Below are 56,265 nucleotides of genomic sequence, written 5' to 3' on the forward strand. Positions count from 1 at the left end.
GCTACGGGCTTTACGACATGAGCGGAAACGTATGGGAATGGTGCTGGGACTGGCATAGCTCCACTACACCTGCCGGCGGGCAGGATCCGGCTGGGGTGCCTTCCGGTTCTCGCCGCGTCAGACGCGGCGGCAGCTGGTTTTACAGCGCGGGCGACGCCGCTCGTGCCTATCGGGACGACCACGAGCCGGAAAGTCGCAACGGCAAGCTTGGCTTTCGTTTGGCTTGTCGCCCCTAGAGTTTAATGGACAAATCCAATGGGTAATTGATACCGGCGGCAAGCCAATAATTACCCATTAAAAAATGCCCTCAAGCCGGAAGAAAAGCTCGGCTTGAGGGCGTTTTTTTGCCGCTGTGCCTGCGGCGGCGCCCTTGACAGAGGACGGCTTTTCGTCCATATTTAATTTATGGCTAACAAAAAACCAAGCGGCAAAATGGGCTTTTTTGAACGCTTGTTCAGTTTGTTCGGTTCGTCGGATGCCGATGCGGAAAAAGCACGGCTTTTAAAACGGATAAACAAAGAATTAAATAAAACCAAAGTAAAATTTTACAAATATAATTCAGGCGAAGCGCTCGCACAGCTTGCCAAATTCTTTTTCGGCTTATACAAAATCGTCGGTCCTACGCAGTTTGTTTTTAAAAACACAATAAACCCGAACACTTTTAAAAATCTGGTTATAAATCACTATCTTACAGACGCTCAAAAAAACCTTGCCGAAAAACTGGATGAAAGCACTATATTGGAACAAGCCAAGACAATACCCATTAAAGAGCTGGCAGGGCAAGTAAAAGCGGATTTAAGCGCGTATTTGAACGCATTCGACACCGAAAAAATAACAAAAATAGATACCGTATACACAAAGCTTTCGTTGTTTATCGGTTTTTGTATGTTCGACTATTATTTTTTACTTAAAAAATTCGATTCGGGCATGCAAGAACAAAATTTTTCTTACACTCCCCGCTTCGACAATATCCGCGCCGAGTATATATTGGAAGATTTAAAAGACTTTACTTCGGTTGCATGGTCGCTTCCTTTAAATGAAGATTGGACGGAAGTGTTTGCCGTTTTAAAAGAAATGCCGAACATTAAACCCCTATCTACGGGCACATGGAATAAAACAATGCAGCTTTTGCGCCGCTACCGCGACAAAGCGGTATTCGAAATGATTATTCAGCTGATTGCAAAAGATCCGGGCTATCAAACCGTTATAACCGAACACAAAGAACACATCATAGACGACCAATTAAATAAAATGCGGCACACGGTAGAAAATGCGCTGCAAAAAATTCAAACCGAACAAAAGAATTCAAAAATCGACGAAATTGTACGCAGTATTTTCGGCGACAGTGCCGGCGCACGGTTGAAAAACTATACGGAAGAAAACACTAAAATATTTGAAAAAAAAGGATTGTCCGGCTATACTTACTGCGCTCCGTTAAACTATCTTAAAGCTTTTCTTATCGAATACATGAAAAAATACATCCGCGAATTTGCCGACTTGGTACTGGTGCGCGGTCAATGGGTATCGTCCACGTTGTCTGCCCCTATGTCCGAAGCTTACCACGAATTGTTGGGGATTTCGGAAAAAATAACCGAATTCGACAACATGCTCGCAGAGGACGGAGAAACCGGTGCAAAGATAAAAACCTATTTGTTGCGTGCCGAACGCGATAAAGAAGCTAAAAACATATTGAATTCGATTATCCGCGACGCAAACGAAAAAGCGTATGCTATGCTCACATCGGCAACTAAAGATTTTATCGTTTTAGGAAAAAACACTAAAAACCTTTTGGAAGACATCGACCGCAAAAAGCCGGAAATATTGATGAACTGGCAAGAACTTATACACTTTGCCGACCAGCCGATAAAAGAACAGGGTATCGCACTGTACAAACAAATTTACCTTTTTGTAAATTTAATGAAATACTTTTTAGGCGCAGGCGAAAGCTGACACTTGGCTTCGGCGAACCGGAGCAGTAAAACATTGCCTGCTGCCGACAAAACCGGCTGCTATGGCTGCGGCAGAACTAAAGAGCGGCAGCTTTGCGGCTTTCCTGCACTGCCAAGCGGTCGCACATTTCGTTATACGTATTGCCGGCATGCCCTTTTACCCAACGCCAATCTATATCCAGTAGAGAAACGCACGCATCGAGGCGTTCCCATAAATCTTTGTTTTTTACCGGCTTTTTATCGGCAGTTTTCCAGCCGTTGCGTTTCCACTTAAGTATCCAGCTTGAAATACCGTTTTTTACGTACTGACTGTCGATGTACACTGTTATTTTTTTTGTACGCAGCGCATCGAGCATGCTTATTTTTTCCAAAACGCCTATAGCGGCACTCAGTTCCATGCGGTTATTTGTTGTATAGCTTTCGCCGCCGCTGCACACAATTTCTTCTTTACCGTTTAAAATAACGGCACCCCACCCGCCCGGTCCCGGGTTCCCCGAACATGCGCCGTCGGTATATACAACCACGCCGTTTGCAGCTTCTTTTTCCATAAGCACCTCTTAAAATTATGTATAAAAACTTTTTACTCCCTTGCCGTTTCGGCTAAAAAACAGTATCTTTTGAGTATAACACAAATTCATTGATATGCCAAATAGATAAGGAGATGAAAAAAATGGCTAAACAACTGCTGTTTAACGACGACGCCCGGAAAAAAATGCTTTCAGGTGTAGAGCAAATTTCCCGCGCAGTTAAAGTAACACTCGGTCCTAAAGGACGTTTGGTAATGCTGGATAAAAAATTCGGCGCACCTACCATTACCAAAGACGGAGTGTCGGTAGCAAAAGAAATCGAACTTGAAGACCCTTACGAAAACATGGGCGCGCAGCTGGTAAAAGAAGTTGCATCAAAAACAAATGACGTTGCCGGCGACGGTACGACAACAGCAACGGTTCTTGCATATTCTATGGTACGCGAAGGCTTAAAAGCGGTAGCGGCAGGCATTACTCCCATTGAAATAAAACGAGGCATGGACAAAGCCGTTGCCCTTTCGGTAGAAGAAATAAAAAAAGCTTCAAAAGAAATTAAAGGTTCCGAAGAAGTTGAACACGTTGCCACCGTTTCGGCAAACAACGATACGGAAATCGGCAGCATTCTTGCCGGTGCCATTCAAAAAGTCGGAAAAGACGGCGTTATTACCGTTGAAGAATCCAAAACTATGGATACGACCACCGAATTTGTTGAAGGTATGCAGTTCGACCGCGGTTATATTTCTTCTTACTTTGTAACCGACCGCGATAGAATGGAAACGGTTTTTTCCGACCCGTACATCCTCATTCACGACAAAAAGATTTCCAGCATGAAAGATTTGCTTCCCTTGCTCGAAAAAATTGCGCAAACGGGCAAACCGCTGGTTATTATTGCCGAAGATATGGACGGCGAAGCTTTGGCAACGTTGGTTGTTAACAGTTTGCGCGGCACGCTTAAAACTTGTGCGGTAAAAGCCCCCGGATTCGGCGACCGGCGCAAAGCTATGCTTGAGGACATCGCTATTCTTACCGGCGGTCAAGTTATCAGCGAAGAACTCGGCTTAAAACTGGAAACGGCGGAACTGAATATGCTCGGTACCGCAAAAACCGTTAAAATCGATAAAGACAATACGATTATCGTAGACGGTGCGGGCAACGGTAAAGACATTAAAGAACGCGTTGCACAAATTAAAACGCAAATAGACGCTTCCACTTCCGATTACGACAAAGAAAAATTAAAAGAACGCTTGGCAAAATTGTCCGGCGGTGTTGCCGTTATCAATATCGGTGCGGTTACCGAAACCGAAATGAAAGAAAAAAAGCACCGCGTAGAAGATACTTTATCCGCTACCCGTGCGGCTTTGGAAGAAGGAATCGTGCCCGGAGGCGGTTTGGCGCTTATTCAAGCTTCTTTAGCTCTTGAAAAAGCCGATTTGAGCGCTTTAACCGACGACGAAAAAGTAGGATTTAAAATCGTCAAACGCGCTTTGGAAGAACCTATCCGCCAAATTGCGGAAAACGCAGGCTTTGACGGTGCTGTTATTGCCGACCGCGCAAAACACGAAAAGAAGGGTATCGGTTTTGATGCGGCAAAAAAAGAATGGAAAGACATGATGTCGGCAGGTATTATAGACCCGGCAAAAGTTACCCGCTCGGCATTGCAAAACGCCGCTTCCATCGCCGGTCTTTTATTGACCACCGAAGCTGCGATTACCGATATTCCTGAAAAAGCGCCGCCGGCTCCCATGCCCGGTGCGGGAGGAATGGGCGGTATGGACGGTATGTATTAATACCGTTTTCGGACAAATCGGCAAAATCCGGACACCGTTTCGGGTTTTGCCGCCGACATCTTGCCGTCGGCGATCGGTTTTGAGGTCGTCCGCTTTTTACAAACGAAAAGGCTGTCGAAAACACAGTGTATAACTGTCGCTTTCGTACAGCTTTTTTTTATTTTTGCAAACAGTACAACATTGAAACTTTTACAAAAAAATGCTAAAATCGATATTTAAGGAGAACAACATGAAAAAATTAATTATGTACATAAGCGTATGTGCACTGCTTTTTGCAAGCTGTACGCAATTTAACAACAACAGCTCCGGCGGTACACCTGCCGATGACATATACCAAGTAATTTTTGCCCCCCAAGATCCGGATACGGGAAAAGTAACGGCAAAACTTGCAAACGGCAGAGCACTGACCGTCGGTGAAAAAGTTGCAAAAAACACAATTGTAACCTTTAGCGCCGAACCTAAAGATAACTATTATATAACCGGCTGGACGGGACCTGCGGAACTACAGGTAACAACAGATAAAAAAAGCGCAACTTTAAAAATAACCGCAAATACGGATGTAAAAGTTCAGTTCAGCGAACTCGATATACAAGATCTTATATGGGATGCACACGGCACCATAGCCGATACTGACGGAAAACCGCATACTTTGCGTATTGCGCTAACTAAAGATACTGTCGCCAATATTACTTTTTTCGATAAAACAGGAACCGATACCGATACGTATCTCGGCACAGCTGAGTACAACAAAACTTCAAAAACCCTAAAAGTTAGATCAACGGTACCGGAAGAATTCTCTATAAAATTTATAACAACACCGTTGCTAACGCCGGCAAAGTGGAAAATAGAATTCGCAGGCAATCCTCACTTAAAAACCTCTGACGATAAAAATTTACATTTGAAAAGCGGAGAAACGGAAGTAACCGTAAAATACAACACATTGGTTAAATAAAAATCGGTGAACCTATAATCAAAAAACCGTAACCGGCCAGCAGCGGCACTATGGCTGCAGAGAGTATTGCTACACGAATGCTGCAAGTGTTGCGAAACCTTGACACATACAACGGAACATTTTACACTTAAACAATAGGGGTAACAATGTCGGAAGCGGTTAAAAAAACTTACAAACACGGGTTTTTATATAAAATTGCGGTTACGTTTTTAACCGTTATTATTATTGTTGTGCTATGTATCGGCGGTTTTTTAGCTTATTCCGCCTTGGACGGCGCCGAGCCTGCCGTATGCGTTCCGCAAGGATTTTACGCCTATGCTACCGTGCCGTCGGCAGGTGCTTTTTTACAAAAAACCGTTTCGGTACAAACACTCGATTCGCTGCCGGCAGGGCAGCACACGGCAAAACTGCAAGGCAGTTTGCGCTCACTGCGGATTTCCCCTGTGCTGTCGGCAAAATGGTTTAATTTTGCTTCAAATTTCAGGACGGATGCCGCTTTTTATTCAAACGGTGCATATATAATTTGCGCAAAACTGGGCTTCCGTTCCGCTGCAGTACGTCTTTTTTCCGTTGTTGTAAAATACAATACCTCTTTGCTTTCGTCTTTTTTATCTATGGAAAATCTTTCGCGCGAAACGGAAAACGGTTTTTTATACTGGATATACGATGCGGGAAACGGGCAAAAAATATACATCGGTGCTTACAAAGATTTACTCATCGGTTCTTCTTCGCACGCTTTATTTATGCAAACTATACAAACGACGAAAGTTTCCGAAACACCGCAAAACATTCAAACGGTTAAGCGTTTTATTCGGGAAACAAAAAAAGCCGGAGCAGATACGTTCGGCATTTTAACCGATATAAATTATTTTACCGAAAGCATCGGCAAGTCTCCCGCATACGGCAATATTATTGCCGATTTGAATTTTCCCGAATATACCGCCGTTAATATCGATTTAAACGACAGTGCTTTAAGCGCTTCGGGAAACGTCCGTTGGGACACAAGTTCCGACGGTTTAAAAACGATTTTAAAAACAAAATCGGCGGTTCCGGGAATTTTATCTCGTCTTCCCAAATCGATTGAATACATCACGCTGCTTAAAATAGGCTCTCCGTCTTTTTTATTTGAACACGCTTCGTCTTTATTCAGCAAAGATATACTGCGCTCGTATGAAAATGTTTCAAAAAGCTGCAAATTGCTTTTTAAAAAAAGTATTGACGAACTGTTTTTTTCGTGGATGGGTGATGAAATCGGCGTTTTCGGAACAGAACACACCGACAGTCCCGTTTTTTTTGTTTCGGTAAAAAATGAGCGCCGGTGCCGCGACGCTTTCAATCAAATTCTTTCGTCGGCTTTTGCGCAAAAAGACGTATCCGCCGTTGTAGATGGGCTTCGCATTCCACGCATAGAATTTCCGGACATTATTAAATCCCTTTTACACTCGTTTAACACCGATTTACCTACCCCGTTTTATGTTATACAAAACGGCTATGTATACCTTTCGCAAAGCGCCGAAGCTTTGGCGGCATTGGTAAACGAAGTAAAAAGCGGTAATTTATTGGTAAAAACCGAAAACTGGAAAAACATTACCCGTGCGTTTTCTTCAGAAACGTCGGTTTTTGCATACTACACGGTAGACCGCCACGTTCCTTCTTTTTTAAAAAACAACCGTGCTATGAAATCGATTTTAAAAAATTACGGCAAAGGGGTTGTGTCGGTAAAGCTGTCTGCTTCCCAAAAAATAAACTTTGAAGTTTATGCACAAAAAACCGCTTCGCATTCTTTAGCCGAAATTGCCGCTTTTCCGTACGAGTGCGCTGTAAAAATACAGTCGCGCATATATTGTGCAAAAAGTTCTGCAAACGTACCTTTTGCCTATTGGGCTTCCGGTCAATCGGTGTATGCGCTTAATTTGGCAGACCAAAGCGTACACACCTTAAAACTGGACGATACGGCGTATTTAACCGTACAAACGGGCAAAACGGATACGGTAAAAGCGGTGTGGGCGGTTTCTGCGCGCGGCACGGTATACAAAACCGATTACAGCCTTAACCCGGCGCAAGGCTTTCCCGTTTTAACGGGCGAACGCTGTACCGCAAGTCCGACCATTATGCAAAACACGGCACTTATTCCGGTTGCGGATAAACCGCTTATACTGTTTGTAGAATCGAACGCACACACATACTATTCGGACGAAATGAACGCAAAGCTTAAAAATCCGCCGGCAGTGTACGAAACCGCTGCAGCCGCCGTGCCGCGCTCTTTTGACAGTTCTTTGTATCTTTTTAATATCGAAGGAAAAATTGCCGACGGTTTTCCGGTTGCACTGAATTCCATTTCGGCTGTGCAGGGTGTTTTATATAAAGACGATAAAGCCGAATTACACTGCGCCGTTTTAACCGAAGACGGCACTTTTTCACTGTTCCGCTGCAAGCCGGAAGATAAGGACAGCACCTTTACCGGTGCCCCGGTCGGTACGGCTAGCACTACGGCGGCAGATACTGCAAACGCTGATGGTAAAGATGGCGAAGCAGGGCAAAGCGATGAACAGGCGGTTTCAGACAGTGTTTATGATGATTTGTGCGAATTTTCCGTTGCCCTTAATGCACCGTGCAAAAGTCAGCCGGTATATTCTGCCAATCTAAAAATGTTTTTTGCTGTAACCGACCGCGGCGATTTGTATAAAATCGACAGAAATTGCCGCATTATCGACAAAACCGCGGTAAAACAAAAAAATGCCGGCAGCTATACGCTCACCCTTATCGATTTGGACGGCAACGGAACGGATGAACTTTTAGTTTCCGGCGGCGGCAACGCTATCTATGCGTATACGTCCCAATTTATACCCATAGACGGGTTTCCCGTTTCGGGAACAGGAACGCCCTGTTTTATCGACGCCGACGGCGACGGCAAAAAAGAACTGATAAGCTGCGGCATAGACAATACCATTCATGCATATACCGGAGCTTTAAAATGAACGTACAAAAAAACAAACAAAATGCCCTGCACAAAGCTTGCGGAAAATGTGCGCTGTGCATAGCCGTCGTTTTTTTATCGGCTTGTTCAACAATACCGCGCGGCTTAAAACAATCGGACATATATTCGGTATCCGCAAAAAAAGACAACCGCATGCTTGTTGAATTTATCGAGCGTTCAATCATAAATCAATACCGCGAATTCAATTCCGAAAAAAACACGCTTATAAAAAAAGAGCTGGATTTCCTTTTATCCGTACCCTCTTCCGATGCAGAATATTTGGCGCGCATTTATGCGCTGTATGCCGACTGGTATATACTGAACCGCGACAGAATTTCGGCAAAAAAAATGCTTAAAACGGCTGAAAACTACGATTCATACGATGAATATGTACGCTTGGTAAACTCCCGCTTAATAACAAAAAATGAAGAAAAACGGCAGTATCTTGAAGATGCCGTAAAACAAAATCCCGATTTTTACCGGCTTACCGCAGAGCTCGGCTCTGTGTACTACGAACTACAAAATTACACAAACGCTTTGGCAGCCTTTGATGCCGCTTTTGATTTTTTACCCGAAGAATACGGTTCTTTATACGCTGAAAAAAGAACATACTGCGCCAAATTTTATACGGTTGATAAAAATCTTAAAAAAGAAACAGCTCAAATTATAAGCCAAAATGTCCTGCTGCTTACCGATATGGCAGCTTTAGCTCAAGACAACACAAACGCACTTGATTTTATAACGGGAACCGCCCGCCGGCAAAGTACACGTCTTGCCGAGCGTTTAAAAGCCGACGGCTGGTATGCACCGGATGCAAACCTTACACAAGATACGGCGAAGCGAAAAGATGCGGCTTTGTTTTTATGGCACTTAATTGCCGAAAACAACCCGGCTCTTTTAAATCGGTACAGCGAAAAGTATAAAAAACGGAATGCCGCAAGCCCGGTGCAAGACGTGAGCGTAGACGATATGTACTTTGATGCCGTTTTAGGCACTGTTGAAGAGGATGTTATTCCTTTAATAGAAGGAAAACGGTTCGAGCCTGACGGTGCAGTAAGCGGTTTGGAATTTTACAATTGGCTTAAAAAGGCGGATACGGTACGCTAAATGCGTTTTTAAAGCTGCATATAAAATGCCGGAGGAAACTATGAATAACAGTCAAAACAAAACGGTTGACGTTACTGCCTTAGGCGAACTGCTGATTGATTTTACGCAAAACGGTTTAAGCGGTGAAGGAAACTGGCTTATGGAAGCAAACCCGGGAGGCGCTCCCCCGAACGTTCTTGCAATGCTTAAAAAACTTGGGCATTCGGTTTCCTTTATCGGTAAAGTCGGCAACGATATTTTCGGCAAACATTTAAAAAACGTGCTTGACGATTTAGGTATCGGAACGGAAAATCTTATCGTCGACACAGAATTCAATACGACGCTTGCTTTTGTGCAAACAAAACAAGACGGCGACCGTGATTTTTCATTTTACAGAAATCCGGGAGCGGATACGCAGCTTGCATCACACGAAATAAACCTGCAGATTTTTGAAAAAACAAAAATATTTCATTTCGGTACCCTTTCTATGACATGCGATCCGGCTTGTGAAGCAACTGAACAGGCAATTTTTTCGGCAAAAAAAAGCGGCGCGCTTTGTTCGTTCGATCCGAATTTGCGTATTCCGCTATGGGACAATTTGGAACACGCAAAAGAGTGCATCAAATTCGGTTTATCACAGTGCGATATTTTAAAAATCGCCGAAGAAGAATTGGAATTTGTAACGGGTTGTGCAGACATCGAAAAAGGTGTACGCACTTTGCGCTCGCATTACCGTATTCCCCTTATCGGCGTTACCTGCGGCAAAAAAGGCAGCATCCTTTTTTATGCGGATGAACACTGCACCGACGATTTGGGTATAAGAACGCAAGCGCCCACTTTTGAAAAAGTAAAAACCGTCGATACAACCGGAGCCGGCGACACGTTCAGTGCATGTATTTTGCACGATGTTTTGCAAAACGGCTTTACCGATTTTACCGCACAGAGGCTGCACAATATGCTGATTTTTGCAAACGCGGCGGCATCTCTTGTTACAACAAAACGCGGGGCTCTTAAAGTTATGCCCTCGGAAACGGAAATCCGCGATTTAATGCAAAAGGGATTTTAAATAAACAAAAACACAGTTCAAGACGGACCTTTGCAGGTTCTGCAAACTTTTTGGGCAAACCAATATATTTTAGCAGCTAAAATATATTGACAAAGAAAAAAACCTGTGTTATATTTATTTTAGCAACTAAAACAAATATAGCGGAAGGGTCTATGAACGATGTATTATCTTTTATAAAGCTTACGCAAAAAATTCAATACCGCATAAGCGCCAACGATAAAAAACCTAAAAGTTTCGGCACGCGGCACAAACTGTACCAAAGCGAAATACATTTTATAGACGCAATCGGTTTGGACGGCGGATACAGTGCTTCCGAACTTTCGGAAAAACTCGGCGTTACAAACGGTGCGGTAACGCAAGTATCAGACAAACTTTTGAAAAAAAAATTAATAGAAAAATATAAAAAACAGGGTAACAAAAAAACAGTGTATTTTAAATTAACCGAAGAAGGAGAGGCCGCCTATAAAAATCACGAAAAATTTCACGCGGATTTTAAGGCCAAACTTGTATCGTATTTAACTTCTCTTTCAAAAAAAGAATTTGCCGCGCTGGAAAAATTGGCAAAATTAGTTGACGAGTGCATTCCCGATTTAAGCAAGGAGAAAATATGAAGAATATGAAAGCAGCCGTCATCGTATTCAGTCCGTCGGGACACACGCTCGGTGCAGCACACATGATACAAAAAAGCTTTGAAAGCAAAGAGGATGCAGCCGGCAGCCGCGCCGATATTATAAACATCACCAAAGACGATATTTTACTGTACGCGCCGCGCTCGGAAAAAACAAAGTATTTGCAAAACAAGTTGACGGAATTCGATGTGCTTTTTGTCGGCGCTCCGGTATATGCAGGGCACGCGGAAAGTTGTGTACTGCGCGTTATCGAAGCGCTTCCCGAAGCGGACGCACAACGCGCAAAATGCGCTGTTCCCTTTATAACCTACGGCGGCGCTCATTCATTTGTCGCGCTGGAAGAAATGGCGCGCGCATTAAAAAAGAAAAACTACGTACCGGTACTGGGAATAAAACTTGCGTCTTTTCATACACTCAGCAGGTATTTTCATACGGAAATTTTACCGAATAAACCGGGAGACGCCGAAGCGCTTTTAATAGATACCGCTGTAAACAAGGTATTCGATATATGCTCAACCAAAAACGCAATACGGGATAACAGCGCTTCGTTTGCATACACAAAGGCGCCTATGCGTTTTATTTTACGGATGTTGCCGCAAAAAAAAATACACGCGCGTTTTAAAACCGTATCCGTACTGCGTGAAAAATGCGCCGGATGCAAAAAGTGTGTTGCAGCCTGCCCCGTCAATAATATTGCTTTTAGCGGGGGAAAAGCGTCGATAAAAAATCAAAAAAACTGTATCCTGTGCGGGGAATGTTTTTACAACTGTTCAAGCGGTGCCGTCGTTTTCGAGTACCGTACACTTGCACAAAAAAGGTTGTGCGACGGCAACACTGTTTTGGAAAATCCCGTATCGGCAATATATCCTAAAAAATACGGTTATATAAACGACAAAGAGGCATTGAATTATGAGCGGTAAAACACAGTGCAAGGCGGACTTTTGCCCGCCTTGCACTGTGTTTTATCTGAATATCAATAAGACCTGTATCGAAAGCCGTCTTGCGGTTATCTTATGGCTTTTATGCAAACGTTAAGCCGTCTTTGCCTTTGCCGACGTGAACGGTGCAGTCTTCGGGATAATCGCCTGCAAGGATTTTTTTCGCAAGCGGGTTTTCCAAATAGGTTTGAATAGCCCGTTTAACCGGCCGTGCTCCGAACAAAGGATCGTAACCCGTATCGGCAAGCCAGCGGACGGCATCGTCGGAAACCTCGAGCGTTTGGCGGCGTTCGGCAAAACGCTTGGCAAGGCGTTCCAATTGATTGCGCACAATCGCTTCCATGCAGCTTTTGTCGAGGCGGCTGAACGTAATGATTTCGTCTATGCGGTTTAAAAATTCCGGCCGGAACTGCGCTTTTAAAAGCGCGTCGATTTGACCGGAAGCTTGGCGCAGCTTTTCGTTTGTGTCCGCCTGCAAAATCAAATCGCTTCCCAAATTGCTGGTCATAATGATAATCGTGTTTTTAAAGTCCACGACGCGTCCCTGCCCGTCCGTCAAACGGCCGTCGTCGAGCACTTGCAAAAGTACGTTGAATACGTCGGTGTGCGCTTTTTCGATTTCGTCGAACAGTACGACGCTGTACGGACGCCGGCGTACCGCTTCGGTAAGCTGTCCGCCCTCGTCGTAACCGACATAGCCGGGAGGCGCTCCGATAAGGCGGCTTACGCTGAATTTTTCCATGTACTCGCTCATGTCTATGCGGGTAAGCGCTTTTTCGTCGTTAAACAAAAAGTCGGCAAGCGTTTTTGCAAGCTCAGTTTTGCCGACGCCCGTCGGGCCGATAAACAAAAAGCTTCCCAAAGGACGGTTTTCGTCGCTCAAGCCGGCCCGGTTGCGCCTGATCGCATCGGCAACGGCTTTTACCGCTTCGTCCTGTCCGATGACGCGTTTGTGCAATACGCTTTCCAATTCCAAATACTTTTGCTTTTCGCCGGCAAGCATTTTGCTCACGGGTATCCCCGTCCACGTAGAAACGATGCGCGCAATGTCTTCTTCCGACACTTCCTGTCGCAATAAGCTTTCGTCGGCGCCGGATGATTTACCGGAAGCCGCATCGCGTTCGCTGCTGACGGCTTGTTCGAGTTTGCGCTCAATTTCGGGTATGCGCCCGTATTTGATTTCGGCGGCTTTGTTCAAATTGCCTTCGCGCGTATAGCGGATTTCGTCGGTGTGCAGTTGCTCCAACTCTTCTTTGAGTTTGCGCGAAGCGTCTATGCGCTCCTTTTCGTTTTGCCACTGCATTTTCATCGCATCGCGTTTTGCGCTATGCTCCGCCAATTCTTTATTCAGTTTATCGAGGCGCACCTTGGACGCTTCGTCTTTTTCTTTGCTGAGCGCTTGTTTTTCGATTGTCAGCTGCAAAATTTTGCGCTCTTCCTGATCGAGTTCAGTCGGCTGACTTTCGATTTCCATCTTCAGCTTACTCGCCGCTTCGTCAACCAAGTCGATGGCCTTATCCGGTAAAAAACGGTTTGTAATATAGCGGTTTGAAAGCACCGCCGCAGCGACGAGGGCGTCGTCGCGGATGCGCACACCGTGGTGTACTTCGTACTTTTCCTGCAAGCCGCGCAAAATAGCGATGGTATCTTCGACCGAAGGCTCGGCGCAATACACTTGCTGAAAGCGCCGTTCCAGTGCCGCATCTTTTTCGATGTATTTGCGGTACTCGTCCAAGGTGGTCGCTCCGATGGCGCGAAGTTCTCCGCGCGCAAGGGCGGGCTTTAATAAATTGGAAGCGTCCATCGAGCCTTCGCTCGCACCGGCGCCGACCAAGGTGTGCAATTCGTCGATAAATAAAATAATTTGCCCTTCGCTTTTTTGCACTTCGTTGATAACCGCTTTTAAGCGCTCTTCAAACTCGCCGCGGAATTTTGCACCGGCAACCAAAGAGCCCAAATCCAAGGCTAAAAGCCGCTTGCTTTTTAAACTGTCGGGTACGTCGGAAGCGACAATGCGGCGGGCAAGCCCTTCGACTATTGCGGTTTTGCCGACGCCCGGCTCACCGATGAGCACGGGATTGTTTTTGGTGCGGCGGCACAGCACTTGCATAACGCGCCTGATTTCTTCGTCGCGCCCGATAACCGGATCGATTTTTTCTTGGCGCGCAAGGGCGGTAAGATCTCGGCAATATTTGTCCAGCGCCTGCATAGTCGCTTCGGGGTCTTGATTGGTTACGCGCTGGTTGCCGCGCACAGCTTTAAGCGCTTCCAAAACCGAAGATCGATTTATACCGTTTTGCTTGAGCAGCGAGGCACATTCTCCGTCCGAAGACACGATTGCCAATAAAATATGTTCGGCCGAAAGATATTCATCTTTTAATGCGGAAGCCTCCTGCTCCGCTTTTGCAAGGATTTTTGAAAATTCTGCCGACAAGCCCATTTGCACGTTGCCGTGCACTACCGGATAACGGTCGAGTAAGGTTTGAACTTGTCCCGCAAGCTGCGCCGGATCCGCGCCTATACGCTCGACGATCGGTGCGACAATGCCGCCTTCCTGGGTAAGCAGCGCGTACAGTACGTGTTCCGTACCGATTTCACTGTGGTCTTTTTGCTGCGCAAGAGCGCTCGCGCTTTGCAGCGCATCCTGCACTTTCACTGTCATTTTATCATAATTCATATAATAAATTTACGATTAAAAAAAACAAACGTCAAATAAAATCGAGCATGTCGTATTCGCCGTATTCGCAAAATGAATTTTCCAAACGGGCGTGTTCTATCAATTCGAGTTTTTTTCCGCCTTTGTGAAACAGTTTTATTTCGCCGCTCCCGTTGCCGCAGCTCCACAAGCGGTTGTGATACTTGTTGCCGGACGGAGCTTCGTAGTTTATAAACAGCGTTTCGTTTTGCGGGCAAAAAACATCGATATCAAATAAATATTTTTTAGTTTCGGCGGAAACAAGCCAATGCAGGTTTTCTTCTCCCTCTTTAAAATCGAGTTTTATACGGCTTTTTTTCCATAATCCGCTTAAGGGAAAATCGTAACGTTCACCCTCATAGTAAAAAACCGCCGAATACAACGGCTCTGCATGAGGCCCGAGTGTTTTGGAACCGCCGCAGCCGACTGCAAAACAAGTATTTTTAAGCGGCAGCCGGCTTATTTCGCTTATGATATGAGAGGACGCTATGTATATAAGCGGGCTGACAAAATCGCAACCCCAGAATTTATCGGCATAACCGTACGATTGTTCGGGGGTTACAATATAATCTTCTCCGCAAAACACGAGTTTTCCGCCGTATTCGGCTTTTATGCCTTGCGTGTGCCAGTTTATATTTTTAAAAGTATAAGCTAAGTTTTTTCTTACGGTTAAATTCCACGACATACTGCCCGCATCGCTCATGTATTCCGGGTGCACAAGAACATCGTTTTCGCTCATAAAAACGCTGCCGCTGAGCGTTTCTTCGCCCATTTGAAAATCGGGTAAACGGATGTCAAAATATCTGCGCTCGCAGTGCATGTCGGAAACCGGATAAAAACGGTGTATTTGTACGGATTTTTTTCCCCATGTGCCCGCTTTTACCATAATGTATGAAGGATAGTATTTTTTAATTTTTTGTTCATATAATTGACCGAACACCGGCTGTTCGGATAAACGGCTCGGATTAACGATAAAGCATTCAATAAAAAAAGTTTTTTTATCACCGGTTTTAACGTTTAACCCGGTAAATACGTGGCGCCAGCATACAAAGCCGTTTTTTTTGTATTTTCCGACAGGCATTTCGCGGTTTTTCCGCAAATACGCTTTTTTGACACTCATATAGGCGCATTATAGCGGTAAAGCAATAATTGTTCCAGTAGAGCCGGTATATTTTCCGCACAAAATCGATTTGTGCGCATTGTACGCATTTTCCGAAAGCGCCCGGGCGGCTTTTTGTACATCAGAGGCTGTTGCGCTTAAAAGCGCATCCAACTTTTGTTCGCGCTCTTCGTCGCGTATACCGTATAATGCGCGTATAAAACCTGTAAAACCGCGGGCTGACGGAGAGCGCGGCTGCACTTCTTTACTGTAACAGCCGGTAACCGCTCGTTCCAACACTTCCGATTGTATGCGCTCATCGGATGATTTTTCCAAACAACGGAAAAACACATCCAAAGAGCGTGCAGGATCCGGATCGCGGTACGAAACAAAAGAAAAAACTTTTTCCATACTATCGGCAAAAGCAAACGCACCGTAAGCGCCGCCGACGGTGCGGATTTTTTCCCACAACACATTGTTGGTAAACCAGTGCGCAAAAAGACTTTCGTATACCGCTTTTTTTGTGCCGAATGCCGAAGCAGAAAAACATGCGGCGGCAAAACCTGTTTGCGAAGGAGCCGTGTATACGTTCAAAACGCAACCGCGTTGTTGTGCTTGCACCGATTGTTCCGTTTGCACTGTTCGTATCGTTTGTGCCGGAGCACCGGCTTTTTTTTCTATAAGGGTAAAAGGCAAAAAATCTTGTAAAGTCAAAACTTCGCTTTTATTTAAAAAAGCAGGTGCGCTGTAGTGCGCCGAACGGGCGGCAAGAGCTTTGCGTGCCCTTTTTAATCCCGTATCGTCTGCGGTAATGTTTAATACAATGCCGGCTGTTTTTAATTTTTTATGCATCGCTTGCAATTCGGTGCACAGGGTTTCGGTTTTGCACGAAGCAATTTTTTGTGCCGTATACAACTGGCTTAAACCGCTCCACATTTCTTCTACCGCCTTTGAGCGGCTGAACGCACAAGCACAGCGAGACAAAGCATATTCATGCCCGGCAGGAATAACCGAGGAAGCAAAGTCGTTGCGGTATTCGAGCGCAAGTGTATGCAGCCGTTTGGCATCGGAAAAATCCGCCGTTTCAAAACAATCAAACAAAAGATCTATGCCTTGTTCCGCATTTTCTGCAAGCGTTTTTACGCGCACAAACAGCCAATCTCTTCCCAAAAGTTCATTGCAATTAAGCTCTCGCTCGTTTTGTGCCCATTCGCTTGCAGCGGAAGTAAAAACGGAAGCGGAAAATCCGCCTGTAATATGCGCAATTTTTGCCGCCGCTTGTGCCCAATCCATCCCTTTAAAGCCCGTATTTGTAAGAGCTTGCGCATAAAACGGCAAAAGCGGATAACAAGACGGCTCAAGTACATCTACCGGAAAAGCCGCCGTAACATACACAATACCGTTTACCGCTTCATTATGCACAAACAGACACACACCGTTTTCGCAGGTTTTTTCGGTATGAATGCGGTCTATTGTCTTTTCCAGCTGAGCCGGTTTTATATGCGGAATAAGCGAGCGTTTGCCGTCGCCGTTTTGCTGAAAGGTGTGCAAAGCTTGCTGTTGTTTTAAAATATCTTCTTTTTTTTGCGTACATGTTAAAAGACTTTGCGCATATTTTTTTTCCCGCTCGGCATCGTAAGATGGATCGGGAGTAACGGTAAGTAAAAGCCGGTGAGGATTATCCAAAAAATGCCGTTTTACAAGTGTTTGTAAATAGTCTTTTCCTTCGCCGCTTAAAATACGGCTTTTAATACGCTCAAAAGCCGCCCTCGTTTTAAGCGGCGAAAACGGATCAGTGCCGTTAAGCCAACCGCGGAAAGACCTGCGCATAAGCACCAGCGACCAAGGACCTGCTGAACGCAGCACTTCCCGTTGCGAAAAATCGACTGCCATAACGGCGGTTTGCACATCTTGAGCACCTATACCCTTGGCTGCCAGCGATTGCAGCACATCCGTCACACAGCCTTCAATTTTATCGGCATTGCCCGCCTTTACTCCGCGCATGCCGCAAGAAAACATTAAACGCGGCAATTCCGTTTCCAAACCCGTATGAGGCGCAATGTCTTCGCCCAAGCCGGAATCCAAAAGTGCTTTAAGCAAAGGAGAAGCATCATGACCGACCAGTATTTCGGACAGCAATACGGCTTCCATATAGCTGTCCGTATCGGCGGCATTACCCAGCACCCAGTTAAGCACTACGGTTGCCCCTTTTTCTCCGGATGACGACGGACCGTACAAGCTTAACGTGCACGGTTTGTCAAAAGGCTTAAACGAAATCGTTTTTTCGATTTTGCCCGGCGCCCCGTTCACGGTGTTTGCCGCAGCGTAATTCTTTTCATTAAAAGAAGATAAAAAGTGTTTTTCTATAAAATCAAGCTGCATTTCGGTAGGAATATTTCCGTACAAAAACAAGCGGCATTTTGACGGGCTGTAGTGTTCGCGGTGAAAATCCTTTAGTTTTTCCAAAGTTAAAGACGGAATATCGGCAGGGTCTCCTCCCGAATCGAATGCATACGGAGTATCGGGCAAACTGCACTGTACCACAAAGTCCGACACAACGGCGTCGAAGCTTGAATACGAACCTTTCATTTCGTTGTATACAACGCCTTGAATCGAAAGATTGCCGTTTTTATCGATTTCGTAGCGGTGAGCTTCTTGCGCAAAAATTTCGGGACGCAGCAGCGGGAAAAAAACCGCGTCCCCGTATACTGCCATAAGATTAAAATAATCGGCTTTTACCATTGAAGATGCAGGATACAGCGTTTTGTCGGGAAAAGTCATCGCGTTTAAAAACGTTTTTACACTTTGACTGTTCAACTGCATAAACGGATCTTTTAAAGGATAGTGTTTTGAACCGCACAACACCGAATGTTCAAGTACGTGGGCGGCTCCGTTTGAACAATTGTTCAGCGTTTTAAAACCGAAAGCAAACAAGTTTTCTTCGTCATCGTTAAAAAGATGAAACACTTCCATTCCCGTTTGTTTGTGGCGCAGGTGTATGCCTGTTGATTTATAGTCGCTCATTTTTTCGCGTTTCAGCAATTCCCACTGTTCACACATACACATCTTCGCCTCTGTCTTTTACCACCAATTTTCCGTCTTCCCATGCACGGCGCAAAAAGGTAAAAAACGCATTGGTAATTTCATCGCTGTCTTTTTTTAATACCGGCTTTTTTAATTGTTCTTCTTCCAAAATAATGTCGCCGCGCGTTTTAGAAACATTTGTTAAAATCTTTTGTCTAAAGCGCTCTTCTTTGCCGGCAATCAATACGGCAATTTCTTCGTCGCTCATAGAGCGCAGTTTTTCCTGCATAAAGCGGTCGTCCGCATTGACAATATCATCAACGGTAAACAAGCGCCGGCGTAAATCGTCTTCCAGCTCCGGGTCGGTTTGACCGAGTAAGGTCAAAACGTTTTTTTCCGCATCCGCATTCATTTTTTTTAGAATTCCGGCAAGGGCGTTTCTTCCGTCTATTCTGTCGGTAGCTTCCGTACTCAGCGTTTGCAGTTTTTCGCGCATTGTTCCGTCTATGCGGCGCACGATATCCGGCGGCAGCGATGAAAGTTTTGCAAGACGGCTGATAATTTCTTTTTGTTTTTGCGGGTTCTGCCGCTTTATAAAATCGGCAGCGAGCGCAGGTTTTAAGCGCGATAAAACAAGCGCTTGCACGGGAGCGATTTCGTCTTTTAAAAGCTGTTCAAGGCGGTCGGTATCGATTTCTTGCAAATAATCAAACGGCGTTCCTTCAGGATAGGGAACGGATTTTTCCAGCATATGCTGCGCTTTTTCCGGACCGAACGCTTTTTCCAAAATAGTGCGTGCCGTTTGCACACCGCCGGATTGACGGGAGCGCTGTAAAAGCGATTGGAATTCTGCAAAAATAGCGGAAGCTTCATCCGGATCGACGCTGCGCACGGAAGCGATTTCGGGTATGATTTTTTCGGTTTGTTCGTCGGTTAAATGCGGGAGTATTTTTGCAGCTTCGTTTACACCGATAAGCAGCAAAAATTTTGCCACTCTGCGGTACACCGAATCGCCTGCAGGGCCCCCGTTAGCGGTGTTTTCTCCGTTAGCGGCGCTTAGCCCATCCGTTTTGTTTTCGCTGTTTAAGTTTTGCGCTTTTACGATTTTTAAAAGTCCGTCGCGCTCCATAAGCGCGTCTATGTGCGTGCGCATTTTTTTTACTGTGTTTTTTCCCGAATCGCCGCCGCGCACGGAAGCGGAATTTGCAGCGGTCAGGTTCGGCTCAAGTTCAAAGCTGTGCGCACTCCCGGATTCTGCGCTTTGAGCCGCTTTTTCAGTAAAGCCGGCGGCACCACCGGAACCGCCTTTAGGCTCGGCGGAGTGTTGTGCCGTTTTTTTATATGCTTGTATGCGCTTATCGTTTAAATTCATACGTTATGATAGCGATTTGTACGCCAACAGGCAAGTGTTAAAAAAACGGCGCGCAGTTTACCTTGTCTTTTAAACCTTGTCCCGAATTTATAAAATTCGGGACAAAGCGATGTCAGTTTTCCGTGTTTTTAACCGGAATAATTAAGTTCAAGATAATACCGATTACAGTTGCTAAAGCAACCCCGCCAAGCATAAAGTGGAAGTCTTTTCCTATATTAAACTGCAGCAAGCCACCGCCGATACCGATAACCATAATTACCGAAGAGATCGTTAAATTACGTTTATCTTTGTAATCTACGCCGCTTTCTACAATTGTGCGCAACCCGCTTGAAGCGATAAGACCGTACAGCAGCATAGAAATCCCGCCCATAACCGGAGCCGGAATTGTTTGAATAATTGCGCCGAATTTTTGGATAAAGGACAAAAGCACGGCAAACACTGCAGCCCCGCCTATAACCCACACGCTGTATACTTTAGTTATTGCCATAACGCCGATGTTTTCACCGTATGTAGTATTGGGCGGTCCGCCGAACAAAGCAGCCCATGCGGTAGCCAAACCGTCGCCCAGCAAAGTGCGATGCAATCCGGGGTCTTTGTAAAAATCGCGCCCGACCACTTTTGATGTTACCATTGTATCTCCTAAGTGTTCGCAAATGGTTGCAAGCGACACTATAATAAAGGTAAGGATGGGCACAAAGCTGAACTTAGGTATGCCGAAATGCGGTAAACCGAACCATGCGGCGTTATGCACTACGGTAAAGTCTATAAGAGCATAAGAGGGAAAAAACAATCCCATAACAAAGGTAAAAATGTAACCGCCGACAAGTCCTATTAAAATGGAAATGGTATTAAAAAATCCTTTTAAGAAAATACTTGCTATGATGGCAATCGCAAGCGTTACCGAAGCGATGGAAAAGTACACAAGCGAATAGTTGCCGTTGGCAGCGTACATTGAAGAGCGCATTGCAGTGGGCGCCAAGTTAAGTCCGATAACGATAATAACCGAACCGATTACAACCGGCGGCAGCGCTTTGTCGAGCCAGCGTGTTCCGGCGGCTTTTACCAACAATGCCACAAGGGCATAAAAAATACCGGCACAAAAAGCGCCGCCGAGTGCATAAGGCATTCCGTATGCACCGGCAATCGCCGTAAGCGCCGGTATAAAGGCAAAAGACGAGCCTAAAAAAGCCGGTACCTTTGCGCCGGTAATTAAAATATACAACAGCGTTCCGGTACCGGCTGTAAATAAAGCCGTGGAAGGACTAAGTCCGGTAAGCAGTGGAACAAGAACCGTTGCTCCGAACATAGCAAATACGTGCTGAAAACTCAGCGGTATCCAGCGCGACAAACGGGGCTTTTCAGACGGCCCCAACACCTCATGTGTACTCATGTACTCTCCTTCGCCGTTTTTCGGCGATCTTAAAAATTTATAGTGCCAACGGCACAACTTGTATATTTCCGAACAAAGCTTCTTCTATTCCAAAAAATTCAACGTTAAAACGTTCCCTTTCGCCGGGAAAAGAAACAAGGGCGAAACTGGGCGGTAAGCGGCTTCTCGAATGAGAACAGCTTCCCGGATTTAAAAGCAGCGTCGCCCCGCTTTCTTCCCAAAACGCACGGTGCGTATGACCGAAAAACACCATATCGGCATCCATGGTATATGCGCTTGCCGTTAATGTTTCCAAGCCCCAATCTACTCCGTGCCGGTGTCCGTGCACAACCAAAATATTTCGCCCTGCAGCGGTAAACTCCAAACGCTGCGGTAAAAGCACTTTGCGGTACACCGCTTCATCTTCGTTTTCTTCCGAACTTTCCGCCGTTTTTATCGGATATGTATCGGCATCGCCGTTACCGCGCACCGCCGCTATAACCGGGGGCAGCATTTCTTTGAATTTATCGTCTTGTAATGCTTGTTCCATACAAAAAGCGATATCGCAAAATCCGTCGCCGCAAAATACTAAAGCATCGCATTGCTGCCCGAACAGCATAATTATCTTTTTTACCGTTTCGGATTGCCCGTGACTGTCCGAAAGAACAAGCAAACGCGCCCTTTCTTTTTTTGCAAGAAAAGCGGCGTCTTGCTGCGAACAAATCAGCATTGACTCTTGCTGGATCAGTTCGTTCATTCTTTATCTCCTGTGCCGCCTTCAAGAACGTAGTGATTTTTTGAACGAAGCGTTGTTTCAGGGTCGACATAAATCGTCAAGTGGCAACCGGTACGCTTTAGAAACTCCGTACGCAAAACCGGTATTAAAGAAGCGCTGTCTTTAGCGCTTTTCCAATTAAATGCGGCATACACAAGCGGAATCAATATATCTATCGGCTCTCCGCTATAATGCAGTTCGCTGTCTTCGGCTGCAAGATTTTCAACTCCGGAAGCATTTTTTTCTGCTGCGGGACGGTAATCCATTACAAAGTCGGAACCGGCTTCCGTTCCCAAAATGTCATCTTGCGAAAAAACTGAAAACACAGGGATTTCCATATCCGTATCTTGCAAAGCGGCAAGCACTGTGTGCATACCTTGCGGCGCTCCCAGCGTAATAAAAACGCAAACAGGCGTACTTTCGTGAATGGTTTTTACAGTTTGAACTATAGACTGCAACCGTACTTTTCCGGCAACACGTACATCGTCCGGATAGCTCAGTATATGCAAGCGGTTTTCAGCACTTAAAAAGCCGTAGTATTCTTTTAATTTATTTTCTATGGTTTGCTTTTGTCCGTTTTCATTAAAACCGTAGCCTAAAAACAACACGACGGCGCGGTTTTGAACTGTTTCATCTATTTTCAAAACAGAAGCCGTATTGTTTTTTTGTTTTTTAGCCGAATGCAATTCTCCGCTGTTTTTATGCGAACAACCGGCTATATAAAAAAAGAGCGCTGCCGTAAAAAGGAGCGCCGTCAGTTTCATACCGGATATTACCGGAAATTTATATAAAATGTATCGTTTTTTGCAAGTTTTACCGTACCGCATAGCCGAACTTATTTTCATAAAATCAATCATACCCGTTTTTAAGTTTTTATACAAGAGCAAAAAGCAAAAAACTTGACAATCATAAAAACTCACCGTAGAATATGTGCGTTGCTTTGTACCAAAAGGAGAAATATGAGCAAAACCACAGCAAAACCGATTATAGCCGTTCCTATAGGAGACCCTGCGGGAATAGGAGCCGAAATCGTTGCAAAAGCTTTTGCCGACAAACAAACCCTAAACACGGCACGCTGTCTTGCAATCGGAGACAGCTCAATTATGAAACAAGCTTTGCGCATTACGGGAAGTTCACTTCGCATACACAAAGTACAAAAAGCCGAAGACGGTATTTACAAACAAGGCATATTGAATTTACTGAATATCGATAACATCACTCTTGCACGCTTTGCATACGGCACTGTTGACGGCATGTGCGGAAAAGCGGCTTACGAATATATTGCAAAAAGCATTGAACTTGCCATGCAAAAAAAAGTTGCAGCCGTTGCCACCGCTCCGATAAATAAAGAAGCGCTTAAAGCCGGCGGCATCCGTTTTATAGGACATACCGAAATTTTCGGCTCGCTTACACACACAGCCGACCCTCTTACTATGTTTGAAGTACGCGGTTTACGCATATTTTTTTTAACGCGCCACGTACCGCTGCGCAAAGCATGCGATATGGTAAAAAAAGAACGCATAAAAGATTACGTTAAACGCTGTTATGCCATGCTGCACAGCCTCGGAGTAACGGAAGGCACAATGGCGATTGCCGGCTTAAACCCTCATTCGGGCGAACACGGATTATTCGGCAACGAAGAAGTAAACGAAGTGGAACCTGCCGTCCGCGAGTTAATGGAAGAAGGTTATAAAGTAAGCAGCCCTATAGGAGCGGACTCGGTATTCCATTTGGCATTGCAAGGCAAATTTAACAGCGTACTGTCGCTGTACCACGACCAAGGGCATATTGCGGCAAAAACGCTTGATTTCGAGCGGACGATTTCGGTAACCGGCGGCATGCCGATTTTACGCACATCGGTAGATCACGGGACCGCACTGGATATAGCCGGAACAGGGCAAGCAAGCGCCGTCAGCATGATAGAAGCGATACGTTTGGGCGCACTTTATTCAAAAACCTTTACAAATCCTGCATAACAAAAAAAAAAGTACGCATATAAAGTCTGTTGCTTTAACCGCTGTGATTTTATTCACAATAAACAAACTAAAACCGATAAAACACTGAATTTTCTTGACAAAACACTGCCGAAGCTGTATAATTTTAACATAATTCTGTGATTTATTTCACAAAAAAGGTTTTTTATGCACATACCAGCACCGGCACTGCGTCGGCTGATACAGACAGTACAGCTTCTTTCTTCTCTTAGCGAAGACACGGTAACATCGCTGCGCATACAACAATTAACCGGCTGGTCAAACGCAACAGTGCGAAAAGACCTTTCCTACGTTCTCGGCGGCACACAAAACTTACCTCATGCGCTGCCGGCAAACGAATGCAGTTCGCACACGGCAAAAGTACGGACACGGGGCGCTTCAAACGGCTACAAACGCACACAATTACTTTACGCAATCGAACACGCGCTTAAACTGCCCTCACAGGGAAACATACAAAAATGCTGTATCGTAGGACTTACGCCTTTAGCGCAAGCGCTTATAAAAAGCGGCAGTTTAAGTGAGTCTCCGTTTATGTGTGCCGCCGGTTTTGACGCAAGTGTAAACCGCACGGAAACGCTCAAAGCTCCGTTTCCCTTATACCCTATGGCGCGCCTCGAATCGGTTATTTTAGCCGAACACATAGAATACGCCATTCTTACGGCAGAAAAAAACGCTGCAAAAGAAGCAGCAAAAAGATTATTCTCTTGCGGTATAAAAGGCATCATTAACTATACCCCTGCAATTCTTGCAGAAAACGGAACAACACATGTAGAGAATCTTTTTTTACAAAATTCGCTGTACAACCTTTTTTGTAAAACCGCATACCGGGAGGCTTTATGAGAGTATATAATTTTTCGGCAGGACCGTCGTGCTTGCCCGAAGAAGTGCTGCGTTCGGCAGCGCTGGAGATGGTCGACTGGAACGGCAGCGGGCAAAGCGTTATGGAAATGAGTCACCGCTCAAAAACTTTTGAACCGATTATCCGCAAAACCGAAGAACTGCTGCGCTCTCTTATGGACGTTCCGGACAACTATAAAGTGCTTTTTTTGCAAGGCGGAGCAAGCACACAATTTGCCATGGTACCCATGAATTTACGCAAAAAGGGAAAAGCTGCTTACGTAAACACGGGAGTGTGGGCAAAAAAAGCGCTTGAAGAAGCTCAAAAATATTTGAACGTACACACGGCAGGTTCTTCTGCAGATAAAAATTTTTCTTACATTCCCGAAATAAAAAAAATCGAAGGCGATTACGATTATGTTCACATAACGCTTAACAATACTATTATGGGAACACACTGGAAATACCTTCCCCAAACTGGAACTGTCGGCAGCTCCGCCGCTGACAGAACAAACGTTCCCCTTGTGTCCGACATTTCCAGCTGTATTTTATCGGAACCCTTGGATGTGTCCCGTTTCGGTTTATTGTATGCCGGCGCACAAAAAAATCTTGCCCCGGCAGGCGTTACCCTTGTCATCATCCGCGAAGATTTAATACCGGATCAGCCGATTTTAGGCACGCCGACTATGCTTTCTTACAAAGTACATGCCGATTCGGCTTCAATGTATAATACGCCGCCGTGCTGGAGCATTTATATTATGGGAAAAGTTCTCGAATGGATCCGAAAAAACGGCGGCGCCCAAGGCATGAAAGAGCGCAACGAAAAAAAAGCACAATTATTATACGATTACATAGACAACAGCGGCTATTACTGCTGCCCGGTTGAAAAAAACAGCCGCTCAATTATGAACGTTCCCTTTTTAACATACGAAACTGACAGCGAAAAAGCGGCTGCACTGAACAAACGCTTTGTAAGCGAAGCAGAAAAAGCAGGCTTGGTAAACCTTGCCGGACACCGTTTAGTCGGCGGCATGAGAGCATCGCTGTACAACGCTATGGACATTCAAGGTGTAGAAAAACTGGTGTCTTTTATGAAAAACTTTGCTCAACAAAACACATAACCGCGTAAAATCGCGCACACGGAAAACGCAAAAAATGGAGAATTTTATGTATAAAATACAAACGCTTAACAAAATATCCGCAAGAGGCTTGGACTTGCTTCCGCGCGAACTGTATGAAATCGCCTCGGAAATACCGAACCCCGATGCAATTATCGTGCGCTCCGCAGATATGCACAATATGAATATAAGCAAAAGCGTTAAAGCGGTAGCGCGCGCCGGAGCAGGAACAAACAACATCCCCGTTGCCGATTTAACATCACGCGGCATAGCCGTATTCAATACTCCCGGAGCAAATGCAAATGCGGTAAAAGAATTGGCAATCGCCGCACTGATTTTTTCCAGCCGTCCGATTATAGAGGCAACCCGCTGGGTACAAACGCTGCACGACAAAGGAAGTGACATTCCGGATTTGGCGGAAAAAGGAAAAGCGCAATTTATAGGACCAGAACTGAGAGGCAAACGGCTGGGGGTAATAGGCTTGGGCGCCGTAGGCGCGATGGTTGCAAATGCTGCAGTTGAAATGGGCATGCACGTTACCGGATACGACCCCTTTATTTCGGTCGATTCGGCATGGGTTTTGAACCGAGACGTAGAAAAAGCGGAAAATCTGGATACGCTGTTTGCAAAATCGGATTACATCAGTTTGCACTTGCCGCAAACAAGCGAAACAAAAGGACTTATCAATTCGGAGCGGTTAAAAAACGCAAAAAAAGGTTTGCGTATATTGAATTTTGCCCGCGGAGGTTTAGTGGTAAATGCCGACATGTGCGAAGCGGTAAAAGACGGCAGAGTAGCTTGCTTTGTCAGCGATTTTACCGATGAAGAGCTGCTGCATACCGACGGCATTATTTGTCTGCCGCATTTGGGAGCTTCCACTCCCGAAGCCGAAGAAAACTGCGCATGCATGGCGGTACGTCAATTGCGCAGTTTTTTGGAAAAAGGAACTGTTGAAAATTCCGTTAATTTTCCAAAATGCAAAATGGAAGGCGATGTTCCTTCCGGCGGTACCAGATTATGTATAGCAAATAAAAACGTACCGAACATGGTCGGTCAAATAACCACAATCCTTGCCGAAGCGCAGCAAAATATCTATGCTATGATAAACCGAAACCGTTTTGAACTTGCATACAATATTATCGACGTGGAAGGACTTGCTTCGGCGCAAACACTTGAGCGCATTGCTGCAATTGAAGGTATTATCGGCGTGCGCGCAATATCCGCAGCGGATAACAAAGAAAAAGAGAGCGCATCACCGGAAGATTAAATTAGGTTGCCAAAACTCCCATATTTGAGTATATTATACAGTGCTTCAAGACCCTAGGGTTTAACAAACCTATATTTTGGTGGGAGTTTTATATGCAGTCGATAACAAACGGCCGTTTTACCGCAGTGCGTCCTCTTATGGGACCGGCAGCACTCATCTTTGTGTTTTTTGCGGCAGCCGTGTGCGTAGGATTTTTTTTACCTCAAACCATACAAATCCGTACAATGGATAGTTCGTTGCGCACTCAAAAAACATGGCTGGCTCAAAACGGCGAAAATCACGGCACGGATGCACCCTTAACGGCAGGAAAACCGCTCGAATACGCAGTCAAACCGGTTAATATTCATTCTCAAATTACCGACAACGCAAACCGCAAAGATTCCGGTTTGGATATGTACCGTCAGCTTATTTCGCGCAGTGCGGTTATTTCGTTTTACGAAAAAGTTACCGGAAGCAGAGACGTAACGCTTGCCATCCTTGAATATGCGGATGTGTACAACATCCCGCTGTCTCTTGCTTTTTCGCTGGCGTTTACCGAAAGCCGCTACAAAATAAATGCGGTAAACGGCAACACAAACGCGTCCATAGACCGGGGTTTATTCCAGTTAAACAGCGAGTCTTTTCCCGGTTTTTCGGAAGACGATTTTTTTAATCCTTATGTCAGCGCAAAGCAAGGTTTGGCTTTTTTACGCTATTGTTTGGATACCGGCGGAAATGAAGTAGCGGCGCTTGCCATGTACAATGCGGGAACGCGGCGCGTGCGCAATAACGGCACGCCGCACATGACTTTAAACTATATTTCGAATATTATGACTTACCAACGCGGTTTGGAAAATATGTTCGATACTAAAGTTGCAGCAACTTTCCGCACGCGAGACAACAAAGCGCTCGCGCTTGCCGGAAGAACCGAATAAAACGCGAGTGTATTCAGGCTAAATCAAGGAAGCTGTCCAAAGCTTCAGTTTTTGGACAGCCGCCTCTATTTACTTATTAAATTCAAATTTAAATTCTTTAAGGATTGTCTTTTTTGAAATAGATTTTCCTTTATGAATTGTAATTTTGTCTTTTATAACGAATACCGTGTATTCTTCACCTGCGGCAAAATCGTAATCTATTTCCGCTCCCGTAAAGTCATACGAAATATGGCTAATCGTATATAACGTTTCCTGCCTCATTTCCGTATGACCCTTAAGTACAAACACGGTGTTTCCCGCCGGGATTTTAATAAGATTAATCCCCCACGGAGATATATTCCAATCTACAGGTTTGCCGTTATAAAATTCCGGTTGAACATAACTTGCCGCCCCTGCCCACCAAACGGTGGTCGTTTCGGATTCGGGCAGATTTTCATCCCAAATAACTTGTGTTGTTGTTGTCGCGCAGCTTAAAAAAGCAAAGCCCATTAAAACGGCACAACAAAGAACATACAGTTTTGTTTTTTTGTGTAAATGCATGGCTAATTCCTTTTCAGTATTTTATGATATTATATATTGTTTTGATAAAAGTTTATTTAAATCGGCGCACACGACGACACAACAGAGTTCTTAAATTAACTCCTCAGATACCATGCTGTAGAACCGCCATCGAAACGTATGCAAAGGCAACTCGTTTATTCGGTCAGAATTCTGATTACTTCCGCTTTATCGGTTGTTTTGAGTATTTCCTGCCGCTTATCCGCGCTTTTAAACAAAAGACTTACTTCAGCTAAAAACTGCAAGTGCGGTCCCGTTTTGTTTACGGGAGACAAAGTCATAATAAAAATCCGGCAGGGTTCCTGATCCAAAGAATCAAAATCGACGGGGTTATCGGAAATACCGATACAGGCAACCAAATCGCTTACCGTGTCGGTTTTTCCGTGCGGAATGGCAATGCCGTGTTTCATGCCGGTAGACATCTTTTTTTCGCGGTCAAGCACGCACTCACGGGCGGCATCTTTGTCCGTTACTTTTCCGGCTTTAACCAGAATTTCGAGCATTTCGTCGATAATTTCTTCTTTTGTCGTTCCCTTCAAATGAAGTTCAACGGTATCAGTGTTTAAAACGGTTCGTAAGTTCATACTCATATCTTACGGGTTGTTTGTGGAAAAGTCAAGAATAAAATTCACAGTTTTGACAAATTCTCAGCAAAATATGCTATACTGATTTTATGAACAGTTTTCAAAAATTCTGTGCGGATATTAAACGCATTGTCAAACATGAACGCTCGGACAACGGCGGCGTATATGACGGTATTCGAGCAAGCAAAAGCGCCGCCGAATACTTTATACAAAGCCAAAAAGGTTTAGGCGATTTGCCGCGCAGCATTGCCGACTATTGGTTTAACACGTATATCGCCGAAAGACAGGGCAGCGAACAACAACCGTCGGCACAAAATATCGAATGGCTTGCCGCCGCAGCCGAGCTTTTAAACGGAAATCTGGGTGCCCAAGATGAAGATTGCGATATTTTTTCGATGCGCGATTGGAAAGAACTTCGCACTTTGGTAGATTATGAAGCCGAAGATTTACCGATAAGCGTTCTTACTTATCTTATGTCCGTATTTACCGAACGCAAGGTTCTGTAATATGAACCAAACACAAAGCAAAAACGCCGGCACCGATACAGCAAACCGTACCGACAGCACTTGCAGTACCAGCGAAGCATACACATCCTGTGTGCTTTGCCCCAGACGCTGCGGCGTAAACAGAAATGCCGGAAAAACCGCTTTTTGCGGAGAAAGCGCGCAATTAAAAATCGCTTCGGCATGTTTACACTTCGGAGAAGAGCCGCCGGTAACCGGTAAAGGCGGTTCCGGAACCATTTTTGTAAGCGGCTGCAATTTAGGCTGCTTTTTTTGCCAAAACTACCAAATTTCCCGGCAGGGCATGGGAAAAACGGTCGACACCGAAGAATTTGTCCGTATGTGCCGTGTTTTGGAACAAGCGGGAGCCGAAAACATCAATATTGTTACAGGAAGCCATGCCGTTCCGGCGCTTGCAAAAGGCATTATGCAAGCAAAAAAAGAGGGATTGGATATTCCCGTTTGCTGGAATTCGTCCGCATACGAAAGCGTCAGCACAGTTGATATGCTTGCAGGAGCGGCAGATATTTGGCTTCCCGATTTAAAAACGGCGCAATCCGCATTAAGCCAAGCTTTGTTCGGCATACGCGATTACGGAAAAACGGCAAAAGCGGCTATAAAGCGGATGATTGAACTTTCCCCCTTGCGTTTTACTCAATTTTCCGACAAAAGCGAAAAAATAGTTTCCGGTGTTATTGTACGCCACTTGGTTTTACCCGGCTGTATGGATAATACAATCGCCGTGTTGGATTGGCTTAAAGAAAATGCAGACGGAAAAGCGTGTATTTCGCTGATGAGCCAATATACGCCCATACGGAGTCAAAAACCGGCAGGTGTTTTTCCCGACCGTTTTATCAACGAAGAAGAATTTTTGCATATAAAAGAACTTATAGACGAATATGAATTCGAATATCTTTTTTACCAAGAACTTGAACCGGACGATTCGTGGCTTCCCGATTTCAACCGTTTTCAGCCTTTTTCAAACGCTTTGGCAAAACCCTTATGGCATTGGAAAAGCGGATTTACAAATGAACCGTTATAGCATACAATAAATACAGTGCAGGGAGGCTTTGCAATAATGGAATTTCCCGTTTCAAAAACCGCACGCGATGTGTATGCTTTTACGCTTCCCTTGCATAATCACGAAAAATCAACCGGCGAGCGCATGCACACCGTCCGCTTGCTTGTGCAAAAAATACACGAAGCCGCCAAGCCCCGCAAGGACGCCATACGGAACAACACGGTTCCCGAACGAAGCTTTCAAGAAAAGCACCTAACGGCAAACATAAGCGCAGCCGGATTAAATGCGCTGGTATTGATACATTACGCTCAACACGCGGTATGCCGGTCTTTCGCCGCACAAAAAAACCCGCAAGTATTCAGCCAAGCGCTGCAGTATATTAAAAAGCGGTTAGGACAAAAAACCGCAGCCGATATTTTTGCGCGCTTTAATGCAGACTTTCCGGATGCCGAGAATTATCAAAAAAATGCTCAGACGCATAACGGTGGCGATGCTTACACGGTGGAAAAAATCCTTTTATTGCATAAAATATGCGAAAACCCCGCTTGCAAACCTTTTTTTGTTTTGTTTGACGGGGAAAAAGCCGTACACAGCGTATATTATACAAAACTAAAACCCGTTTTTGCCGATTTTTTTAAAACCCAGCCCCGTTTTGAACCTTTTTCAAACGATTTACTTACCATGCTGGACGAACCGTTTTATGCAAGCCCCCACAGTTTAAAAGGACAGTTGGAATACATAAAACAACACTGGAAAGCTATACTCGGCGAACAGCTTACACTGATACTTTCAGCTCTCGACACCATAGCCGAAGAAAAAAAACCTGCATGGGCCGCTCCCCTAAACGGCGCGCCGCCGATGAGCGCGTATACGTACGATTCTTTACAGTGCGAATACGAGCGCTTTAGCCCCGATTGCGAATGGATGCCCCGCGTCGTCCTTTTGGCAAAAACCGTTTTAGTATGGCTGGATCAGCTAAGCAAAAAATACGGGCGAACAATCACTCATTTGGACCACATTCCCGATGAAGAATTGGATACGCTTGAGCGGCGGGGCTTTACCGGGTTATGGCTTATAGGTTTATGGGAGCGCTCGCAAGCCAGCAAGCGCATAAAACAAATAAACGGCAATGCCGAAGCGGCAGCAAGTGCGTACAGTTTATATGATTACGATATAGCACACAGTTTAGGCGGATGGGAAGCGCTAAACAATTTACGCGAGCGTTTACGGCGGCGCGGCATACGGCTTGCAGCCGATATGATACCCAATCATACCGGCATGGATTCAAAATGGATGAGCGAAAAGCCAGATTTGTTTATGCAAAGTTCATACTGCCCTTTTCCCTCGTACAGTTTTACCGGAGAAAATCTTTCTTCCGACCCCAACCTCGAAATTGTGTTGGAAGACCATTATTATTCCAAAACCGATTGCGCCGTTGTGTTTAAGCGTACCGACAAATACAACGGAAACGTGCGTTATATTTACCATGGAAACGACGGCACCGGTATGCCGTGGAACGATACTGCGCAAATCGATTTTCTTAAACCGCAAGCGCGCGAAGAAGTTATTCAAAAAATACTGCACGTTGCACGAAACTTTTCCATTATACGGCTCGACGCGGCAATGGTATTGGCTAAAAAACACATACGGCGGTTGTGGTACCCCGAACCGGGAAAGGGCGGTGATATTGCAGGACGCGCCGAACATTCGCTCAATAACGAAGCGTTTGAAAAAGCTCTCCCGAACGAATTTTGGCGCGAAGTGGTAGACCGCGTTGCAGCGGAAGTTCCCGATACGCTGCTTTTAGCCGAAGCGTTTTGGATGATGGAAGGCTATTTTGTGCGCACGCTGGGAATGCACCGTGTATACAACAGCGCATTCATGAATATGCTTAAAAAAGAAGAAAATTTTAAATACCGGTCAACCATAAAAAACACGCTTGAATTTGATCCCGAAGTGCTTAAACGTTTTGTCAATTTTATGAATAACCCCGACGAAGATACGGCGTGCGCACAATTCGGCAAAGGGGACAAATACTTCGGTGTATGTACGATGATGGTTACAATGCCCGGCTTACCTCTTTTCGGTCACGGACAAATCGAAGGTTTTAGTGAAAAATACGGCATGGAATTTACCAAAGCGTACCGAAACGAAAGAGACGACACGGAATTGATTGAACGGCACAATAAAGAAATATTTCCTTTAATTAAAAAACGGTATTTGTTTGCCGGCATAAAGCACTTCCGCTTTTATGATGTATGGGAAAACGGTACAGTAAACGAAAACGTCTTTGCATACACAAACTGTTTTGAAAACGAAAAAACCGCCGTATTTTACAACAACTCATTCCAACAAACCGCAGGCAGCGTACACCGTTCGTGCCGTTATGCGGCGCAGCAAAGCGAAGATCCGGTACAGCGCGAATTAAAAAACCAATGCTTTGCTGAAGCGCTCGGTTTAACAAACGACAAAAACGCGTATTGTATTTTTCAAGAACAAAAAACGGGATTGTGGTTTATCCGTTCAAACGCGCAGCTTTTTAAAGAAGGTTTATTTATAAAACTAAACGGTTTTGAATGCCAAGTATTGCTTAACATATACGAAGTGTTTGACACTGACGGCACATACGCGAGTTTGAACGGCTTTTTAAACGGAACAGGCTGCGAAGATATACAAAAAACCTTGCGCGAATTTGTTTTAAAAGATTTATACCGTGCGCTAAATAATTTTGCGTCAAAAGAATTTTTTGAGAGCATTTCATCTTTATGTACTCCGTATTTAAAGACAGTAAAAAATCCGCAAACCCAGCTTACAAAGCTTTTTGAAACTATAAAAAAAGAAGCTTACGCGTATTTCCTTACTTTACATACATTTATTGAAGGTGATTACGGTGCGCAAACGGTGCTTGGCGAACTTGACGGCAGTGCGCTTTCAAAAACCTCAAAGCAAAAAATGGATCTTGCATGGAAAAACTTTAGGCTGCGCATTAAAGCGCTGGTCGGCTTTTGCACGTACGCATCTTCCATTTTGACAAAAAACGGCAGTATCGACCGCGGCTCTTTTTACAGCACTGCCGGCGGCGGTTTTCAGCACTCTGCCGGCAAAAACGCCGCACACGGCAACGATCTTTTTGCTGCACATTTATACCGCAGCATAACCGAGCGCCCCTTTATTCCGCACATTATAAGCGCCTATTGCATATTGCACTCAATTACTGATATAGCAGAACGCCACACATCCGGCGCGCAAACAAATAAATTGATCCGCATGTGGAACCTTGAGCGTAAAATGAGCGATATTTTAGCCGTGTACGGCTGCCCGATTCAAGATACGCTTATCCGCTTTGAACAATTTATGGAAGCCGCCCTTTTAGCCGAGATGACGCTCAATGCGCGTACGATAGACAGCGCCGTATACGGTTTTGTGTGTAATCTTATACAAAGCCCCGCATCCGCAGTGGTGTTGGGCGTCAATACATTCGGCGGAGTTGAATGGTTTAACCGCGAAAAAGCACTTGAAATGACGTGGGCATCATGCGTACTGTATACGCTGTTTTACGCCCGCCCCTCTTCGTTTGTGCGCATACACCGTGTATGGAATACGGTAGAAAAAATCATCGAACAATCCGGTTATAAAACCGAAAAGCTGACGGAATTGTTAAAAATCGCACACAAAGTGCTTTCACACGATTTGCGCTAAATGGTTTTTCAGCTCGGTTAATGAAGTGCCGATTTTTTTTGCCGGCGCAACCGGTTCGTACACCGCTTGCAGTCTTTCGTTTTTCGGTGGGGTTTCGCCGCACCACAGCTTAATCGTTTGAGCATGCAGCGACGGGTCGCTGGGCGCCATCAAAACAACGGTTCCGTCATCGGCATTTGTTACATCCGTTCTTTTGCATGATGCCGCATACGCACATGCGGTATCGGGGTCGGCAAAGTATCCGTAGCGGCTGAACAAATCGCGAAATGCCGCCGCTTTTTCTTCTTCGCTCACTTGAGCGGTGTATACTAAACCTTTCATTACCGCAGGACTTGTGGCAAAAAGCTGTTCCAAACGTTCAATATTGGACGGAAGCGCAGGGTCGGCCGCCCCCCGTTTTTCCAAAGGTACAATGGAATCGGGCATACAGCATTTTCCCTGCACATCGTAAGATAAAGCTGCGGTACAGTTGGTAATAAAACCGTGTACCGGTAAAGAAAATTTCCATCCGTATAAACCGGCGGCTAAATTACCGTAATTGCTTGCGCTCATCGTATAAAAGATATCTCCGTACACTTGCTTTCGCAAACGGGAAAATGCATACATGTATAAAAACGTATGGGGCAGGAGTCTGCCGATGTTTATCGTATTTGCAAGAGTTAAATTATATGTGTTTACCGCATCAACATCGGCATACAAACGTCTTTCCAGATTTATACAATCATCAATACCGCCGTCCACTTCAATCGGATACACATTTCCGCCGTTCCACACGCAATCGTCTTCGTTAAACCCGCGCATAGTGCCTTTGGCATACAGCAGTACGGCTTTTATATGTTTTTTATTCTTTAATGCATGAACGATTGATGCTCCCGTTTCGCCGCTGGTCGGTGCTACAATTAACGCATTTTTTTCCTGCATAAGCAAAATATGCTCAAGACAAGCGGCTAAATACGAAATACCGAAATCTTTGTGAATACCCGTCGGTCCGTGAAACAATTCCAAAACATACAGGTTATTATCCAGTTTTTTTAATTCCGGGCTGAACGGAAACGCACGCGATGCTATTGCTTCGCTTATAATCGGACTGAATTCTTCTTTTATAAGTGCCGAAGTTAAAGTACCGGAAACGGATTGAAAAGACGTTTTTTCGTCCATGTACATAATCCACAAATGTAAATCTTCCGCATAAGCCGGCACATATAAACCGCCGTCATCGGCAAGACAGTGCAGTATTGCTTGCGAAAAACTTACTTGTTTTTTGCCGCTCCGGGTACTGACAAACTTCATGGCATCCTCTTTTTTTTAAACTTTTTTTATCCAGTATTTTTTTACCAAGCTTTCCGGGCGGTAAGTCATCTTTGCTTGACGCAAGCCTTCATCGCCCAAATCTTGTTCGCGGTTTATAAAACGCACTGTTTCCGGCAATGCGCGCGCAGTTGCTCTGTTTACAAACTGATACACGCCTCGGTAAGAATCCACACCTTTTTCAAAGTGCACTAAAAACACGCTGCCGCTTGCCAAATATTCGCCCAAAGCCCAAGCAACGGGCTTTCCTTCCACGTACACCATCCAGCCTTTAAAGTTGGTTACTGTAAGCATTTCCAACGCTTGCACACACTGCTCATAGTCTCCAGCAGTACCGTCGGCTCTGGCGGCAAGCCACTGTTCCAGTACGTCTGCAGCGTCTGCCGCATTTGTTTCATCTAAAGGCTTTACTTCCCACGTATATGCGTTTTCAAACCCGTTTGCCAAATTACGTTTTTTGTGCAGCGCTTTACCTGCAAGCGTTGCAAGCGCTTCGCGCGTATACAAATAATCTTCGTTATCTCTGTCTTCTTGCGGGGTATAGCCCATGCCGTTCAACAACTCGGAGTAGGCGTCAAAATGAGTTTGACTCATATTTTTCCACCGCCCGTAAGTATCCAGCAAAAACAAAATATGTTCTTTATCCGGTTTTCCGCCCATTAAAAAAAAGAAAGTACCTTTGGCGTCTTTACCGCTTACAGCAAAACCGTCTTGTGCAAAACGGCAAATACGGTAATCGTATTTTGCGCGGTATAAATACAAATTTAAAAACGTAAATTCGGAAATCCCGTCTGGTAAATCATTTAAAAACGGATACAATTCTCCGTACATAGAAGCTGTTATCGGAACAAACGAAGGAAAATCAGGTATTACATTCATACTTTATATATAGTACTTCATTTTCGGCAAAAAGTCAAAAAGGATTTTAAAGCGCCTCTGTACATTCGGCTGTACAGCCGTTACAATGCACCTATGAAGTATTTTCTTTCTTATTTTAAGCCCCACTGGAAACTTTTTGCCGCCGATTTATTGTGCGCAGCTTTTATTGCAGCGGTCGATTTGTTTTTCCCCATGCTCACACGCTACAGTATAAATACGTTTTTAGCACAAGCGGCATACCGTTCTTTTTTTCTTGTTATCGCATGTATGATAGGTATGTACCTTGTACGCACCGCAGCCCAATACTTTGTAACTTATTTCGGTCACATGTTCGGTGCACGAGTTGAAACCGATATGCGAGCCGACATTTTTGCCCACATAGAAAAACAATCGTTCCGTTTTTTCGACAACCACCGCACAGGGCAGCTTATGTCGCGCATAACAAACGATTTGTTTGAAGTAACCGAACTTGCCCACCACGGACCGGAAGACGTGTTTATATCGGTGCTGACAATTACCGGATCTTTTATTCTTATGCTTTCAATCCGCTGGGAGCTTACCGTAGTAATGGCATGCGTTATTCCTTTTATCGTTATACACATAGCGCTCACGCGGCGGCGTTTAATGAACGCGTCCAAACAAGTAAAAGAAAAAACAGCCGCTATAAACACTGCCATAGAATCGAGCATTTCCGGCGTGCGGGTTACCAAAACCTTTACCAACGAAGCATACGAAAACATCCGCTTCGGCGAATACAACCGCGAATACTACGGCGCAAAAAAAAGCTTTTACCGCGTTATGGCGTTTTTTTCCTGCCACTTGGATTTTTTTACCGCAATATTGAATGTTATACTTATTGCATGCGGGGGCATTCTTATTATGCAAAACAAAATGAACCTTGCAGACCTTATTGCAGCAACTTTGTTTACCGCATCTTTTTTACAGCCCATCCGCCGTTTAACCAATTTTGTTGAACAATACACAACCGGCATGGCAGGTTTTAAACGCTTTACCGAAATAATGAGCACAACCGACGAAACAAAGGCAAACGAGGGTGCTGTCGCCATAGAATCGGCAAAGGGAGATATCGTATATAAAAATGTTAAATTCGCTTACAATAACGATATTACCGTTTTGGATAATGTAAACCTTTCAATACGCGCAGGTCAAACGATTGCTTTTGTAGGACCATCGGGAAGCGGAAAAACCACTTTGTGCAGTTTACTCGCCCGTTTTTACGAACTCAAAGGCGGCAGTATAACGCTCGACGGGCGCGATATAAAGGACATAAGCGTAGACAGTTTGCGCAAACAAATCGGTTTTGTACAGCAAGACGTTTTTTTATTTGCAGGAACAATAAAGGACAATATCGCTTACGGCAAAATAGGCGCTTCGGATAAAGAAATTGAAGAGGCCGCCCGGCGAGCTGAAATTCACGACGACATTATAAAAATGAGCGACGGCTATAACACAATTGTAGGCGAGCGCGGCATACGGCTTTCCGGCGGTCAAAAGCAGCGGGTATCTATTGCGCGTACCTTTCTTAAAAACCCGCCCATACTTATTTTGGATGAAGCCACATCGGCTTTGGACACGGCAACGGAAATTAAAATTCAGCAGTCGTTTGAAAAACTTGCACAAGGGCGCACTACTTTGGTTATTGCGCACCGTTTGTCTACCGTGCGCAATGCAAACCTTATCGTTGTAGTAAACGATGAAGGTATTTTTGAACAGGGTACGCACGAACAGCTTTTGGCGGCAAACGGTTTATACACAGCGCTGTATCAAGCGCAAATGCAAAACGGGTTTTAAGTATTACGCGGACGAGCGAACCGTGGATAGACGGACGATAAAATATGATAAAATGCTTGACATTATTTTTAAAGTTAGTTATAATTAACACATAAGGTTAGCTTAACCTTACAAGGAGCGAATATGAAAGTTGCAGTAATTTACGCAAGTACAACCGGAAACACCGAAGCGATGGCAAAAGCCATTCAAGACGGACTTACCTCCGGCGGAGCGCAAGTTTCGCTTTTAAAAGCCGGATCGGTTTCAGCTTCAGATGCTGCCGGATACGATATGCTCATTTTGGGAAGCCCGGCAATGGGTGCGGAAGTTTTGGAAGAAGAAGAAATGGAACCGTTTTTTTCTTCTATAGAATCGTCGCTCAGCGGTAAAAAAGTTGCTTTGTTCGGTTCTTACGATTGGGGCGACGGAGAATGGATGCGTACATGGGAAGACCGCGTGCGCAGTGCCGGTGCAAAATTATTTAAAGATGCCGGTTTAATCGTTCACCTTACTCCGGAAGCCGAAGATATTGAAAAATGCACGGCGTTCGGAAAAGAAGCTGCCGCGTTTTAATTTTTGGCCATAATTTTCCTCTGTATCGTTGATACGAGGGTGTGTGTTTTCTATTATGTAAAAATATTGAGTCTCCATGCAGAGCTGCTCTCGTCCGGCAGCTCTGCCTCTTTTAAATACCCATTGCCGTTTATAGATAAAAATAAAAAAAGCAGTAGCCAATCGGTAAAAATCGCAGTATCTTTATAGCGTATAAAGGGCAAAATCATGCTTAAGCTTGTAGACATATGTTTTAACCGCAACGGTAAAGACATATTAAAAAATATAAACTTACATCTAAAAGCCGATACTTTTACAGTTCTTACCGGTCCCAACGGTTCGGGAAAATCCACTTTGGCAAAAATAATTGCGGGTTTGGAAAACTGTGACAGCGGCAGCGTTATATTTAACGGAGAAAATATCGGTATACTCAAAACGGATGAACGCGCACGGCGCGGTATATCGTTTGCATTTCAGCGCCCGGTAACCTTTAAAGGAATTACAGTACAAGACCTTTTGGATTTGGCAGCAGGCTTTGCGCTAAGCAAAAACGCGTGTACCGAAATTTTGGCGACGGTCGGCTTGGACGAAAAAGAATACTTACACAGAGAAATAAACAATTCGCTTTCCGGCGGAGAATTAAAGCGCATTGAAATCGCTTCGGTTTTAGCGCGCAAATCGAAACTGACGATTTTTGACGAACCGGAAGCCGGTATAGATTTATGGAGTTTCGGCAATTTAATTTCGGTATTCAATACTATGCGCAAAAACAAAGAAGGCAGCATTTTGGTAATTTCACATCAAGAAAGAATTTTAAATATTGCCGAAGAGATTTTGCTTTTGGACAACGGCGTTATTACGAGTGTTCAAGACAAAAAAGTCTTTGTGGAAAGCTTGTACAAAGAAGGAAAAAATGGAAACGACAGTCATTAAACTTTTAGAAAAAATAACGGGCAAGCTGAAAAAAACGAATACCGATACGCCGTTTAAAGGTGCTTACAATATACGAAAAGACGGTAAAAGCATAGGACGCAGCAGTTCGGCAAATATCATTATACAAAGCAAAAAAGACAAAGACGGTTTGGATATTTATATTAAAGAAAACACCAAAGGAGAATCTGTTCACATTCCCGTTCTATTAATGCAAGGCGGCTATACGGAAACCGTGTATAATGATTTTTACATCGGCAAAAACGCACAAGTCGATATTATTGCAGGCTGCGGAATTCATAATTGCGCATGCACCGAAACAAGCCACGACGGCATTCACCGGTTTTTTGTTGAAGAGGGCGCGAAAGTTACCTACACGGAAAAACATTACGGAGAAGGGGAGGGAAGCGGCAAACGCATTATGAACCCGATAACCGAAGTTGAACTGAAAAAAAACGCTTCGTTAACGATGAACTCCGTTCAAATAAAAGGCGTGGATTCCACGTACCGCATTACCAGAGGCAGCCTCGACGAAAACAGCACCTTTACGGTATCCGAAAAAATTATGACGGCAGGAGAGCAAACCGCACAAACGGAATTCGAAGTTAATTTGAACGGAAAAGACGCCAGCACCCACCTTACTTCACGTTCCATAGCTTCGGGAAATTCCGAACAAAAATTCATATCGCGTATAAACGGAAACACAAAGTGCTATGCACACGTAGAGTGCGACGCCATTATAATGGACGATGCAAAAGTTGCAGCAGTCCCTGCCATTTCTGCAAACGATACGGAAGCAAACCTTATACACGAAGCCGCCATCGGCAAAATCGCAGGCGAACAGCTGATGAAATTGATGACGTTGGGGTTAACCGAAAAAGAAGCGGAAACCGCCATAATCGACGGTTTCCTTAAATAAGCTTTATTTACTTTTTTTACCGAAAGCTGCCATTCCCATGTAGCGGGCAGCGCTTCCCAAATTTTCTTCAATGCGAATAAGCTGGTTGTATTTGGCAACACGCTCGCTGCGGTTCGGCGCCCCGGTTTTAATTTGACCGGCGTTTAATGCAACCGCCAAATCAGCGATAGTCGTATCTTCGGTTTCGCCCGAGCGGTGCGACACAACGGCGGTAAAGCCTGCTTTGTGAGCCATTTTTATAGCTTCAAGCGTTTCGCTTATCGTACCGATTTGGTTCAGTTTAATAAGAATGGAATTGGCACAGTCAAGCTTAATACCTTTTGCAAGGCGCTCGGTATTGGTAACGAATAAATCATCTCCTACAAGCTGAATTTTATCGCCCAATTCTTTGCGCAAAAGAGCCCAGCCTTCCCAGTCTTCTTCATCCAAACCGTCTTCGATAGAGCAAATGGGGTATTTTTCAACCAAGTCTTTCCAGTGTTTTACCAATTGCGCCGAAGTGAATTTTTTGCCGCTTTTGGGCATTTTATATTCACCGACTTTAGAACCTTTCCATTCGCTGGAAGCGGGGTCCATCGCCAATACAAAATCTTTACCGGGTTTGTAACCGGCTTTTTTTACCGCTTCCAAAATAAGCTCAATTGCTTCGGCATCGCTTGCAACGTTGGGAGCAAAGCCGCCTTCATCGCCTACCGAAGTTGCCAAACCTTTCGATTTTAAGATGGCTGCCAATGCATGGAACACTTCCGTACACCAACGAAGACCGTCCGTAAAGGTTTTTGCACCGACCGGCATAATCATAAATTCTTGAGAATCGACGGTATTTGCCGCATGAGCGCCGCCGTTCAAAATATTCATCATAGGTACAGGCAGCACATTGGCGTTTGAACCGCCTAAAAATTTATACAGCGGAATTTCCAAAAATTCGGCTCCCGCACGGGCGGCTGCAATAGACACAGCTAAAATCGCATTGGCGCCGAATTTGGATTTGTCTTTTGTTCCGTCGGCTTCAAGCATAAGCCTGTCGACTTCATAAGTGTCGAGCGCATCTGCTCCGATAAGCGCTTCGTTTATCGGACCGTTGATATTGGCAACCGCTTTTGAAACACCCTTTCCGCCGAAGCGTTTTTTATCGCCGTCACGTAACTCAAGCGCTTCATAGGTTCCCGTAGAAGCTCCGGAAGGAGCCGCTCCGCGTCCGACAGTACCGTCAGCCAACATAACTTCGGCTTCTACGGTGGGGTTTCCGCGGGAATCGATAATTTCCCTGCCCGTTACGGAAATAATTTCCGCATAGTTCATAATTCTACCTCCATAAAATATAGCACAAGCACTTGCGCATAAAGCGCGGTGTGCTTCAGTATCCGTTATTGTGCGTCCGCTTTTTGTTTAACCTGTATGCCGCTCACTTTAAACCCGCGTTCAGCAACCGCTTCTTTAAGCGTTTTTGAAAAAACGCTTTCGCTTAACTTTACTGCGGCGCAATTATTTTTTAAATCAACTTCGGCATGGACTCCGTTAAGGGCATTAAGCGCTTGCATTACCGAAGCGCTGCATTTCTCGCAATGCATACCCGTTATATGCAGAGTAAGAACGGAGCCGGCAGGATAGGTATCGGGAGCGGAGTTTTGTCTTTTTACCCATATAATAATCAAGGCAGCGGCAATGAGCACAAAAACTATAAAAATAAGCGCACTTACCATAACAAACCTCCCGACTATTCAGTTTATTTGAGTATATATTTATTTACAAATAAGAGCAATGGGTGCTTGTTATGAAATTTTTGAAGAATCGATTTTTAAAACATGTCCCGGGCCGGCATCAAAAACAACGGTAAAATTTCCTTTCGGGCGTTTAAACGTAAATTCGCTGTTTTTATCGAACTTACCCTTTATTAAAACGGTACCGCTTTTATCTATAACGCGTACATCCACACCCGCAGCAGAAGACCCGTCCGAAAAACCGCCTTCGCAAGTAACGGTTCCGTCTCCGTTATCGTAGCAAAAACATAAAGGAGTGTGCGCAAATAAAAATACGCTCGACAACACGAGCGCACACACGAGTGTTATACTTATTTTTTTCATGTTTCTTTCCTTTCAGTTTAAACGGGCTGCGTTGATATCCCAAAAACCGAATTTTCCGGATATCCCCGAAAACCCGTTTAAACCGTTATTGTTAAACCGTTACGTTTTTTAGTTTATCATATCTTTTAAAACTTTGCGGCAGGTTTTTTCTACACGTAAAGCGATATCCGCATCCGACGTATCGGAGGGAATACACGTGGGAACACCTTTAATATTTTTTACCGCATCCGCATCGGCTCCGTACCACAAATGAAAATGCTTCGGTGTGCCGTGAACCCCCGTGCATACAAAACACGCAAAGCGATCGGCAGCTTTTGTATCCGTTGCGCTAAAAGCGGTTAAGCTTTCTTTACCGGCAAGCGCACCGTCTCTGCGGTAAGCCATTTGCCGTACTTTTTTACCGTCTTTGTACACAATCATTTCATTTTTGCCGTCTGCACTGATAAATTCAAGTTCGGTAAAATCATCGGTTGTACCGTATGCGCCTTTCATTACGGCAATAATGTCGTCTTTGGTAAAATCACCGCCTTTGGGGTTTTTACCGGCAAATTCGGCAATTAATTTTTTGTATACGTTTTGAACCGCTTCGCTTGTATTTTCGTAAATAAGGGATGTGTTAATCCATTTTCCCGTATACTTTTCAAAAGGAGAAACGGGAAGCATGCCGGCAAAGGAAGGTATGGACTTAGCAAATTCTTCCGTTAATGTTTCATCGGTCATATCGGCAGCAACATACGTAGGCCACCACAACGAATCGGCGTTTACCAACGCTTCTATGCTGTTTGCCCCGAAACGTCCGTGCCAGTGATTTAAACCGCCTTCGCCGTGTTGGTGCGGAGATGTTGCAATAAAATACTGGGCTTTGGACAAACCGCGCACCGGTTTTACAGCTTTATAGGTTTCCCAAAAATAACCGTCATACCCTGCCATAGGAACTTTTCCTTCGTATTTATATTCGCAGGAAATTTCTTTTTCAGTTCCGTCGCTTTCCATGACGGTAAATTTAACGGTGTTGGAACCGTTAAATTTGATTTTTGAAAACGGTGTTGTATACATAGCCGCAGCTGCAGCTTTAAAGCCGTCTACAGTGTAGTTGTTCATCGATTTTGCGGCTTGATCATACGCATCTTTTAATTTTGAAGCTTGAGATACCGCATCAAAAGAACGCCATTCACCTTTCCACGGCGCAAGAGAGCCTTCGCTCATCATATCCATAGAGCGATTGCTTGCACAACCTATCAATGCGCCGAAAATTACCAGCGCGGCAATGCATACTGATATGCATTTTATGTTTTGTTTAGTCATTTTTACCTCCAAATTTTTGCAAAACAGACTAACAAATTTATTTTTTATCGCATGCGCAGTTTTTGCAGCAGCCGCAGCAGCCACCGTCGGTACCGTCGAGCAGTGTTCCGTTTTTGACAGTGTATTTATGCGTACCGCAGCTGCATGCGGAGCCTTTTCCCGAAAAAACACGGTAAAAATGCCGTATTAAAAAGAAAACGGCACCGGCAAATATACAGCCTGCAATAATAAATTCTTTCATATACCGTTATTCCGCAGGAAAGGCTTCAATCCACAAAACGGCATCCTGCGACAATTCTTTACCGCCAAATTCCAACTCTCCTGCGGCACCGAGCGCTGCAAAGCCCCAATAACCGGCATGGGTGGGAACAAATGAAAAGTTTCCGTTTTCATCGGCTAAAATAACCGCAGCGCCCCGTTCGGTTTTCGGCTTTCCGGCAAGTTTATTTGCATTCATGTCCAGATCGTAATTGACAAATTCAATTTCGATTTCTGCATTGGCAACGGGTTTGCCTTTGGCATCCACAACCGTTCCTCTAAACACACCGCCGACCCATACATCGTAGGGTTTTACCAAAGGAAGAATTTCCGGATAGCCTTCGGCAACACGGTTTTTCCAATCGGTAGAAAGATCGCCTTTATTGATCATTACTTTTGTAATTTGCTGAATGTAAACATCTTCCGATGCTTCGTAGTACGGATGAGGAACTGCAACAAGCACCCAGTCTCCGCCGCCGCGGAAAGAACTGTCTTTGTCCAGCACAAAATCGTATCCTTTGCCGGAATTTTCGTTTGTACTGAATGTAATTTCTTTTAAAGACGAAAGAGCGTCGATCGTTTTTCCCTTGTGTGTAATAAAGAGATTTTTCATCCCTTTAATTTCGCCTTTTTCGTTTTTTCCGATATCCATCGTATGACCGGATTCAAAAGGATGAGTAAACACCAATTTAAAAGGAACATCCTTTACATCATCGGCGATAATCGACGTAGGCGTATACACCATTTGAAAATGCGCAAAAACCAAACTTCCCGCAAGCAAAATCGCTGCAGCTGATATAATTTTCTTTATCATACTATAACCTCCAAATTTTAGACTGTTTTTTTCTTCTTTTTAAGTACTATGGGAACCGATATAAGCAAAACGATGAGCACAATTACGCCTACAAGGACGGGCAACGACAGCGCACCTTTTTTCATACCCATTGTATCGGATGCGGAAGCGCTCATATTCATATTCAAACCGGAAGCTTCAAACCACAAAACGGCATCCTGCGACAATTCTTTGCCGCCGAATTCCAACTCTCCTCCGGCGCCGAGTGCTGCAAAGCCCCAATAACCGGCACGGTTCGGAATAAATTCAAACACACCTTGTTTATCGGCAAGAATAATTCCGGCTCCGCTTTTTTTAAGAACGGGTTTACCGGTAAATTTATTTTCTTTCATATCGATGTCGTAATTGATATATTCGAATTCTATTTCGGCATTGGCAACGGGTTTGCCTTTGGCGTTTACGACAATACCTCTAAACACGCCGCCCGTCCACACATCGTAGGGTTTTACCAAAGGAAGAATTTCCGGATAGCCTTCGGCAACGCGGTTTTTCCAATCTGTGGACAGTTCCCCTTTGTTTATCATTACTTTTGTAATTTGTTGAATGTAAATATCTTCCGATGCTTCGTAGTACGGTTCGGGTACGGCAACAAACACCCAGTCTCCGCCGCCTTTTAAACCTTGCTCTTTACCGAATGTAAATTCAAAACCTTGTCCCGAATTTTCAAGCGATGTAAACGTAATTCCTTTTAAAACTCCGGTTAAATCGCTTTTTGCACCTTTGTGAACAACAAAGAATTCTTTCATTCCTTTTATTGTACCGCTTTCGTCTTTGCCGATATCCATCGTAAGACCGGCTTCAAAAGGGTGGGTAAAAACCAGTTTAAAATCAACTGCTGCCGTATTTTCCGGAATAACCGATTCCGGCGTATAAATCATTTGAAAATGAGCAAATACGGAAGCTGCCGAAAACAACAACAAAAGGATAAATATCCTTTTTATACTTTGCATGTATTACCTCCTGCAAAAAATACTTTAATCCGTGTCATCTGCGCTTGCGCAGTACAAATAATAACAACACGGTGTTTATACAACTCATAATCATCGCGATGAGCGAAACATAAGACACTCCGGCGTTCGGCATAACGGAAGCCGTATCGGCAGGTGTCCAATCTACAGCTGCGGCGGAAGAGGGCGCAGCGGAGTTTGTTCCTTTGCCGGACGAAACGGCAGCGGAACCGGAAGAATCAGTTTCAGCAGCATCGTTTTTAGCCGCTTTATCGGCTTTTGCCGCACCAAAACCGCCGGGAGGGGGAGGTCCGTCTTTTACAACAATATGACCGGGTCCCGCATCGAATGTAACGGTATACGGAACACTTGGAATGTCCAAGTTGGTTTCCCCGATATCGGGAAATACGCCGTCGTATAATTTTTCACCGGTAGCAGCGTCTTTTAAGTACAGTTTTACACCGCCTGCACTTGCGCCGTTGGAAAAACCGCCCTGCACAAAAATCGTTCCGTCTCCGTTATCTTCAACGGTAAGAAGCGGCGTATGCGCATACAGCACAACCGCTGAAGCAAAAACACACAGCACTGCCACACAAACTTTTCTTTTTAATCCATTCATATACATTTCCCATTCTCCTATTAAAAGCCCAATAATCTGCCGATCTGAAATACCAGCGTCGCAAGAATTCCTCCGAGCGCTACCGGATATAAAACGCTAAACGCCATCCACAGCCAGCTTTGCGTTTCTGTTTTTATAGCCATCATTGTTGCAATACATGGCGGAAACAGCGAAATCAAAAGCATAATAACCAAACCGTCCAAAGCCGTCATTCCCGTTTCATTGTTTTTAATACGCGCTTCCAACTCTTTACCGTCGTTCCCGCCGGCTTCCACACTGTAAATAGTTCCCAAAGTGGAAACCAAGGCTTCTTTTGCCGCAAATGCGCCTAAAACTGCAATGTTGATTTTCCAATCGAAGCCGGCAAACCGGCTGACCGGTTCGAGCGCTTTACCCAAAAAGCCCAAAGCCGAATGTTCCAGCGTTTCTTTATGCACCGCACGGCCGATTGTTTTGATATCGGCAAAAAGACTGCGCATTTCTTTGTTTGCTTTTTTTGCATCTTCATCGATTACGCTGTCGCCTTTAAAAGTTAGAGTTCCGGTGCGCACAATGGCAAAAAAGTACGGATTTGCTTTCATCCATTTGCCGTAAAACGCTTGTTTGACTTCCTGCTTGCGATCCTCACTTGCAGCAAGTGCATATTCGGCTTCAAAAGCCGCTTTTTCCGCCGTATAAGAAGCATAATAGGATTTAAACAGCGGCATATTTTGTCCAAGCGTTATTTTTCCTTTCATCAGGATTTTGGCAAATTCGGGATTTTCCAAAAAAAAGCGTGCATTGATTTTTTCGGCACCTTCGTCTTTGCCAAACCAGTTTAAACTGTTGGCAAGGCTGTACTTTTCTTCAAACTGCATGTACTGCACCAGGTGTTTATCCGTTCCTACATAGCGGGCATAGGGATTGTTCAGCGTTTTTTTAAACCGTTCTATTCTTTCATCTTTTTGCGCATTAAATTCGGCTTTTTTTTGTTTGTTAAGCGAAGGGAAAGAAACTCCCACCCAAATAACAACCGAAACGGCAACAACCGTAGTGGCAACTTTTTTAATAAAACTCCACAACCGCTCCCACGTGCGAATGGCAACGCCCGAAAGCGTCGGCATATTGTAAGCAGGAAGTTCAAGTACAAAAGGCTCGGCTTTACCGGGTACTACATAAGAGCTGAAAAACTTTGCGGCAACCAGCGCAACAATCAGCGTAAAAAGCGACAAACCTCCCAGCACCAGCCACTGACGGCTGGCAAAAAAGATACCTGTTACAAGCACGTAAAAAGGAATTTTTGCCATACAGTTTAAAAGCGGCAAAATTAAAATGGTAACCAAACGGGATTTGTCGTCGCGGATAGTTCTTGTAGACATAACGCCGGGAACCACACAGCCGCCCATAATAACACCGGAAAGAATCATCGGAAGCGTCGACTGCCCATGCAAGCCGAATTTGCGCAAAATCCTATCCATAATAAAGGCAAGGCGCGCCATATACCCGACATCTTCCATAAAAGCAACTAAGGCGAACAAACACAAAAAGATGGGCACGTAATTGAGAATCATAATCGCGCCGTCGATAACGCCGTTTAAAAGCAAACCTCTTAACGGGCCGGAATCCAGCAAGCTGACGGAAGGAACCACCTGCGATACCAACGCACGGGTAAAACGGAAAAAGGGGAACACAAGATCGGTTAGTTTATAGCCCAAAATAACGGTAATCCAATAAAAAACCAATATCAATTCCACCAAAATAAGCGGTCCGTACACACGGTGGCATAGCACGCGGTCTACCCGGTCGGTGCTGTTAATAACGCTGCCGCCTCCGCGATATATTGCTACAGCACCTGCAGTAAAACCGGCAGCGGCAAGAGCCGAGGCGGCAACTTTTACGGCAAAAAAAGCGTCCAAAGAGTGAATAAAACCGAATACGGAATACAAAATGTAGTACGTTACTAAGGCGAGAACCGCAGCTCCGCTGAGCGCAAACAAAGTTTTTTTTGTGTCTTGCTTTTTTATTTCGGCAGCGCCGACTTTTTCTTTTGAAATACAGCGTTCAACAATACGGTGCGCTTCTTTTGCGCGTACCAAAGCTATGGCAATTTCAAAGCTGCGTTTGGTACGTTCTTTATACGAAGCTTCCAGCTCTTCAACATCTTTAACGATGCCGTCAAAATCGTCGAATTGCGCGCGTGCGTCCGCAACAACTTTTGTATCGTGTTCACACAATTTAACCGCGATCCAACGCAGGGGCATAGAATTATCGGTATCGGCTTTGCGCGCTTTTTCCAATTTGCTTACAATCGTGCCGATAACGCTTTCCATTTCTTCGCCGTAGTTCAGTGTAAAATCCTGTTTATATGAAGAATTCGTACCCACGGTTGCAATCAAACGACGCAAATCGGTAACATGCTGCTTATATTTGGCGCTGCCGGTTATAACGGGAACCCCCAGTTCATTGGAAAGCGTATCGGCATCAATGCGAAGCCCCGCAGCTTGAGCGGCATCCAATTTGTTTACGTACATAATAAGCGGACGCTTCATTTCCAAAAGCTGAAAGGTAAGGTATAAATGCCGCTCCAAATTCGATGCGTCCGATACGTTTACCACCGCATCGGGGCGTTCATTTAAAATAAAATCGCGCGTTACGCGTTCTTCCGGAGAATAAGATGTTAAACTGTATGTACCGGGAAGATCGGTAATAAAAACTTCGTTTTGTTCGAATACGTAATCACCGGTTTTTTTTTCGACGGTAATTCCCGGATAATTGGCTACATGCTGATGAGAGCCCGTCATCATGTTGAACAGTGTAGACTTTCCGCAGTTGGGCTGTCCCGCGAAAGCAATACGTATCATGTTCTTCACTTTCCTTTTTTTTGTACAAAAATACGGCGCGCTTCGTCTTTACGGACAGCGACCATAGAACCGCAAATGGAAATATCAAACGGATCTAAAAACGGTGCTTTGCGCACAATAGATACGGCAGTTCCCGGAATAAAGCCCAAACTAACCAAGCGCTGAAGCGTTACCCCTTCAACTCCCATTTCGTCGATAATACCTTCTTCTCCCTCATTTAACTCGTCCAGTGTCATTTTGTTTTCCTTTACATACACATTATAACGGCCGCACCAATATTTTGCTAGCTAAATTATAATCAAGCGCATAACGGGCGCCGTTTACGGCAAGCATCATTGGTCCGCCGGCGGCAGCTTGAGAGGTTACAACTGTTATTTCGGTATTGATATCCAAACCGAAACTGCGGATACGTTTAAATTCGGCACCGTCGCCTTCAAACCGTATAACAACCGCTTTTTCACCGTCTTGAACCATAATTAAAGGCACCATGGCGCATCCTATTGTTAGAAAACTATAACAATAAAATATCTCTTTTTTTTTACCATGTCAAGAATATATTGAGCCTTTTTTATAAAAACCGTTATAATTAAATCGGCATGACGGGTACCGCAGGTTTTCAAAAACAGCAAGCTTTTATACGCTTTTTTCGCTCGCTTTTTCCGAGCATACTGTCTGCGTGCACGGCACTGTGCGCCGTGCTTGTTTTTAACTTAAAATACGGGCACAAGCAAAACAACGGCATGCCGGCGGGTGAAATTCCGGCGTTTTTTGAACGCTCTTTTTTTATTACCTTTTATATCTTTTTTGCCGCGTTTTGTTTTTTTTTATTTTTTTTGTATTTTATTTCCTTTAAATGCGGCATTTCACATAAGTACGGCAGCTTGCAAAATCAAAACACCGGCGAGCGCAAGTGTAAGCGCAACAATACCCAAGCGTTCACCTGCGCCGTTTTATCTTTAATATTTTTAAGTTTAAGCACGGCAACCGCCGCTTCGGACATCGGCATACACTTGTGTTTGTATTTTGCATGGATTTCTGCCGTATGTTTTGCGACGAGCTCTCCTTTTAACTATATCGCCGGTGCAGCGGGGAGCGTTTGTTTTGTAATCGTTTTAACACACCCCGATATTTTCGGCATTAACATGCTGTTAAGCCCAAACGAAATTGCCGCCGATATTGGCACGGGCAGTTTTGACATTCACACACGTGTGCCGCTTGCCGAACACAAGCACGTATTATACTTGTTTAGCGCTTTTGTAACCCTTTTGTCTTATGCGCTGCGCTTTGCATGCGACAAATGGCAGGAAAATTTGGATACGGTAGTGCATTTGCACAATACGATGAGCAATATGAGCCTTTTAAACCGAAAATTGCAAAGCGCAGCGCGCAAACGGGGGTTGCAAGCGGCACACGAAGAGCGGTTGCGCATTTCGCGCGATATGCACGACAGTTTAGGCTATGTATTTACCAACATTGCTGCGCTGATGGATGCTGCAGTCAGCAGCGGATGCAAAAATAAAAGACAAACGCAGGAAACCTGCCAGCTTGCCCGCGAACAAGCGCAGCACGGGTTGCAGGAAATGCGCAAAACCCTGCGTTCAATCAGAGAAGTACAAGATCCTTTTTTTCAAAGTATCGATACCGTATATCAATTGAAAAAGATATTCGAAGAAGTTACGGGTATACGTGTGGTTATCGAAAGCGGCAATATGAAAAAAAATTACGGCAAAGAGCTTAACGCTGTTTTAATACGCACGGTGCAAGAAGCGTTTACCAATGCGGTTCGCCACGGACGGGCAACGCGTATAGACATATTGTTTTGGGAATTTCCCGATTATTTGAGTATGACCGTATGCGATAACGGTATCGGTTCAAAAGAGATTGTAAAAGGGATAGGGCTTGCCGGCATGGAAGAACGCCTAGTAAAACTGAACGGCAGCCTGCAGGCAACCTCTCCGGACGAAGGCGGATTTCGCTTGACGGTTCGTATTCCTACAAAACCTACAGGAATAAAAGACAATGTATAAAAAACAAAAACTCTTGTTAGTAGAAGATCAAGCGTGCTTTGCGTTAAGTTTAAAAACTTTTTTAAGCAACTATGCAAATGATATAAAAGTTGTCGGCATTGCCGAAAACGGAAAAATCGGAAGCGCCCTTGCCGATAAGCTTAAGCCGGACGTTATATTGATGGACGTGCGCATGCCGGTAATGGACGGCATCAGCGCGGTAAAAGCGATAAAACCTGCGCATCCGGACATAAAAATCGTTATGCTTTCAACTTACGATGAAGACGAATTTGTACGCGAAGCGCTTTTGGCGGGAGCGTCCGGCTATTTACTAAAAGACACTTCTCCTACGGAATTAATCATATCCATACGGGCTTTAAGCACCGGTATAACGCTCATTTCGCCGGATATTGCACGGGATCTTGTGCGTAAAAAATACGTTGACCATAAAAAAGAAAACGGCGAACATAATATGCGGTATTTGGATGAATTAACCAAACAAGAGCGCGAAACATTTGCACTCCTGGCCACCGGATACAACAACGACCAAATTGCCGAAAAACTACACATCAGCTTGCGCACCGTCCGCAATAGGGTAAGCACGATTTATTCAAAACTGGATGTAAAAGACCGCTTTGAAATTATACAACTGGCAAACCGCTTGCGTCCTTTATAAATATTTTTTTCATATGCCGGCAAAATAAGGTACTTTTGTCCCTTGCGTGTAAAGCACTTCGGCTTTATTCTGTGTAATCAGGAGGAAAAAAATGAAAAAACTATGTTCCGTATCGCTTGCGGTTTTTTTTACCGCGCTTTGTCTTTTTGCAAACGGAGCAAAAGACGGCAATGTATCCGATGAATTGATAATCAATTCATACCATTCCGACGAAATTTCACAAAAAGCATTTGGCGAGCTGGTTGCCGATTTTAAAGCTAAAAACCCCGGCATTAAAGTTACCGTAAACACAACGGCGCACGAGCAGTTCAAAACACTGCTTCCTTCTTGGCTCACTTCAAACCGGGCACCGGATGTGGCAACGTGGTTCGCAGGCTACCGCATGCAAAGCTTTGCGGAAAAAGGACTTTTGGAACCTTTAACCGACGACATATTCCCCGGCGGCAGCTTTGAAAAAGAGTTTCCAAAATCGTTCAAAGGAGCTGCTTCTTACAACGGCAGTGTATACTTTTTACCGCAAGCATGGTATTGGTGGGCACTGTACTACAATAAAGCCGTTTTTGCCAAATACGGTTTAAAAACGCCGAAAACATGGAACGAATTTTTACAAATATGCCAAACTTTAAAGGCAAACGGGGTTGCCCCCATTTCCATCGGTACAAAAGAAACGTGGACTGCCGGCGGATGGTTTGACTACATAGACAGTGCGGTAAACGGCGGCGATTTTCACCGCAATTTAACTTCGGGCAAAGTTGCGTATACCGACTCGAAAGTTAAAGAAAGCTTTAAAACAATAGCCGATTTAGCTCAAAAAGGCTTTTTTTTGCCGAATGCATCAAGCTATTCGTGGCAAGAAGCAGCAAACTTTATGATCCGCGACGAAGCGGCTATGTTTTTAATGGGGCAGTTTATTATGGATGTTATTCCCGCCGATATGCAAAACAAAATAGACTTTTTCCCCTTCCCCTTGTACGGTTCAAACACCTTTTATGCGGTAGATACGCCGACCGACGGCTTTATAGTTCCTGCAAAGGCAAAAAATAAAGCAAATGCTAAAAAATTCATAGCTTATGCCGCAACAAAAGAAGCACAACAGCTGTTTTGTGCAAAATTGGGACGCTTGGCGGCAAACATAAACGTGTCTCCGGTAAATGCCGAAGCAAAACGCGGTTTGGATATGGTGCTCGGAGCTGCCAGTGCGGCACAATTTTACGACCGCGATGCTCCCGAAGAAATGGCCGCAAAAGGTATGAACGCCATTGTAGACATTATGCAGGATCCGTCAAAGCTTGATACGGCGCTTGCCGATTTGGAAAAAGAACGAGTACGTATTTACGCTAAATAAAAACACGCAAAGGGCAGGGAGTTTTACAATGAAAAAAATAAAAACGATTCTTACACCGTGGCTGTTTTTAGCCCTGCCCTTGTGTATGTACTTTATATGGGTAATTATTCCCGTATTTCAAAGTTTATTGTTCAGTCTTACTTACCGGGAAAGCATTCTTATTCAATCCAAATTCATCGGGTTGGCAAATTTTATCCGTCTTTTTCAAGACCCTCAATTTTATTTGGCTTTAAAAAATAATTTCGTATGGCTTATCTGTTTTGTGCTCATTCCCATTCCGCTCGGTCTTGCCGTTGCACTTTTATTTAATATTGATTGCGCCGGAGCAAACACATATAAAACGCTTTTTTATATTCCCATGACCCTTTCATTTACCGTTATCGGTACCATTTGGGCATGGATATATTTACCCGAATACGGCGTTTTAAACGTATTTTTGCGCAGTATCGGCTTGGAAAGCTTTACCCGCCAATGGCTCGGCGACAAACGCTATATGACCGGAGCCCTGGTTGCGGTCGGAGTGTGGCGGCAAATTCCATACATCATGATTTTGTATTTGGCAGGCTTAAAAAATATTCCCGTAGAGTTAATCGAAGCGGCACTGATAGACGGAGCCGATTTTCGCCGACGCTTTACCCACATTATCGTTCCCTTACTCGCCCCGTCAACCGTTATGGCGGTAACCATATCCATTATAGACTCTCTTCGTTCTTTTGACGCCATTTATGTTTTAACCAATACCAAAGCCCGCGCCGCCGAAGTGCTTTCCACCTATATGTACACATCCTCTTTTAACTATCAGGATTACGGCTACGGTTCGGCAATAGCGGTTATACAATTTACCATTACGCTTGCTTTTATTTTGGTATACGTAAACAACAGCTTAAACAAAGAAATTCAAAATTAAGGACGTTGTATAATGATAACAAAAAACCGCGGCTACGGAATAAAAATCCTTTTTTACACGCTCGGAACTGTGTTAACGGTGCTGTGGTTGTTTCCCATAGCCATAGCGATTTTTACCGCATTTAAATCGATGGACGAAATTATGGGAAATCCGTATATGTGGAAAATTCCTCATCGATGGGTGTTTTCGAATTTTGTACGCGCATGGACCAATGCAGGTATGGGGCGCTACGTTATGAACACCTTTATTATTACGGTTCCTTCTTTATTGGGCACACTTTTTGTGTCGAGCTTGGGCGCATTTGCTTTAGCGTTTTACAAATTCAAACTAAATAGAACCGTGCTGATTATTTTTATTTCGGGTATGCTTATACCCTTTCAAATGCTGCTTATTCCCGTATACCGGTTTTCTGACAGGGCAGGATTAATCAATACCTTGCACGGTGTTATACTGTTTCACGCCGCTTTTCAATCGGGGTTTTGTACCTTTTTTTTGCGAAACTTTATGAAGCAAATTCCGTTTAGTTTAATAGAAGTTTCGCGCATAGACGGTACAAGCGAGTTTACCATATACCGGCGTATTATTCTTCCGCTGTGCGTATCGAGCTTTGCCGCTTTAAGTGTACTAGAGTTTACATGGATTTGGAACGACCTTTTATGGGCTTTGATTTTATTGCAAAGCGACAAACTTAAACCGGTAACGCTTGGTTTGGCAAATATGCAAGGACAATACGTTACCAATTATAATATGATTGCTTCAGGCTCCATTATCGCAGCTGCGGTTCCGCTTGCCGTGTTTTTAGTTTTTCAGCGTTATTTTATAGACGGCATGACTGTCGGCGCCGTTAAGGGCTAATGCCACCACCTAAGAACGCTCATTTATTACAAAGTATTCACCATATTGTTGTTTGATTACAAAAAGACGGAAAAGTATTTGTTTTTTTAGCAAAGCTGGGTTATAATAGGTAAAGAAATTACTATTATACACAATAGAAGGACTTTATGATAAAAACGAAAAACCCACACAAATGTATAGGCAGGGGGGGGGTATTAAGTAAATCTCCCTTTGTAAAACAGTGTGAAGTGATTACAAGCTCCGCGCTTTTCATCACAGCCGCAGTAGTAGCGCTCATTGCGCTATTTGGAATGACCGCCTGCCCGAACAGTGCGGGCGGCGGCGGAACACCCGCGCCTGCGGTACCGAAGTACAAGGTAGAGCTTGACCGCAATATCGGCGGCAATGTAAAAGTAACACCCGCACTGAGTGAAAACGGTATGGTAGCCGAAAACACCGTGCTTACCTTTAC

General features: G+C 44.5%; 49 protein-coding genes and 1 pseudogene. 27 read left to right on the plus strand and 23 right to left on the minus strand.

Annotation, left to right across the window (positions count from 1 at the left end; all coding sequences use genetic code 11):
- Positions 1-236 (plus strand): formylglycine-generating enzyme family protein (locus tag HMPREF9193_RS00680; protein WP_021686106.1); only part of this gene is annotated, 236 nt, incomplete at its 5' end.
- 169 nt (positions 237-405) lie between these two features.
- Positions 406-1,950 carry a DUF5312 family protein gene (locus HMPREF9193_RS00685; protein ID WP_021686107.1) on the plus strand — a complete coding sequence of 515 codons (1,545 nt, stop codon included), beginning with the start codon at positions 406-408 and terminating at the stop codon, positions 1,948-1,950.
- Positions 1,951-2,026: 76 nt separating this feature from the next.
- On the opposite strand, the gene rnhA is transcribed toward HMPREF9193_RS00685, so the two are convergent.
- Positions 2,027-2,497, minus strand: a complete 471-nt coding sequence (gene rnhA, locus HMPREF9193_RS00690) for a ribonuclease HI (RefSeq protein WP_021686108.1) — start codon at positions 2,495-2,497, stop codon at positions 2,027-2,029.
- Positions 2,498-2,619: 122 nt separating this feature from the next.
- Between rnhA and groL the strand changes: the two genes are divergently transcribed.
- From groL to HMPREF9193_RS00725, 7 genes are all read left to right on the plus strand, one after another.
- Complete coding sequence (gene groL / locus HMPREF9193_RS00695; protein WP_040847171.1) at positions 2,620-4,263, plus strand: chaperonin GroEL; 1,644 nt, start codon at positions 2,620-2,622, stop codon at positions 4,261-4,263.
- 229 nt (positions 4,264-4,492) lie between these two features.
- Positions 4,493-5,215 carry an InlB B-repeat-containing protein gene (locus HMPREF9193_RS00700; RefSeq protein ID WP_040847173.1) on the plus strand — a complete coding sequence of 241 codons (723 nt, stop codon included), beginning with the start codon at positions 4,493-4,495 and terminating at the stop codon, positions 5,213-5,215.
- A gap of 146 nt (positions 5,216-5,361) precedes the next feature.
- The gene (locus HMPREF9193_RS00705; protein WP_021686112.1) at positions 5,362-8,193 is read left to right on the plus strand and encodes a VCBS repeat-containing protein; all 2,832 of its coding nucleotides are present in this window, start codon (positions 5,362-5,364) and stop codon (positions 8,191-8,193) included.
- A complete protein-coding gene (locus HMPREF9193_RS00710; RefSeq protein WP_021686113.1) occupies positions 8,190-9,299 on the plus strand; it encodes a hypothetical protein in 1,110 nt (369 codons plus the stop codon). The genes HMPREF9193_RS00705 and HMPREF9193_RS00710 overlap by 4 nt, the downstream gene beginning before the upstream one ends.
- A gap of 40 nt (positions 9,300-9,339) precedes the next feature.
- Positions 9,340-10,344: a carbohydrate kinase family protein gene (locus tag HMPREF9193_RS00715; RefSeq protein WP_040847174.1), complete on the plus strand. Its 1,005-nt coding sequence runs from the start codon at positions 9,340-9,342 to the stop codon at positions 10,342-10,344.
- A gap of 152 nt (positions 10,345-10,496) precedes the next feature.
- Entirely contained in the window at positions 10,497-10,955 is a 459-nt protein-coding gene (locus HMPREF9193_RS00720; protein ID WP_040847176.1) for a MarR family winged helix-turn-helix transcriptional regulator, read from the plus strand.
- On the plus strand, positions 10,952-11,893 hold the full coding sequence (locus HMPREF9193_RS00725; protein WP_021686116.1) for a 4Fe-4S dicluster domain-containing protein: 942 nt from the start codon (positions 10,952-10,954) through the stop codon (positions 11,891-11,893). Before HMPREF9193_RS00720 ends, HMPREF9193_RS00725 begins: the two co-directional genes overlap by 4 nt.
- 100 nt (positions 11,894-11,993) lie before the next feature.
- Here the strand turns inward: HMPREF9193_RS00725 and clpB are convergent, their stop codons facing one another.
- The 7 genes from clpB to HMPREF9193_RS00760 form a co-directional block, all read right to left on the minus strand.
- On the minus strand, positions 11,994-14,588 hold the full coding sequence (gene clpB, locus HMPREF9193_RS00730; RefSeq protein ID WP_021686118.1) for an ATP-dependent chaperone ClpB: 2,595 nt from the start codon (positions 14,586-14,588) through the stop codon (positions 11,994-11,996).
- A 31-nt stretch (positions 14,589-14,619) separates the two neighbouring features.
- Positions 14,620-15,726, minus strand: a complete 1,107-nt coding sequence (locus tag HMPREF9193_RS00735; RefSeq protein WP_021686119.1) for a hypothetical protein — start codon at positions 15,724-15,726, stop codon at positions 14,620-14,622.
- A gap of 9 nt (positions 15,727-15,735) precedes the next feature.
- Positions 15,736-18,765, minus strand: a complete 3,030-nt coding sequence (locus HMPREF9193_RS00740; protein ID WP_021686120.1) for an insulinase family protein — start codon at positions 18,763-18,765, stop codon at positions 15,736-15,738.
- Positions 18,758-20,101 (minus strand): flagellar motor switch protein FliG, encoded by a 1,344-nt coding sequence (locus tag HMPREF9193_RS00745; protein ID WP_021686121.1) that lies wholly within the window; start codon positions 20,099-20,101, stop codon positions 18,758-18,760. The genes HMPREF9193_RS00740 and HMPREF9193_RS00745 overlap by 8 nt, the downstream gene beginning before the upstream one ends.
- A 112-nt stretch (positions 20,102-20,213) precedes the next feature.
- Positions 20,214-21,491 (minus strand): solute carrier family 23 protein, encoded by a 1,278-nt coding sequence (locus HMPREF9193_RS00750; protein WP_021686122.1) that lies wholly within the window; start codon positions 21,489-21,491, stop codon positions 20,214-20,216.
- A 37-nt stretch (positions 21,492-21,528) separates the two neighbouring features.
- Positions 21,529-22,227: a metallophosphoesterase gene (locus tag HMPREF9193_RS00755; protein WP_021686123.1), complete on the minus strand. Its 699-nt coding sequence runs from the start codon at positions 22,225-22,227 to the stop codon at positions 21,529-21,531.
- On the minus strand, positions 22,224-23,090 hold the full coding sequence (locus HMPREF9193_RS00760) for a hypothetical protein (RefSeq protein WP_156882429.1): 867 nt from the start codon (positions 23,088-23,090) through the stop codon (positions 22,224-22,226). The genes HMPREF9193_RS00755 and HMPREF9193_RS00760 overlap by 4 nt, the downstream gene beginning before the upstream one ends.
- Before the next feature lie 114 nt (positions 23,091-23,204).
- On the opposite strand from HMPREF9193_RS00760, the gene pdxA reads away from it, so the two are divergent.
- The 5 genes from pdxA (at position 23,205) to HMPREF9193_RS00785 (ending at position 28,375) form a co-directional block, all read left to right on the plus strand.
- The gene (pdxA, locus tag HMPREF9193_RS00765; protein ID WP_021686125.1) at positions 23,205-24,221 is read left to right on the plus strand and encodes a 4-hydroxythreonine-4-phosphate dehydrogenase PdxA; all 1,017 of its coding nucleotides are present in this window, start codon (positions 23,205-23,207) and stop codon (positions 24,219-24,221) included.
- Positions 24,222-24,386: 165 nt separating this feature from the next.
- Entirely contained in the window at positions 24,387-25,079 is a 693-nt protein-coding gene (locus HMPREF9193_RS00770) for a winged-helix domain-containing protein (RefSeq protein WP_021686127.1), read from the plus strand.
- On the plus strand, positions 25,076-26,197 hold the full coding sequence (gene serC / locus HMPREF9193_RS00775; RefSeq protein ID WP_021686128.1) for a 3-phosphoserine/phosphohydroxythreonine transaminase: 1,122 nt from the start codon (positions 25,076-25,078) through the stop codon (positions 26,195-26,197). Before HMPREF9193_RS00770 ends, serC begins: the two co-directional genes overlap by 4 nt.
- Positions 26,198-26,243: 46 nt before the next feature.
- Complete coding sequence (locus HMPREF9193_RS00780; protein ID WP_040847241.1) at positions 26,244-27,461, plus strand: phosphoglycerate dehydrogenase; 1,218 nt, start codon at positions 26,244-26,246, stop codon at positions 27,459-27,461.
- Between the two features lie 92 nt (positions 27,462-27,553).
- Positions 27,554-28,375: a transglycosylase SLT domain-containing protein gene (locus HMPREF9193_RS00785; RefSeq protein WP_021686130.1), complete on the plus strand. Its 822-nt coding sequence runs from the start codon at positions 27,554-27,556 to the stop codon at positions 28,373-28,375.
- Between the two features lie 69 nt (positions 28,376-28,444).
- Here HMPREF9193_RS00785 and HMPREF9193_RS00790 read toward each other — a convergent pair whose 3' ends face one another.
- Positions 28,445-28,915 carry a protein kinase family protein gene (locus tag HMPREF9193_RS00790; protein WP_021686131.1) on the minus strand — a complete coding sequence of 157 codons (471 nt, stop codon included), beginning with the start codon at positions 28,913-28,915 and terminating at the stop codon, positions 28,445-28,447.
- 155 nt (positions 28,916-29,070) lie between these two features.
- Positions 29,071-29,517 (minus strand): PTS sugar transporter subunit IIA, encoded by a 447-nt coding sequence (locus tag HMPREF9193_RS00795; RefSeq protein ID WP_040847180.1) that lies wholly within the window; start codon positions 29,515-29,517, stop codon positions 29,071-29,073.
- Between the two features lie 89 nt (positions 29,518-29,606).
- On the opposite strand from HMPREF9193_RS00795, the gene HMPREF9193_RS00800 reads away from it, so the two are divergent.
- The 3 genes from HMPREF9193_RS00800 to HMPREF9193_RS00810 are packed head-to-tail and all read left to right on the plus strand — an operon-like array spanning position 29,607 to position 34,740.
- Positions 29,607-30,023, plus strand: coding sequence for a hypothetical protein (locus HMPREF9193_RS00800; protein WP_021686133.1), 417 nt, complete (start codon positions 29,607-29,609; stop codon positions 30,021-30,023).
- 1 nt (position 30,024) lies between these two features.
- On the plus strand, positions 30,025-31,062 hold the full coding sequence (locus tag HMPREF9193_RS00805; RefSeq protein WP_084604332.1) for a radical SAM protein: 1,038 nt from the start codon (positions 30,025-30,027) through the stop codon (positions 31,060-31,062).
- Between the two features lie 36 nt (positions 31,063-31,098).
- Entirely contained in the window at positions 31,099-34,740 is a 3,642-nt protein-coding gene (locus HMPREF9193_RS00810; RefSeq protein WP_051305959.1) for an alpha-amylase family glycosyl hydrolase, read from the plus strand.
- Here HMPREF9193_RS00810 and HMPREF9193_RS00815 read toward each other — a convergent pair.
- Positions 34,723-36,030 (minus strand): pyridoxal-phosphate dependent enzyme, encoded by a 1,308-nt coding sequence (locus HMPREF9193_RS00815; RefSeq protein ID WP_021686136.1) that lies wholly within the window; start codon positions 36,028-36,030, stop codon positions 34,723-34,725. The genes HMPREF9193_RS00810 and HMPREF9193_RS00815 overlap by 18 nt on opposite strands.
- 15 nt (positions 36,031-36,045) lie before the next feature.
- The gene (locus HMPREF9193_RS00820) at positions 36,046-36,927 is read right to left on the minus strand and encodes a DUF2156 domain-containing protein (RefSeq protein WP_021686137.1); all 882 of its coding nucleotides are present in this window, start codon (positions 36,925-36,927) and stop codon (positions 36,046-36,048) included.
- Between the two features lie 93 nt (positions 36,928-37,020).
- On the opposite strand from HMPREF9193_RS00820, the gene HMPREF9193_RS00825 reads away from it, so the two are divergent.
- The 4 genes from HMPREF9193_RS00825 to HMPREF9193_RS00840 all read left to right on the plus strand — a co-directional run bounded on the left by HMPREF9193_RS00825 (position 37,021) and on the right by HMPREF9193_RS00840 (position 41,119).
- On the plus strand, positions 37,021-38,739 hold the full coding sequence (locus HMPREF9193_RS00825; protein ID WP_021686138.1) for an ABC transporter ATP-binding protein: 1,719 nt from the start codon (positions 37,021-37,023) through the stop codon (positions 38,737-38,739).
- Between the two features lie 123 nt (positions 38,740-38,862).
- Entirely contained in the window at positions 38,863-39,291 is a 429-nt protein-coding gene (locus HMPREF9193_RS00830) for a flavodoxin (protein WP_021686139.1), read from the plus strand.
- A gap of 207 nt (positions 39,292-39,498) precedes the next feature.
- A complete protein-coding gene (locus HMPREF9193_RS00835) occupies positions 39,499-40,203 on the plus strand; it encodes an ABC transporter ATP-binding protein (protein WP_021686141.1) in 705 nt (234 codons plus the stop codon).
- Complete coding sequence (locus HMPREF9193_RS00840) at positions 40,184-41,119, plus strand: SufB/SufD family protein (RefSeq protein ID WP_021686142.1); 936 nt, start codon at positions 40,184-40,186, stop codon at positions 41,117-41,119. Before HMPREF9193_RS00835 ends, HMPREF9193_RS00840 begins: the two co-directional genes overlap by 20 nt.
- Positions 41,120-41,122: 3 nt before the next feature.
- On the opposite strand, the gene eno is transcribed toward HMPREF9193_RS00840, so the two are convergent.
- From eno to HMPREF9193_RS00895, 11 genes are all read right to left on the minus strand, one after another.
- Positions 41,123-42,421 carry a phosphopyruvate hydratase gene (eno, locus tag HMPREF9193_RS00845; RefSeq protein WP_021686143.1) on the minus strand — a complete coding sequence of 433 codons (1,299 nt, stop codon included), beginning with the start codon at positions 42,419-42,421 and terminating at the stop codon, positions 41,123-41,125.
- Positions 42,422-42,486: 65 nt separating this feature from the next.
- Complete coding sequence (locus tag HMPREF9193_RS00850) at positions 42,487-42,822, minus strand: heavy-metal-associated domain-containing protein (protein WP_021686144.1); 336 nt, start codon at positions 42,820-42,822, stop codon at positions 42,487-42,489.
- A gap of 69 nt (positions 42,823-42,891) precedes the next feature.
- Positions 42,892-43,203: a hypothetical protein gene (locus tag HMPREF9193_RS00855; protein ID WP_021686145.1), complete on the minus strand. Its 312-nt coding sequence runs from the start codon at positions 43,201-43,203 to the stop codon at positions 42,892-42,894.
- A 108-nt stretch (positions 43,204-43,311) separates the two neighbouring features.
- Positions 43,312-44,508: a ZinT/AdcA family metal-binding protein gene (locus tag HMPREF9193_RS00860; RefSeq protein ID WP_040847181.1), complete on the minus strand. Its 1,197-nt coding sequence runs from the start codon at positions 44,506-44,508 to the stop codon at positions 43,312-43,314.
- Positions 44,509-44,545: 37 nt separating this feature from the next.
- Positions 44,546-44,749, minus strand: a complete 204-nt coding sequence (locus HMPREF9193_RS00865; RefSeq protein WP_040847183.1) for a hypothetical protein — start codon at positions 44,747-44,749, stop codon at positions 44,546-44,548.
- Positions 44,750-44,755: 6 nt separating this feature from the next.
- The gene (locus HMPREF9193_RS00870; protein ID WP_021686147.1) at positions 44,756-45,580 is read right to left on the minus strand and encodes a DUF4198 domain-containing protein; all 825 of its coding nucleotides are present in this window, start codon (positions 45,578-45,580) and stop codon (positions 44,756-44,758) included.
- A 17-nt stretch (positions 45,581-45,597) separates the two neighbouring features.
- Positions 45,598-46,569 carry a DUF4198 domain-containing protein gene (locus HMPREF9193_RS00875; RefSeq protein ID WP_021686148.1) on the minus strand — a complete coding sequence of 324 codons (972 nt, stop codon included), beginning with the start codon at positions 46,567-46,569 and terminating at the stop codon, positions 45,598-45,600.
- Between the two features lie 34 nt (positions 46,570-46,603).
- Positions 46,604-47,185, minus strand: coding sequence for a hypothetical protein (locus tag HMPREF9193_RS00880; RefSeq protein ID WP_040847257.1), 582 nt, complete (start codon positions 47,183-47,185; stop codon positions 46,604-46,606).
- Positions 47,186-47,205: 20 nt separating this feature from the next.
- Positions 47,206-50,025 carry a ferrous iron transport protein B gene (gene feoB / locus HMPREF9193_RS00885; RefSeq protein WP_040847184.1) on the minus strand — a complete coding sequence of 940 codons (2,820 nt, stop codon included), beginning with the start codon at positions 50,023-50,025 and terminating at the stop codon, positions 47,206-47,208.
- Between the two features lie 5 nt (positions 50,026-50,030).
- Positions 50,031-50,261 carry a FeoA family protein gene (locus tag HMPREF9193_RS00890; protein WP_040847187.1) on the minus strand — a complete coding sequence of 77 codons (231 nt, stop codon included), beginning with the start codon at positions 50,259-50,261 and terminating at the stop codon, positions 50,031-50,033.
- A gap of 22 nt (positions 50,262-50,283) precedes the next feature.
- Complete coding sequence (locus HMPREF9193_RS00895) at positions 50,284-50,514, minus strand: FeoA family protein (RefSeq protein ID WP_021686152.1); 231 nt, start codon at positions 50,512-50,514, stop codon at positions 50,284-50,286.
- Between the two features lie 107 nt (positions 50,515-50,621).
- Between HMPREF9193_RS00895 and HMPREF9193_RS00900 the strand changes: the two genes are divergently transcribed.
- The 6 genes and pseudogenes from HMPREF9193_RS00900 to HMPREF9193_RS00925 form a co-directional block, all read left to right on the plus strand.
- A complete protein-coding gene (locus HMPREF9193_RS00900) occupies positions 50,622-52,052 on the plus strand; it encodes a sensor histidine kinase (RefSeq protein WP_021686153.1) in 1,431 nt (476 codons plus the stop codon).
- A complete protein-coding gene (locus tag HMPREF9193_RS00905) occupies positions 52,045-52,707 on the plus strand; it encodes a response regulator transcription factor (RefSeq protein ID WP_021686154.1) in 663 nt (220 codons plus the stop codon). The genes HMPREF9193_RS00900 and HMPREF9193_RS00905 overlap by 8 nt, the downstream gene beginning before the upstream one ends.
- 91 nt (positions 52,708-52,798) lie before the next feature.
- Positions 52,799-54,052 (plus strand): ABC transporter substrate-binding protein, encoded by a 1,254-nt coding sequence (locus HMPREF9193_RS00910; protein WP_021686155.1) that lies wholly within the window; start codon positions 52,799-52,801, stop codon positions 54,050-54,052.
- A gap of 28 nt (positions 54,053-54,080) precedes the next feature.
- A complete protein-coding gene (locus HMPREF9193_RS00915) occupies positions 54,081-54,959 on the plus strand; it encodes a carbohydrate ABC transporter permease (RefSeq protein ID WP_021686156.1) in 879 nt (292 codons plus the stop codon).
- Positions 54,960-54,971: 12 nt separating this feature from the next.
- On the plus strand, positions 54,972-55,814 hold the full coding sequence (locus HMPREF9193_RS00920) for a carbohydrate ABC transporter permease (protein ID WP_021686157.1): 843 nt from the start codon (positions 54,972-54,974) through the stop codon (positions 55,812-55,814).
- A 146-nt stretch (positions 55,815-55,960) separates the two neighbouring features.
- Positions 55,961-56,265: pseudogene (locus HMPREF9193_RS00925) on the plus strand (hypothetical protein); the annotation flags it as partial.

The organism is Treponema lecithinolyticum ATCC 700332, assembly GCA_000468055.1.
Lineage (GTDB): Bacteria > Spirochaetota > Spirochaetia > Treponematales > Treponemataceae > Treponema_C > Treponema_C lecithinolyticum.

Excerpts from the sequence above, each read along its gene's own strand:
- HMPREF9193_RS00830 (WP_021686139.1), top strand. The coding sequence starts at position 38,863 with ATGAAAGTTGCAGTAATTTACGCAAGTACAACCGGAAACACCGAAGCG.
- HMPREF9193_RS00810 (WP_051305959.1), top strand. The coding sequence starts at position 31,099 with ATGGAATTTCCCGTTTCAAAAACCGCACGCGATGTGTATGCTTTTACG.
- HMPREF9193_RS00895 (WP_021686152.1), bottom strand. The coding sequence starts at position 50,514 with ATGGTGCCTTTAATTATGGTTCAAGACGGTGAAAAAGCGGTTGTTATA.
- HMPREF9193_RS00705 (WP_021686112.1), top strand. The coding sequence starts at position 5,362 with ATGTCGGAAGCGGTTAAAAAAACTTACAAACACGGGTTTTTATATAAA.
- HMPREF9193_RS00860 (WP_040847181.1), bottom strand. The coding sequence starts at position 44,508 with ATGACTAAACAAAACATAAAATGCATATCAGTATGCATTGCCGCGCTG.
- HMPREF9193_RS00795 (WP_040847180.1), bottom strand. The coding sequence starts at position 29,517 with ATGAACTTACGAACCGTTTTAAACACTGATACCGTTGAACTTCATTTG.
- HMPREF9193_RS00755 (WP_021686123.1), bottom strand. The coding sequence starts at position 22,227 with ATGAACGAACTGATCCAGCAAGAGTCAATGCTGATTTGTTCGCAGCAA.
- HMPREF9193_RS00805 (WP_084604332.1), top strand. The coding sequence starts at position 30,025 with ATGAACCAAACACAAAGCAAAAACGCCGGCACCGATACAGCAAACCGT.
- HMPREF9193_RS00710 (WP_021686113.1), top strand. The coding sequence starts at position 8,190 with ATGAACGTACAAAAAAACAAACAAAATGCCCTGCACAAAGCTTGCGGA.
- HMPREF9193_RS00865 (WP_040847183.1), bottom strand. The coding sequence starts at position 44,749 with ATGAAAGAATTTATTATTGCAGGCTGTATATTTGCCGGTGCCGTTTTC.
- HMPREF9193_RS00875 (WP_021686148.1), bottom strand. The coding sequence starts at position 46,569 with ATGCAAAGTATAAAAAGGATATTTATCCTTTTGTTGTTGTTTTCGGCA.
- HMPREF9193_RS00700 (WP_040847173.1), top strand. The coding sequence starts at position 4,493 with ATGAAAAAATTAATTATGTACATAAGCGTATGTGCACTGCTTTTTGCA.
- eno (WP_021686143.1), bottom strand. The coding sequence starts at position 42,421 with ATGAACTATGCGGAAATTATTTCCGTAACGGGCAGGGAAATTATCGAT.
- HMPREF9193_RS00715 (WP_040847174.1), top strand. The coding sequence starts at position 9,340 with ATGAATAACAGTCAAAACAAAACGGTTGACGTTACTGCCTTAGGCGAA.
- HMPREF9193_RS00790 (WP_021686131.1), bottom strand. The coding sequence starts at position 28,915 with ATGCATTTACACAAAAAAACAAAACTGTATGTTCTTTGTTGTGCCGTT.
- HMPREF9193_RS00905 (WP_021686154.1), top strand. The coding sequence starts at position 52,045 with ATGTATAAAAAACAAAAACTCTTGTTAGTAGAAGATCAAGCGTGCTTT.
- feoB (WP_040847184.1), bottom strand. The coding sequence starts at position 50,025 with ATGATACGTATTGCTTTCGCGGGACAGCCCAACTGCGGAAAGTCTACA.
- serC (WP_021686128.1), top strand. The coding sequence starts at position 25,076 with ATGAGAGTATATAATTTTTCGGCAGGACCGTCGTGCTTGCCCGAAGAA.
- HMPREF9193_RS00745 (WP_021686121.1), bottom strand. The coding sequence starts at position 20,101 with ATGAATTTAAACGATAAGCGCATACAAGCATATAAAAAAACGGCACAA.
- HMPREF9193_RS00740 (WP_021686120.1), bottom strand. The coding sequence starts at position 18,765 with ATGTGTGAACAGTGGGAATTGCTGAAACGCGAAAAAATGAGCGACTAT.
- HMPREF9193_RS00900 (WP_021686153.1), top strand. The coding sequence starts at position 50,622 with ATGACGGGTACCGCAGGTTTTCAAAAACAGCAAGCTTTTATACGCTTT.
- clpB (WP_021686118.1), bottom strand. The coding sequence starts at position 14,588 with ATGAATTATGATAAAATGACAGTGAAAGTGCAGGATGCGCTGCAAAGC.
- HMPREF9193_RS00785 (WP_021686130.1), top strand. The coding sequence starts at position 27,554 with ATGCAGTCGATAACAAACGGCCGTTTTACCGCAGTGCGTCCTCTTATG.
- HMPREF9193_RS00855 (WP_021686145.1), bottom strand. The coding sequence starts at position 43,203 with ATGAAAAAAATAAGTATAACACTCGTGTGTGCGCTCGTGTTGTCGAGC.
- HMPREF9193_RS00685 (WP_021686107.1), top strand. The coding sequence starts at position 406 with ATGGCTAACAAAAAACCAAGCGGCAAAATGGGCTTTTTTGAACGCTTG.
- HMPREF9193_RS00720 (WP_040847176.1), top strand. The coding sequence starts at position 10,497 with ATGAACGATGTATTATCTTTTATAAAGCTTACGCAAAAAATTCAATAC.
- HMPREF9193_RS00760 (WP_156882429.1), bottom strand. The coding sequence starts at position 23,090 with ATGAAAATAAGTTCGGCTATGCGGTACGGTAAAACTTGCAAAAAACGA.
- HMPREF9193_RS00820 (WP_021686137.1), bottom strand. The coding sequence starts at position 36,927 with ATGAATGTAATACCTGATTTTCCTTCGTTTGTTCCGATAACAGCTTCT.
- rnhA (WP_021686108.1), bottom strand. The coding sequence starts at position 2,497 with ATGGAAAAAGAAGCTGCAAACGGCGTGGTTGTATATACCGACGGCGCA.
- groL (WP_040847171.1), top strand. The coding sequence starts at position 2,620 with ATGGCTAAACAACTGCTGTTTAACGACGACGCCCGGAAAAAAATGCTT.
- HMPREF9193_RS00750 (WP_021686122.1), bottom strand. The coding sequence starts at position 21,491 with ATGAGTACACATGAGGTGTTGGGGCCGTCTGAAAAGCCCCGTTTGTCG.
- HMPREF9193_RS00780 (WP_040847241.1), top strand. The coding sequence starts at position 26,244 with ATGTATAAAATACAAACGCTTAACAAAATATCCGCAAGAGGCTTGGAC.
- HMPREF9193_RS00920 (WP_021686157.1), top strand. The coding sequence starts at position 54,972 with ATGATAACAAAAAACCGCGGCTACGGAATAAAAATCCTTTTTTACACG.
- HMPREF9193_RS00825 (WP_021686138.1), top strand. The coding sequence starts at position 37,021 with ATGAAGTATTTTCTTTCTTATTTTAAGCCCCACTGGAAACTTTTTGCC.
- HMPREF9193_RS00835 (WP_021686141.1), top strand. The coding sequence starts at position 39,499 with ATGCTTAAGCTTGTAGACATATGTTTTAACCGCAACGGTAAAGACATA.
- pdxA (WP_021686125.1), top strand. The coding sequence starts at position 23,205 with ATGAGCAAAACCACAGCAAAACCGATTATAGCCGTTCCTATAGGAGAC.
- HMPREF9193_RS00840 (WP_021686142.1), top strand. The coding sequence starts at position 40,184 with ATGGAAACGACAGTCATTAAACTTTTAGAAAAAATAACGGGCAAGCTG.
- HMPREF9193_RS00915 (WP_021686156.1), top strand. The coding sequence starts at position 54,081 with ATGAAAAAAATAAAAACGATTCTTACACCGTGGCTGTTTTTAGCCCTG.
- HMPREF9193_RS00770 (WP_021686127.1), top strand. The coding sequence starts at position 24,387 with ATGCACATACCAGCACCGGCACTGCGTCGGCTGATACAGACAGTACAG.
- HMPREF9193_RS00850 (WP_021686144.1), bottom strand. The coding sequence starts at position 42,822 with ATGGTAAGTGCGCTTATTTTTATAGTTTTTGTGCTCATTGCCGCTGCC.
- HMPREF9193_RS00890 (WP_040847187.1), bottom strand. The coding sequence starts at position 50,261 with ATGACACTGGACGAGTTAAATGAGGGAGAAGAAGGTATTATCGACGAA.
- HMPREF9193_RS00800 (WP_021686133.1), top strand. The coding sequence starts at position 29,607 with ATGAACAGTTTTCAAAAATTCTGTGCGGATATTAAACGCATTGTCAAA.
- HMPREF9193_RS00725 (WP_021686116.1), top strand. The coding sequence starts at position 10,952 with ATGAAGAATATGAAAGCAGCCGTCATCGTATTCAGTCCGTCGGGACAC.
- HMPREF9193_RS00735 (WP_021686119.1), bottom strand. The coding sequence starts at position 15,726 with ATGAGTGTCAAAAAAGCGTATTTGCGGAAAAACCGCGAAATGCCTGTC.
- HMPREF9193_RS00870 (WP_021686147.1), bottom strand. The coding sequence starts at position 45,580 with ATGATAAAGAAAATTATATCAGCTGCAGCGATTTTGCTTGCGGGAAGT.
- HMPREF9193_RS00815 (WP_021686136.1), bottom strand. The coding sequence starts at position 36,030 with ATGAAGTTTGTCAGTACCCGGAGCGGCAAAAAACAAGTAAGTTTTTCG.
- HMPREF9193_RS00880 (WP_040847257.1), bottom strand. The coding sequence starts at position 47,185 with ATGAATGGATTAAAAAGAAAAGTTTGTGTGGCAGTGCTGTGTGTTTTT.
- HMPREF9193_RS00910 (WP_021686155.1), top strand. The coding sequence starts at position 52,799 with ATGAAAAAACTATGTTCCGTATCGCTTGCGGTTTTTTTTACCGCGCTT.